Below are 57,457 nucleotides of genomic sequence, written 5' to 3' on the forward strand. Positions count from 1 at the left end.
AGTTGAGCGAGGCCAGCTGGGCGGCAGTGATGTAATTGTCCTGGTTGGCCGGCAGCGCCACGCCGTTCAGGACGAAGTGCCCACCGACGGTGCCGGTATCCCAGACATCGTACTCGACGGCGGGGCTGCTGAACGGATCACTGTAGGTAAACAGCGACGAGGCCGCATAGCTCTGGCCGTGGGGCGCGACGATGTTCGACACCGTCTCGACGGGCCCGTTGTCGACCGGAGCTGCGACGGTGAAGGCGCTCGACCACGCTCCCCACACGGTGCCGTCATTGGCGCGGATCCAGAGCGTGTCGATCCCGGAGCCGGATTGGTAGCTGAGCGAGGCGAGCTGGGCGGCCGTGATGTAATTGTCCTGTTTGGCCGACAGCGCCACGCCGTTCAGGACGAAGTGCCCGCCTCCTGTACCCGTGTTCCAGACGTCGTATTGTGTTGCAGGACTGCTGAACGGATCGCTGTAGGTGAACAGCGACGAGGCTGCATAGCTCTGGCCATGGAACGCGGCGACGTCCGACACCGTCTCAACGGGGCCGTTGTCGACCGGAGCCGTGACTGTGAAAGCGTTCGACCACTGTCCCCACACCGTCGAGTCGTTGGCCCGGATCCAGAGCGTGTCCGAGCCCGAGCCCGATTGATAGGTCAATGACGACAGCTGCGCGGCCGTGACGTAATTGTGCTGGTTGGCGGCAAGCGCCACTCCGTTCAAAACGAAGTGGCCGCCACCGGTGCCGGCGTCCCAGACGTCGTATTGGGCGGCCGCGAAGCCGAACGGGTCGTAATAGGTGAACAGCGACGACACGGCAAAGCTCTGGCCGTGCCATGCCGTCACGTCTGCGACCGTCACCACGGGCCCTTCCGGGATTGCCGCAAATTGGGCCCATGTGCTCCAGGACACGCCGTTGAACGCCCGCACCCACAGCTGGTCGCTCGCGGGACCGAACTGGTAGGCAATGTTGGACCATTGTGAAGCAGCGACGTCGACCTCAACCCCGTTCGCCTGCGCCACCCCGCCTACAGTGAAGTGGCCGTTACCGGTGGAGTCCCAAAGCGCATACTCGATCACCGGCAAAGTACCGCTCGTCACATAGAACATGGACGATGCCGGAAGCGAGGTTTGCACCCGGCCGGTTATGTTGGAGGCGACCACCGTTGGCGCGACGTCGACGGCGCCGGAATTATCGATGACGAAGTCGCCGCCCTCACTGGCGATCTGGGTGAGCGATACTTCGAATTGCACATCCCAGTTTTGACCGGGATAGCTGTTTCCCCACGGATTGCGAACGATGAAATTGCCGGTCGCACTGTCATAGCCGACGACTCCGAAAGCGTGATCCGGGACCAGCTGGATATTTCCGGCGCTGTCATAGGTGTACGGCGATGTCGAAGGAATCTCGAGGATGACGTCGTCGTAGCTGGCGAGCGCAGCGATATAGACGGACTTGTTGCTATACCAATTGGACGCGCTGCTCATGTAATAGCTGACGCTGGTTGCGTCAGTCAGATTCTCCAGGACATCGGTCGGAGGATCCGCAGAGATGTTGTTGTAGCTGTTGACCGCCGGGTGCCCGATCTGTCCCGTTGCGCTGAGTTGCGCATACGCCTTCTCCACCAGGGCAACCCACATCGCGGTGGGTTGCTCATTGTAGTTGTGACCGTAGTCGAGTTCGGTCCCATTGACCGTTGGAAACATGTCGTTGACGGTTTCCCACGTCTCCTGCCCCCCGACATAGAAGCGCACGCCATAGGTGCCGTTTCCATTGTCGACGAACATGGAACTCAGGACCTGCGGATGAAAGACGACGACGTCGATCAATCCTGACATCAGTTCGCAATCGCCGTCGGCTCCCTGACAGATGTCGTTGACGGTGGCTGCGCCCGCCGAGGAATACAACGGTCCGACAACCGCGCTGTAGCCCTGCAATGTCCAGCCGTTCGCATCCGGCGGCAAAGTCGGATCCGGGAGATCGGTTCCCAGGAACCACTTCCCGAGCAGCTCGGACATCTGCGTCGACGTCGTGCCGACCTGCAGATTGCCGAGCGTGACATGGACCGTACTGCCCCCCGTCAAGGTGGCGTTCGCCGGATTACCGTCAACGAGCTGGCCGAAAAGATGGGAGACATAGTCCGATGTGGACAGCCCGCTGTTCAGATTGGCCGCAATCACCTGCAGCGAGTTCAGCTCATTCGCGGTCACGCTGCCGCGATTAGCGACGTTGGCCAGCAAGTCATAGGCTTCGGCGTAAGTGAAAACCCCGTCCGCAGCAAAGTTGAGCATGTCGGACTTGACGCCGCTGTCGACCAGGGAATTGATCCAGCTTGCAGTCATGGAATTCCTTCGCAGGTCTTGACGGGCTAAGATTGCTGTCGACCAGGCCGGTCCTGGCAAGGTCGCATGCGTCCCATCGAGACGAATCCAGCAATGGACTACGTAACTATCGCGTTAGTTGTGGCCGAATTCGAGGCACCTGTCGATCTCGCCGGATGCAGCCGTCAACGAAGGGAACCCGTATTCTCGTGAAGATTCGTTAACGTCTGCCTGCTACCGCGCCCGCCGCCCAGCATAGCGGTAGGGGCGACACCCGATGTCAGGTTCCTGGTTACCGCCTTGGCCCGCGCGCACGCGTTCGGGGACGGCTGGCGCGATGCCCTGAAGGCTTCCTTCCGATGAAGCGCTGCAGCGCTATCAGGCCGCGCGGCTGACGCGGACCAATGCGACCATGGCGAAGTCGGCCGGGAGCGCCAGGCGCTTCCATAATCCGGCGCCGGCCGACGCCGAAGGCGCCGAGGCCTATGTCTCGCACGAATGGCGGCCGGACCGCGTGCGCGAACGCTACGGCTGGCTGTTCACCTACGACGCGATGAAGGTACCGGTCTGGCGGCAGGCGTTCGACCTGCCCGGTGCTCCCGCGTCAGCGCGTGTGATGCCGTCCGCGGTGAGCCGAGCGCTTCGGTGGCGGCGGCGGCGCGAAGAAGGGATTCTCCGAGCACATCGCACCCCGGCCCGACGCTGACGCCTGGCACTGCGGGATCGAAGTGAAGCTGCAATCGATGTAGCTCCCGCCGAACTTGCCCTGAAAGACGTGCATGCATACCGGATAGTTCGGATCGTAGGCCTGACCGGCGGCAGGTCCGGCCAGGGCGACCGCAAATCCGGCGATCGCGAACAGTTTCAGGCGCATCGGTCTGTCCTTGTCGTGGCGGGAGGTTCCTCACAACTGCCGGAGTTAGTCAACATCACTGCCGGCGCGACGGCCATGCAGATCATCACGGGCAAACGACGTGCCGATGCGCAAGCGCTACAGCGCGATGAGATCAGGTTGAATCGTCATGGCGCTTGAGCTCGCTGTTTGAGCATGATCTTTTCGGAAAACCGCTTCGCACTTTTCCGGATCATGCTCTAGGTGGCAGGTTGGCGGTGTCGCTTGCTCCGCTCTCTGGGCTGCGTTTTCGGGCCCTTGTAGAAGGGATTGACCGAACACGTCGCCGATCGTCCCGAGGCTGTTGCCTGACACTGCGGAAGCGACGTGAAGCTGCAATCGATGTACTCGGGCGTCAGCCGGCCGCCATAGACCTCCATGCAAACCGGATAGTTCGGATCGTACATTTGCGCGGCGGCGGGCCCGGCGAGGCAGACGCCGACGGCGGCGATGATGGTGAATTTCAAGCGCATCGAATGCTCCTCAAGCTTGGGTCTCGAACGCCGGGGCGTGGCTAGCGCTGTTCGCCGGCCGGCTTGCCGTCGTCCTCACCCAGACAGCGGATCATGAAAGCCGTTGTGTCCCGCGGCAGCACCTGTGCGGCGCGTGCCTTGAGACGGCATTCGAGCTGCGCGATCTGGCGCGCCCGCTGCCGTTCCGACGGCAATGCTGATTGCCGCAACCGCCGCAAGGTCATCGGTGAGCCATCCGACTCGAAGCTCAGCTCGTATTTCTTGCCGTTCTGGTCGGTGGCAGCGCAGGCAACGGTCGACACCTGCCGCGTGATGAAGCTTCCGACCTGGCGGCAGGAGCCGGTCGACATCTCGACCAGCGGCACCGGCAGTCCATCGACACGCGGGCGGTCGCTCGACTTCAGCAACATGCGATCGACCGCGAGCTCGAACAGATTGTCCTGGGTGCGCTCGGTGCTCTCGCCGGAGAACGAGACGATGTGGCTCTTGTCGGCGGGATCGTCGAGCACCACGGTGAATTCGGAGCGGCCGCGCAGCGTGTGGAAATAGGCCACCGCCTTGCAGGTGTAGCTGCGGCCGGCAATGCTGACATTGCGGCAGGTGCCCGACATCAACGCATAAAGGTCGACGTCATAGACCGGGCCCGCGGCGACAGCGAGCGCCGGCCAGCAGACAATGGAAACCGCAATCAATTGAGCGAAACGGGAGATCATGCTGAAACGGTCGAGAACGCGGTCGTTGGAGAGGCCCATGGCGCAGGGTCGCCGATTTCCACGGACTGTGCAACGAAGAAGCGGGCCCAAATGTGGAGGCCCCGCAAGCAATCGCCCGGGAAACGCAGGGCAAACCATGCGGAAAGGCCGCGGCGCTCGTGGCTTGCGTCAGATTTGCGGGCCGGACAGAGTGACCTCGCGCTCCGCGCGGAAGACGTTGCTGTAAAGATTCGCGATCCACTGACGACCGCTTGCCGTCATGTTCAGGCAATTGATGGCGCCCTGGATGTGCGGCGCAACCATATTCCAGTAGAATTGCGGATAGCGGTCGACGATGTCGGCCGGCGATTCATAGCCGAGCTGGCGGTTGATACCGACTTCCTCGAACTCGTGATAGAGCGCGTTGGCCTTCCTGATGTAGTTGGGATCGCCGAGTTGCCCGATGAAATCGGCTGCCCGGACGATCGCCGCCTCGTCGTCATAGTGCTGGCCTTCGGGCGATGGAAACCGTGTGCCCTCGATGTTGCGCGCGACGCGCTCGCGATCGAGCGGCAGCACGGCCTCGAGCCTGTCGAGCACATAGAGCTTCGAGCGGTCGACGTGATACGGCATCAGGCCGGCATCCGACGAGCCTCGCGGCAGCACGACCTTGTTGCCCGCGGCATCGATGACGTAGCCATCCGGTCCATCGCCCTTCAGCAGGCCGCGCACATAGCCGATGTCGTGCGTCAGGCAGGCGATGATCGTGTGGGTGTAATCCTCCGCGGTGACGTGGGTGTGCAGCGCGCGGCCGCGGATGATGTCGTGCCCGGCCAGCGTGACCAGCATCGTGTGCTCGACATTGTGGTAGAGCGCATCGCTGTTGCCGATGCATTCCAGCGCGATGCGCGCGGCGGCCGGCAGGAGTTCGCCAAAGCGCGCCTGCGAGGCCCCGAAGGTGCGGCTGACATGGGTGGCGAGAAACTTCTCCAAAGCACCCGCTGCCAACTCAGGTAACGTCATCATCGATGCAGCCCCCGACCGCGCAACGTTCCTCACTCGTCCCGATCTCACGTCGTAGTTGGGTGGCAACTATAGCGTATCTGCGGGCGTGCGGCTATGCGCTGGCGGGCGCGCGATTCATTCAGCCGTACTTTTCCGGTCTTGCCGGCTGCGGCACCAAAGTCGCTGATAATGGCATGAACCGTGCATGATTCGGTTCAGACCGGGTTAATCCTACGGATAAACACCATCATGCTCGTTACGCTCGTCGCCATCCTCTGCAATGCTCAGCTCTGCATGGAAAAGGTCGTCACCAACAGCGACCAATCCGGCATCACCATGGGCGCATGCGCCGTGAATGCCCAAATCGGCATCGCCGATTGGCTCGCCAAGGGGCCGTATCACGATTGGCGCTTGCAGAGCTACAAGTGCATCATGGGCAAATACGTCCCCAAGAACGAAGTGTGATGTGTGCTCACAGCCCCCGAAGGGGCTGACCGGTTTCATCTGCCCGACTGGAACAGCCTGCGAAACCGCGTGATGCAGGCGCGTGCACCACAAGTCAAAGTCCATTTTATGGGCTATCACTGTCGTCCGCGATGGTGAAAGACACGTGAGGTCGCCCAGGAATGGCCAGAGAATGCCCGCAACGCCGCTGATTGCCTACGCGCATGTCGGCAAGAGTTTTGACGATGGACGCGTGGTGGCGGTCGACGACGTCTCGCTTGACGTGGCCGAGGGTGAATTCCTGGCTGTTGTCGGCGGCTCGGGCTCCGGCAAGACGACGCTGCTCAGGCTGGCCAACCGCCTGATCGAAGCCGACCGCGGCAGGATCGCGGTCGAGGGTGAGGATGTCAGCCGCATCGACCCGATCCTGCTGCGGCGCCGCATCGGCTATGTCTTCCAGAGCGGCGGGCTGTTTCCGCACCTTTCCGTCGCCGGCAATATCGGCATCACGCCGAAGCTGCTCGGCTGGCCGCAGGCGGAGATCTCCGCACGGGTCGACGAGTTGCTCGATCTCGTGCGGCTCGATCGCGCACAGCATCGCGACCGCCTGCCGCACGAGCTCTCCGGCGGCCAGCGCCAGCGTGTCGGCGTCGCGCGTGCGCTGGCTGCGAAGCCGCGTATCGTGCTGATGGACGAGCCGTTCGGCGCGCTCGATCCCTTGACCCGCGACGCGCTCGGAGACGACTATCGAACGCTTCACCGCGCGCTTGGGCTCACCACGATCATGATCACCCACGACATGACCGAGGCGCTGCTGCTCGCCGACCGCGTGGCGGTCATGCACCGCGGCAGGTTGCTCGCGCTCGGCACTGCTGCGGAGCTCGCGGCGAGCACCGACGCCTATGTCGGCGAACTCTTGCGCACGCCGCGGCGACAGGCGGAACGCCTCGGCGCATTGCTGCCGCGGGACGCCACGGCATGAGCGATCCACGCTGGAGCGAGGCGCTTGCGCATCTGCCCGACTATCTCGGCAACCATGTCCGGGTCAGCGTCGCCGCGCTGGCGCTCGGGCTTTTGATCAGCCTGCCGCTTGCGATCATCGCCCGCAACCGGCCGCTGCTGCGCGGTGCACTGCTCGGGCTTGCCAGCATCGTGCAGACCGTACCGGGCCTCGCGCTGCTCGCGCTGTTCTATCCGCTGCTGCTGGCGCTCGCCGCACTGACCGCAGCGTGGCTCGGCTTCAGCTTCTCCGCCTTCGGCTTCCTGCCCGCGGTGCTGGCGCTCGCGCTCTATTCGATGCTGCCGGTGTTGCGCAACACCATCACCGGGCTCTCCGGCGTCGATCCGGCGGTGCTGGAGGCCGCCGAGGGCGTCGGCATGACGCCGCGCCAATCGCTCACCATGGTCGAGCTGCCGCTGGCGCTGCCGGTGATGATGGCGGGGATCCGCACCGCCGCGGTGTGGGTGATCGGCACCGCGACGCTGTCGACGCCGATCGGCCAGACCAGCCTCGGCAATTACATCTTCGCCGGCCTGCAAACCCAGAACTGGGTGTTCGTGCTGTTCGGCTGCTTTGCCGCCGCCGTGCTCGCGCTGGTCGTTGACCAGTTGCTGGCGCTGATCGAAAGCGGCCTGCGCAGTCGCAGCCGAACCCGGACCGCGCTCGGCGGACTCGGCATCGCGGCGCTGATCGCGGCGACGCTGGTGCCGGCGATCGCGCGTCCACAGGCCCGCTATGTGGTCGGCGCCAAGACCTTCACCGAGCAATATGTGCTGTCGGCGCTGATAGCGCAGCGGCTGCAAGCGGCCGGCCTGCCGACGACGACCCGCGCCGGCCTCGGCTCCAACGTGATCTTCGATGCGCTCGCAGCCGGCGACATCGACGTCTATGTCGACTATTCCGGCACGCTGTGGGCCAACCAGTTCCACCACAGCGAGATCAGGCCCCGCGCCGAACTGCTGAGCGAACTGAAGACGACGCTGGGCAAGCAGGACATCACCCTGTTCGGCGAACTCGGCTTCGAGAATGCCTATGCGCTTGTCATGCCGAAGGCGCGCGCCGATCAGCTCGGCATCCATACCATCGCCGACCTCGCCTCGCATGCCGCGACGATGTCGATCGCCGGCGACTATGAATTCTTCTCGCGGCCGGAATGGGCCGGCATCCAGAAGTCCTATGGGCTGTCATTCCGCGCCCAGCGAACGATGCAGCCGGACTTCATGTATGCCGCGGCCGCCTCCGGCGAAGTCGACGTCATCGCGGGCTACACCAGCGACGGCCTGATCGCGAAATATGGCTTGGTGACGCTCGATGACAACAGGCACGCCATCCCACCCTATGACGCCATCGTTCTGCTGTCGCCGAAGCGGCGTGACGACGAGGCTCTCAAGGCGGCGCTGCGGCCGCTGCTCGGCAGGATCGACATCGCGGCAATGCGCGAGGCAAACCTGCGCGCGTCGGGCAATGACGCATCGTCATCGCCCGAAGCCGTGGCGCGCTGGCTGTGGGAGAAAGTCGGGCCGAAATAGATTGCGTAGGATGAGTAGAGCGCAGCGAAACCCATCCTCTCTCCCGTAGCTACCAAGGCGATGGGTTTCGCTGCGCTCTACCCATCCTACACCTCTACAATCCCTTGATGATCCCCGCGTCGATCAACAGGCGGTTGAAGCGGCGCGCTTCTGCGCCATCCTTGCAGGAGTAGAACGCGCCGTTGCAGCGAAGCATGATCGCCTTCTGCTCCTCGAACGAGGGATCCAGCGGAATGCCCGCGGCTTCCTGGATCACCAGCGGCAGATAGGCGGCATCGATCGTGTCCATCACCGCCGGGCTCTTCACCGGTTCGAAGTTGACGGCATCGATCGCGTAATATGTCGCGTAGTAGCGCGGATCGTAGTCCATCAGCTTCTTGCCGATGCCGGCCTCGTCGAGCTCGGGATCGAGCAGCTGCGGCGAGAACTCCGGCTGGTGATCGCCGTAGCGCACGATCAGGAACGGCTGCGCCGGGAACTTCTTCTTCAGCGCGGCGACAAAGCCGGCATAGTCGCCCGCGCTCATCGCCTGCCGGCGCAGATATTCGTCGACCGACGGCGCGTTGCCCGGCCGTTTCCATGCCGGCAGCAGCTCGGGACGAAATTTCGTCTCCCACGGGAAGTGATTGGCGGCGAGATAGACGAAGGTGAACAGCGGCGCACTGAGCGTCTTCTGCTCGGCCATCAGCTTCAGCGCCTTGTCGTAGAAGAAGCTGTCGGGCTCGACGTCCTTCGCGTGCAGATCATGCGCGTCGTAGAAACGCTGGATGCCGGTCGTGGTCTGGAAGCTGCGCGCACTCATGAAGGCGCCGAACGCCGGATACAGCGACAGTGTATCGTAGCCGCAGCGGCGCAGTGCCAGCGGCAGGCCACGCTCGACCCGGCCCGAGGCGATGCGGGTGACGAAATAGGCGAACCGGCCGAACGAGCGCGAGGACAATCCCGCGAGTACGTTGTACTCGGTGAACCAGCTCGGCCCGCCATTGCTCTCGGCGAGGAATTTGCGTTCGACGCCGTCATAGGATTTGAACTGGCTGCCATAGCCGGACGGGACCTTGACGCCCGGTGCGGTACGGATGTCGAAGCTCGATTCATCATGGATCATGATGATGTTCGGCCGCCGCCCGGCGGGATGGCAGGCATCGACCGTAGGTATCTTGAGCTGGTCGCTCGCCGAGGGATCCGACTCCATGAAGCCATAGGCGACGAAGTCCGATACGGCGGTCACACCGGAGCGTGCGAACTTCGACAGGTAGCCGTCGTCGTAATAGCCGCGCCAGGCTTCATCCGGCCAGGCGAAGGCATAGCCCGAGAGCGCCGCCGTGCAGGCAAGACAGGCAGCCGCGGCCGGCAGGCGGCGGATGCGGAACGGATCGAGCCACCACAGCGCGTACATCAAGGGCAGCGTGACCAGGCCGGCGCCGATGATCGACCAGCGCAGGTTCGGAAAGATCGTGAGCAGGAACGCCGCGGTGTCGCGATCGATCACCATCAGGTCGACGAAGTTCGCGGTCATCTGCACCACGTCGTGCTTGAAGCGCGACAGCAGCACCAGCACCACGACCAGCGTCAGCGACAGTGCGCCCGACAGCGCCGGCCTGCGCAGCAGCGTGATGAACAGGAAGTTCAGGATTCCCCAGGTCAGCAGGAAGCACAGCCGCGAGCCGAAATCGGTCTCGGTCCGCAGCATCAGGATCAGCGCGCCGAGATGCGGCGCGGCGACCGCCATCAGCCGCCAGACGCCGATCGCGGCGAGACCGCCGGCCAGTGCGGCAACCGACGAATTTTGCTGAGGCGCGGGCGCCATGGGCGGGACGCAATACTATCCGGCGCAATGTCACGGCCTTGACTGGCAGAGGCCAGGAGGCACACCGCACAGCCGGTATCTGCGCCGTGTCATAAAATCGTAATTGAATCGTCATGAACGCGCAATGAATTTGCCCGCCCGGGTGCGCCGGCAGACAGCGACCCTGCGGCCTAGACCTTTGCCTCAGCCGCAGCGGGCGCCGTGATGCCCGCGATGAAGAGGTCGAGGATGTCGGCGGCCATCCGCCCGGCCTCCGCTTCGCCGACGCCCCAGCGCGGCAAATGGCCGTCGATGTGCATCCGCGCAAAACCATAGACCAGCGCGCGGCCGGCGATCTGGACCTGCTTCAGGTCAAGCGCCCGGAGTTGTCCGGCGGCAGATGCCTCCGCCAGCATGCGCTCGGTCAGGCCGATCAACTCCGCATTGTCGCTGGAAACGCCGGCCGAGCGGTCATGGTCGAAGAAGCGGCGGCTGGAGATGATCTCGAAATGGGTCGGGTTCTTCATGGCCCAGCGCAGATAGGCAATCCCGAGGCAGCGGAAACGGCCGAGCGGATCGCCCGGCGGTGCGTCAGTCAGCGCCGCCTCGATCTCGGCACGGAAACGGCGCTGCGCCTCCTCGGCCACCGCATTCATCAGGGCATCGCGGCTCGGGAAATGCCGGAACGGCGCCGCCGGCGAAACCCCGGCGCGGCGAGCGGCTTCGCGGACGCTGACCGCGTCCGGCCCGCCCTCGCCGGCCAGCTGCATCGCGGCATCGATCAGGACCCGGCGCAAGTCGCCGTGGTGGTAGGGCTTGGCCGCCGGCGCCCGCGCCGCGGCGGCCGGACGCGGCTTGGCGGGTCGGCGTCCCGAAGGCGGGCTTTTGACGGAGCGACGCATCGCGCTTTGGCTCTTTGTTTGAGCATGACCTTTTCGGAAAACCGCTTCGCACTTTTCCGGGTCATGCTCCCTAGCATCACCCGCTTGTGAATGTAAGCACCGATTACACGGATTGACCGCGCGCGATCGCGAGATGTAACTGGTGATTACATCAACATCGGGAGGCAGGATATGGCGGCGCGTCGGAACTGGTTCGAGGGCTGGCGGCTGTTCGGCGTGCTCACTCTCACCCTGATCGGGCTTTCGATCTGGATCGCCGCGATGCGGCAGTTCGAGGTCGAGGGCCTGCGGATGGTGATCCGCTTCACGGCGCGGACCTCGCTGCTGTTGTTCTGCCTCGCCTTCTCCGCAGCGGCGCTGGTGCGGCTGTGGCCGAACGCCTGGACCCACTGGCAGCGCCGCAACCGCCGTTATCTCGGCGTCACCTTTGCGGCGTCGCACGCCATCCATGCGGTCGCAATCACCGCGTTCGCGATGCTCGATCGGGCCGGCTTCGCAGCCGCGACTTCGGCGGTCTCCACCATCTTCGGCGGCATCGGCTATCTCGTCATCATCGCGCTGACCGTGACCTCATTCGATCGCACGGCCGCGCTGCTCGGTACACGCGCCTGGCGCAGGCTGCATCTGATCGGCGGCTATTATCTGCTGCTGCAGTTCACGATCTCGTTCGGCAAGCGGATCCCGGAGATGCCGCTCTACGCGCTGTTCCTCGTGCCACTCGCCGCGGTGTTCGCGCTCAGGATGATCAGCATGGCCGCGCGGCCCGCGCCACATCAGGCGCAGGCGGGCTGAGATCGCGCCGCCTCACACCAAATGAAACTTGCGGCCGAGCCGGCGATGCACCGACAGCACCGCGCGATCGACGTCGCTGATCAGGCTGTCGCCGAGCACGACGTTCGGAATCTCCCAGTTGCGCCCGATCTGCGCGTCGGGGAGCGCCGTGACCGCCGGCACGCGCGCGGTCTCGCAGCCGGGCTGGGCGCGCAGCGCCTCCTCGGCAAGTCGGGTCAATTCGTGCTGGCTCTTTCCGTCGGTCATGACCGCGGTCCTGACTCCGGAAAATGGCCCACTGATGGCCGAGATTCTCCAGTTCCTTGGCGCGGGCTTCCGTCATGCCGCGCATGCATTCGCCGGCATCGAGCCTTCGCCGAGGTCGTAATACAGGCAGTTGACGTCACGGTATTGGATCCATTCAGGCCGCACCCCGGCTGGCCTTCCCGATCCGCGCAGGATATTTCATGGGCGTGGAGGCACCATGCGGCGCAACCTGACGCCTATGATCATTCTGGCCGTGGTCGGCCTGCTCGTCGGCGGGCTGTTTCGCTATGCCTTCGATCGGCCCTACGAGGCGTCGGTCGCGAACTACGTGCGAAGCGCCATTGAGGGCGCCGCCATCACCCTGATCGTCTGGGCCACGCACCTTTATCTGGCCGCGCGTGGCGGCTGGCTGCGGCAACGGCCGCTCATCGTCGAGTTGCTTGTCCGCTCCGTTATCCTTGCCGTCATCGTCGCGGTTGCCGCGATTGTGCTGGAGGTCGTGCTCAACGAGCACGGGATCGACACGAAATTTTTCCGCAAAACCTTCCTGAAGATCATCGGCGTCGCCCTGCTGCTGTCGATCCCGATCACAGCGATCTACGAGCTGGTGCGGATGATCGGCGGGCGAACGCTGCTCAACGTCGCGCTTGGACGCTATCGCCAGCCGGTGCGCGAGGAACGTGTGCTGCTGTTTCTCGACCTAGTCGGCTCGACGACGCTGGCGGAACAGATGGGCGAGCTGCGCGTGCAGGAGCTGTTGACGCGCTTCTTCTCTGACATCGATGCACCCATCGTGTTGCACGGCGGCGAGGTTCACGCCTATGTCGGCGACGAGGTCATCGTGACCTGGCCGGCCGATACGGACAAGGGATCGCGGCGCTACCTCGACTGCGTGTTCGCGATCGAGGACCGCCTTGCCAAGCGGGCCGATCATTATCGCAAGGCGTTCGGCGTGGTGCCGGCGTTTCGGGCCGGGATGCATGCCGGGCCGGTCGTCATCGCCGAATGCGGGGACTCGCGGCGACAGATCGCCTATTTCGGCGACACCGTGAACGTCACGGCGCGGCTGCAGGCGCATTGCAAGGAGGCCGGCCGGCCGCTGCTGGTATCGGGCGAACTGCTCCGCCTGCTGCCGTCACAGCCGGATCTTGCCATCGAGCCGCTCGGCTCGACGCAGCTGCGCGGGCGCGCAGCTTCGATCGACATATTCGCCGTCGCGCGCCGCGCAACGTCCTAAACAATTCCTTACAGCGCACCGGCACCGGCTTCCGTTGGGCCGAAAGCACGAATTTAATCAAATCTGGTCGCGGCCCGTTAAGGATGCGACGCACCCCGTATTTGCACCGGGTTCCACCTTAACGCAGGTGTAAGGTGGCTATCGATATCGTGCAGTCTGTTGTTATCAAAGAAAACAAGGTTGCCCATCGATGGCGCAACAGGCGTCACAATCGATTATTGCCGAACTCGAGGATGCGGTCCGGGACGGGACATCGGCCAAGCGCGTGCAGACGCTGCGGCAGGTCACCGATCTGTTCCTGAACGATGGCGACCGCCTCAACGATGAACAGGTCAAGGTGTTCGACGACGTGCTCTGCCTGCTGGTGGCGCGCGTCGAGACGCGTGCGCGGGCCGAGCTCAGCAAGCGGCTCGCACCGCTCGACTATGCGCCGTTTGATGTGATTCACCATCTTGCCTGGGACGAGGATATCGGCGTCGCCGGCGAGGTGCTGACCCACTCCAGCCGCCTCTCAAACGCCGCACTGCGCGAGATCGCCAGCAGCAAGGGACAGGATCATCTGTTCGCGATCTCGGCGCGGGAAAATCTGCCCGCGTTCGTCACCGACGTGATCATCGACCGCGGCGAGGACCGGGTGATCCGGCGCCTCGCCAAGAACGCCGGCGCTGAGTTCTCCGACAACGGCTACTCCACGATCGTCGCCCGCGCCGAAGGCGACGACGAACTGGTCGAGATCCTCGGCCTGCGCATCGACATTCCGGCCAAGCTGTTGCGCGACCTGCTGCAGCGCGCCAAGGACACCGTGCGCGCCCGCCTGCTCGCGATCGCCTCGCCCCGCGCGCGCGAGGAGATCAGCCAGGTGCTGAACGACATCGCGCAGGAAGAGGCCGCCGCCCCGCGCCGCAACTACGGCATCGCCGAAGAGCTTGTGAAGCTGATGAAGCAGCTGAACGAGCTCGATGATGCGGCCGTCTACAAATTCGCCGAGGACGGCAAGTTCGACGAGGTCACGGTCGCGCTCGCCGTGCTCAACGACATGCCGATCGCGATGATCGAGCGGCTGATGCTCGGGCTGCGCTCCGACCTGCTGCTGATCCCGTGCCGCTCGGCAAAGCTGAACTGGCCGACGGTCGAGGCCATCCTGCGCAAGCGGCCGCTGCCGCATGCCATCGACCACGCGACGCTGGAGATCGCGCAACGCGACTACCGGCGGCTGTCGCTGGAGACCGCCCAGCGCACGGTGCGGTTCTGGCAACTGCACAACAGGATCGAGAAGCAGCCGATCACGGCGGGCTAACCGGCCGCCGGCGTTATTCGCAGACAAGGAAAAAGGGTGGGCAGTTTGACTGCCCACCCTTTTTTATCGTCGATGCGCAGGGTGGGTTAGCCGCAGGCGTAACCCACCCCGCAAGACCGCACTTAGTTCTTGCTCTTGTCGACCAGCGCGCCCTTCTTGATCCAGGGCATCATGTCGCGCAGCTTGGCGCCGACTTCCTCGATCGGGTGCTGGGCGAGCTTGGCGCGGGTCGCCTTGAACGAGGTCTGGTTGACCTTGTTCTCCAGCATCCAGTCGCGGGCGAACTTGCCGCCCTGGATGTCGGCGAGCACGCGCTTCATCTCGGCCTTGGTCTCGGCCGTGACGATGCGCGGACCGGTGACGTACTCGCCGTATTCGGCGGTGTTGGAGATCGAGTAGTTCATGTTGGCGATACCGCCTTCATAGATCAGGTCGACGATCAGCTTCACTTCATGCAGGCACTCGAAATAGGCCATCTCGGGCGCGTAGCCGGCTTCGACCAGCGTCTCGTAGCCGCCCTTGATCAGTTCGACCAGGCCGCCGCAGAGCACCACCTGCTCGCCGAACAGGTCGGTCTCGCACTCTTCCTTGAAGGTGGTCTCGATGATGCCGGCGCGGCCGCCGCCGATCGCCGAGGCGTAGGACAGGCCGAGGTCATGGGCGTTGCCCGAGGAGTCCTTGGCGATCGCGATCAGGCAGGGCACGCCGCCGCCGCGCTGATACTCCGAGCGCACGGTGTGGCCGGGGCCCTTCGGCGCGATCATCAGCACGTCGAGGTCGGCGCGCGGATCGAGCAGGTTGAAGTGCACGTTGAGGCCGTGAGCGAACACCAGCGCCGCGCCCTTCTTCATGTTGTCGTGCAGGTGCTCGCGATAGATGTCGCCCTGCAGTTCGTCCGGGGTCAGCATCATGACCAGGTCGGCCCACTTCGCGGCTTCGGCGACTTCCATCACTTTGAAGCCGGCGTTCTCGGCCTTCTTGGCCGAGGCCGAACCCTTGCGCAGCGCGATCGCGACGTCCTTGACGCCGGAATCCTTCAGGTTCAGCGCATGGGCGTGGCCCTGGCTGCCGTAGCCAACGATGGCGACCTTCTTGCCCTTGATCAGGTTCAGGTCGGCATCGCGATCGTAGTAAACTCGCATCGTGGTTTCCTCGTTTGAAGGGGGCCAAAATCGGCCGATGGGTCAGGCTTTCGGAAGGACAGAACCGCCGGGCGCCCGCGAATTTCCGGCGTTGTCTAGAGCATTTTTCCCCTCAGGGGAAACCCTCATCTCGCATGGCGCGGTGCGGCATCATGCGTCCATGAAGACCGGGTAGAGCGAGGCCAAGAGCAGGATGGCCATCGCCACGTTGAAGACACGGATCGCCCGCGGCGAGGTCAGGATCGGACGCAGCGCGGTGCCGAACAGCGCCCAGACGATGCAGGACACCGTCCCCAGGATCAGGCTGAAGCCGACCTGGATCGCGATGTTCCAGGGGAAGGCGGCAATTGCCGCATAGGCCGTGATGGTGCCGATCACCATCACCCAGCCCTTGGCGTTGATCCATTGGAACATGGCCGCGCCCCAGAACGTCATCGGGCCGCGGCCGGGCCCATCGTCCTTGTCCGCCGAGGGCGGCTCGTCCATGGCGATGACGGCCGCGAGATAGACCAGATAGGCGACACCGCCATATTTCAGGATGGTCTGCAGCACCGGATAGGCGATGAACACGGCGCCGAGCCCGACGCCGACCGCGCCGACCATGAAGGCGAAACCGACCGTGATGCCGGCGATGTGCGGCACCGTGCGGCGGAAGCCGTAGGTCAGCCCCGACGACAGCAGCATGATGTTGTTGGGCCCCGGGGTGAAGAACATCACGACCGCAAACACGACAGAGGCGAACAGCAGCGAGTTCGACATGGTGGCCTCACGCGACTTTCGGCAGAGCTTTGGGACGCTTCGACAGCAGCATCACGGCAATGCCGCCGATGACCGTGACCATGCCGGCGAGCCGCAGCGGCCCGAACCTCTCCCCGAACACGATGCTGGAGGCGGCGGAGCCGACGAACGGCACCAGCAACGCGAACGGCACCACCTGCGCGGCGGGGTGATCCCGGAGCAGCCGGCCCCACAGCCAGTAGGCGATGCTGGTCGAAATGCCGCCGAGGCAGAGCACGCAGACGAACCCGGTCAGCGACATGTGGCTCAGCGCCTGCCAGGTCGCCTGCGGTCCGTTGCTGATCAGGGTCAGCACCGCCAGCGGCACCGCGGCGCACAGGCACAGCCAGGCGAACAGGTCGAACATCGGCGCGGCGCGCGCCTGCCGCAGCAGCAGATTGCCGATCGCAAAGCTGACCGGACAGATCATCAGAATGGCGAAGGCGTTGACGCTGAAATCATAGCCGACCGTGCCGCAGATCATCAGCAGGCCGAGCGCGGCGATCGCGACGCCGATCGCCTGCGGCCGCGTCGGCATCTCGCCGAAGGCGATCGCGGCGAACGCAATGGTGAACAGCGCCTGGCTCTGCACCACCACGCTGGAAAGGCCGACCGGGACGCCATGCGCGATCGCGAAAGCCTGCGCGAGGAACTGGCCGAGGAACAGCGTGGAGCTGATCGCGATCAAGAGCGGCCAGGGTACATCCGGCTTGCGCAGGAACAGGCAGGGCAGCGCGGCGATGGCGAAGCGCAGCGTCGTCATGAGTTCCGGCGAGAACTCATCGAGCGCGATCCGGCTTGCGACGAACGCAAGCCCCCAGATCACCGCGACCATGACGGCGATGCCAACATCAGCCGGCTTCATTGTTCTTCTTCTTTTGCTTCCGTTTCGGTCGGGATCTAGATCTGTTCGTCCGGCTTCGGTTTGCGCAGCAGATAGGTGCCGTGCAGCGGCGCGTGATAGTCGGCCGCGACCAGGGTGAAACCGGTCTCGGTCAGCATGCGCTCCATCACCCAGCCGAAGGTCGAGTATTCGTCGCGCATATGGGTCATCACGCTTTCGCGCTCGAAATCGTGGTTCTTGATCGAGAAATCCGCCCAGCCCTCGACATCGCGATCGACACCGTCGGGCATGCTGACGAACACCATGTCGCGCAGATAGAAATTCGCGCCGGGCTTCAGCGCGTTGAAGATCCGCGACAACGCCACCGCCTTCCAGAAGTCAGGCAGATGATGCAGTGTGAACTCACTGACGATGAGATCGTATGAATTCGGCTGATAGGCAAACGACAACAGCCCGGCCGGCTGGGTCCGGATCTTCGCCTTGCGGTCGCGCGCATAGATTTCGGCAAGCCCGATCATCGCCGGCGAGATGTCGATGGCGTCGACCTCGGCGCCCATCAGCGCCGCCTCGGTCGCGAGCACGCCGTTGCCGCAGCCGATATCGGCGATCCGCCAGCCCGGCTTGACGCCGAGCCTGGTCAGCGCCTGGCGGGCACGGACATCGCTGTCCTCGCTGACGTCATAGATCGAGGCAACCGCGGTATCGAGACCGACCTGCCGCCGTTGCGTGTAGTACCAGTCGCGCGCCAACATGACTCACATCCCTTCCGGCCCACGCGTGATCGCGGCCACCCCGGTTCGTGACACCTCGACCAGGCCCAACGGGCGCATCAGGTCGATGAACTGACTGATCTTGGACGAGTTGCCCGTGATCTCGAATACGAAGCTCTCGGTCGTGGCGTCGATCACCCGGGCGCGGAACGCATCCGCCAGCCGCAGCGCCTCGACGCGGTGATCGCCGCCGCCCCGCACCTTGACCATCGCAAGCTCGCGCTCGATCGAGCTGCCGGTCAGCGTCATGTCGACGACGCGGTAGACCGGGATCATGCGGTCGAGCTGATGCTTGATCTGCTGGATCACCATCGGCGTGCCCGTGGTGACGATCGTGATCCGCGAGAGATGTTTCTGGTTCTCGGTCTCCGAGACGGTGAGGCTTTCGATGTTGTAGCCGCGGCCGGAGAACAGCCCGATCACGCGCGCGAGCACGCCGGGCTCGTTCTGCACGATCACGGACAGCGTGTGGGTCTCGTTGGGATCGTGACGCTCTTCGAGGAAGTAGGCGGATGCGGGCTGGTTCATGGTCGTCCCCTTACATTCTTTTCACGCCACCGCCCGCTGGGCGGCCGGCGCAGCATCCGTCCCGATCCAGGTCCGGAACAGATCGAAATCGATATTGCCGCCGCTCAGGATCAAGCCGACCCGCTTGCCGGCGAGCTTGCTCTTCTCCTGCAGCGCGGCTGCGAGCGCCGCGGCGCCTGCGCCCTCGGCAAGATTGTGGGTATCGGTCCAGTAGGCGCGGATCGCCTGGGCGACCTCGTCGTCGGTGACCTGCACGATGCGCGATGCGCCCTTCCGGATCAGCGCGAACGCATCCGCGTCCGGAATCCGCGTCGCCATGCCGTCAGCCAGCGTGTTGCTGGTCGCGGTGGTCACGATCCTTCCGGCCGCAAACGACAGCGCGTAGGACGGCGCCTCGGTCGACTGCACGCCCACGATCTCGGTCTTCAGCCCGAGCAGGTCGCGCGCCATGATGCAGCCGGAGATGCCGGAGCCCTGCCCGATCGGCACATAGAGGATGTCGAGATCGGGCGCCGACCGGAACATTTCGAGCGCGTACGTCGCGACGCCCAGCACCAGGTCCGGATGGAACGACGGCACCATATGCAGGCCTGCGAACTGGGCGCGGCGCTCGGCCTCTTCCCGCGCGGCCTGGAAGTCCTCGCCGTGCTCGACGAGCTCGGCGCCGAACGCGTGCATGGCGCGGTTCTTCTCGACCGAGTTGCCGCGCGGCACATAGATCACCGCGCGCACGCCATGGCGGCTCGCGGCAAAGGCCAGGCTCTGGCCGTGATTGCCGCGCGTCGCCGAGATGATGCCGGGCACGTCCGGCCGCTCGCGCTTCAGCCGCTCGAGATAGACCAAGCCGCCGCGCACCTTGAAGGCGCCGGTCGGCGTGTGGTTCTCATGCTTGACCACGACCTCGGTGCCGAGCCGCTCGGCCAGCAGCGGCCAGGCGTACGCCGGCGTCGCCGGCACCGCGGTGCCGACGATCCCGTGCGCACGCTCGAGCTCGTTGAGGTCAAACATGATCCGCCCTCACCTCACACCAGCGCCTTGCCGCCGGAGAAGGCCTTCGCGGTGGCCTCATCGGTGGCCTCTTCCGGCAGCAGCATCTCGTTATGCGCCTTGCCCGACGGGATCATCGGGAAGCAGTTCTCGAGCGCGGCGACGCGGCAGTCGAACAGCACCGGGCGCTTGATCGCGATCATCTCCTTGATCGCGCCGTCGAGATCGGAGGGCTTGGTCGCCTGCAGGCCGACGCAGCCATAGGCGTCCGCGAGCTTGACGAAGTCCGGCAGCGCTTCCGAGTACGAATGCGACAGGCGGTTGCCGTGCAGCAGCTGCTGCCACTGCCGCACCATGCCCATGTACTGGTTGTTCAGGATGAAGATCTTGATCGGCAGCTCGAACTGAACCGCCGTCGACATCTCCTGGATCGTCATCTGCACCGAGGCGTCGCCGGCGATGTCGATCACCAGGCTGTCCGGATGCGCGACCTGCACACCGACCGCGGCCGGCAGACCATAGCCCATGGTGCCGAGCCCGCCCGACGTCATCCAGCGGTGCGGCTCCTCGAAGCCGAAGAACTGCGCGGCCCACATCTGGTGCTGACCGACCTCGGTCGTGATGTAGGTGTCCTTGCCGCGGGTCAGTTCGAACAGGCGCTGGATCGCGTATTGCGGCAGGATGATATCGTTGTTCTTGCGGTAGGACAGCGAGTTGCGCGCGCGCCATTGCGCGATCTGCTGCCACCACGCCTTGATGTCGGGCTTCTTCGCCTCCGCCTTGAACACCTGCAGGAGATCGCCGAGCACGTTGCCGCAGTCGCCGATGATCGGCACGTCGACGCGGATGTTCTTGTTGATCGAGGACGGGTCGATGTCGATGTGGATCTTCTTCGAGCCCGGCGAGAACGCGTCGGTGCGGCCGGTGATGCGGTCGTCGAAGCGCGCGCCGACGCACAGCATGACGTCGCAATCATGCATCGTCATGTTGGCCTCGTAGGTGCCGTGCATGCCCAGCATGCCGAGCCAGTTCGGACCTGACGCCGGATAGGCGCCCAATCCCATCAGGGTCGAGGTGATCGGGAAGCCGGTCGCCTCCACCAGTTGGCGCAGCAGTTGCGAGGCCTCGGGGCCTGAATTGATCACGCCGCCGCCGGAATAGATCACGGGACGCTTGGCATTGGCGAGCATCGCCACCGCCTTGCGGATCTGGGTCGCATCGCCCTTCACGCGCGGCGTATAGGAGATGTGCACGTCCGACTTGCGCGGCGGATGATAGGTGCCGGTGGCAAATTGCACGTCCTTCGGCACGTCGACCACGACCGGGCCGGGCCGGCCGGTGGTGGCGACATAGAAGGCCTCGTGCAGCACCCTGGCGAGGTCGTTGACGTCGCGCACCAGCCAGTTGTGCTTGGTGGCGGGCCGCGTGATGCCGACGGTGTCGCATTCCTGGAAGGCGTCGTTGCCAATCAGATGGGTCGGCACCTGGCCGGTGATGCAGACCAGCGGGATCGAATCCATCAGCGCGTCGGTCAGCGGCGTCACCATGTTGGTGGCCCCCGGACCCGAAGTCACCAGCACCACGCCGGGCTTGCCGGTCGAGCGGGCATAGCCTTCCGCGGCATGGCCGGCGCCCTGCTCGTGGCGGACCAGGATGTGCTCGACCTCGCTCTGCTGGAAAATCTCGTCATAGATCGGAAGCACCGCGCCGCCGGGATAGCCGAAGACATGCTGCACGCCGTGATCGATGAGCGCGCGCACGATCATCGCGGCGCCGGTCATCTGATTGGGATCGTGGCTCTTGTCGGTCATGGTTCGCTCCGGATGCGCTTGTTTTTGCGCGGCTTTTGTCGGTTCTCGTCAGTTCTGCTTCGGGCAATAAAAAGGGGCCCCAGAGGCCCCATGCACACCGCCCGAATTTGGATGGCCGCTAGCCATCCCCGGCGGTGTGCCTGGGTACGACGGCGATAAGGAGTTTGGTAATAATGTTGCGCACGAGACGACCCAGTCTTCCCAAAGGTTGCGCGAACATAGCGGCCAGACCCTGAATGTCAAGGCAAGCCAGCCATTTTCGCGATTTTTGAACTGTAACGGGGTTCCGGCCGTTCGGCGAGTGTTTTTGCGCGGCGCAACGCGCATGGCTGACGGGCGTGCGGCGGCGAGGGCCATCCGGGCTACGGAATCCGGCTCTCCAGCCATCCCCTCGCCGCCTCCGGCGCCACCCATTCGAATTCCGGAAGCTGGTGGCGAAACCAGGTGAACTGGCGCTTGGCGTAGTGGCGGGTGTCGGCCCGGCCGATCTCGGCGGCCTCCTGCCGGCTGATCTCCTCCTTGAGGTGCCGGATCAGCGCCGGCACGCCATGGGCCTTCATCGCCGGCAGCAACGGATCGAGCCCGCGCGCCGCCAATGCCGCGACCTCATCGAGCGCACCCGTATCGAGCATCGCGCCGAACCGGGCGTCGATCCGCGCATAAAGCTGCTCGCGTTCCGGCGCGAGAAACAGCGCGTGGAATTCGCCCTGCGGCAGCAGCGGCGGCAGGCCGTCGCGATGCCAGTCCGGCAGCGGGCGGCCGGTGGCCTCGACGACCTCGAGCGCCCGCGCGATGCGGCTGCGATCGCGCGGCTTCAGCCGTTCGGCCGACATCGGGTCGCGCCCTGCAAGCTCGGCATGCAGCGCCTCGACGCCATGTTGCTCCAGCCTCGCGCGCACGCCCTCGCGCACCGCGGGCGGGATCGGCGGCACCGCCGACAGGCCGCGCGTCAGCGCCTTGAAATAGAGGCCCGAGCCGCCGACGAAGATCGGCAGCCGCCCCTGCTCACAGGCCTCACCGAGCATCTTGGCCGCATCCGCCACCCAGGCGCCGGCGGAGAAATTCACGCCGGCGTCGACATGGCCGTAGAGCCGGTGCGGAACCAGCGCCTCCTCGCTCACAGTCGGCCGCGCGGTGATGATCCGGAGATCGCGATAGACCTGCATGGAATCGGTGTTGATCACGATCCCGCCGGTCCGCTGCGCGAGCGCGAGCGCCAGGGCCGACTTGCCGCTGGCGGTCGGCCCTGCGATAAGCACTGCCTTGTCCAACAATCCCGAATGCGCCTGCATGTCCCTCGTTGCCACGCTGATCTGCAATCCTGCAAGCCCCGCGCTCGATTCCACCATCGTCGACGGTGCGCGGGCCGTGCTGCCCTCACCCGGCCCGGCGCAGTGGCTGTTCAACGAGGTCGCCGTCGACATTCCCTTCGAGCGCGAGAACGCCAGCCGGGACGACATCAAGGCGATCGAGCTGCAACTGCGCCAGGCCCGCGGCGACCTGCCGATCGACATTGTCGTGCAGCCCCGGATCGGCCGGCGCAAGAAGCTTTTTCTGGCCGACATGGATTCGACCATGATCGGCCAGGAGTGCATCGACGAACTCGCCGACTTCGCCGGGCTGAAATCCCACGTCGCCGCCATTACCGAGCGCGCGATGCGCGGCGAAATCGAGTTTGAATCGGCGCTGCGCGAACGGGTGGCGCTGCTCAAGGGCCTGCCGGTCAGCGTGGTCGACGAGGTGCTCGACAAGCGCATCACGTTGACGCCGGGCGGCCGTGATCTGGTCATGACCATGCGCGCGCAGGGCGCCTACACCTGCCTCATCTCCGGCGGCTTCACTTTGTTCACCAACGTGGTCGCGGCCAAGGTCGGCTTCCAGGAGAACCGCGCCAACCAGCTGCAGATCGAGAACGGCAAGCTGACCGGCGAAGTGATCGAGCCTATCCTCGGCCGCGCCACCAAGCTCGCCACCCTGGTCGAACTCACCGAATCCTTCGATCTCGACGACATCGACACGCTGGTGGTGGGTGACGGCGCCAACGACCTCGGCATGATCCAGGCCGCCGGCCTCGGCGTTGCCTATCACGCCAAGCCTGCGGTCGCAGCCGCAGCCGCAGTGCGGATCGACCACGGCGATCTCACCGCGCTGCTGTACGCGCAGGGTTATCGGCGGGACGAGTTCGTCGAGGGATAGGTAGAGTCGTCCCGGCGAAGGCCGGGACCCATACTCCGCGGCGGGTGCCGTGAACGGGACTCATCATTCCACCATCGCGCAACAATCACCGCCTGTGGTTATGCGTCCCGGCCTTCGCCGGGACGACGATCAGGATGGTTCGCAATTCAAGACGTCAAGCAACACGGCGTCATCCCCCGCTTTCGCGGGGGATGACAGTTGTGGGTGAGGCGTCAGGCCGACGTTACTGCACGCCGAGCGCCACGAAGCGCAGTTCGCCGTCGCCGTTGGAGACCAGCAGCAGCACGGACTTCTTGCCGTCCTTTTTCAGCTGGTCGACGCGCTTCTTGATGTCGGCGGCACTGGAGACCGCCTCCTGCGCCACCTCGACGATGACGTCGCCGGCCGACAGCCGCTTCTCGGCGGCATCGGAGGCATTGTCGACGCCGGTGACGACGACACCCTTCACGCTGTCCTTGATCTTGTACTTGGTGCGCAGGTCCTTGCTCAGCGCCGCGAGGTCGAGGCCGAGCGCCTTCTGGGTCACCGGCTTCTCGGCCGTGTCGTCCTTCGGCTTGGCGTTGGCCTGCTGAACCTTGTCGTTGTCCTCGAGCCGGCCGAGCGTGACCTTGCGGGTCTCCTCATTGCCCTTGCGGATGATGACGACGTCGACTTCCTTGCCGACCGCGGTATCGGCCACGATCCGCGACAGATCCTTGGGGTCCTTGACGTCCTTGCCGTCGAACTTGACGACGACGTCGCCGGGCTCGATGCCCGCCGGCTTGGCCGGGCCCTTGTCATCGACGCCGGCAACCAGCGCGCCGCGCGCCGGCTTGATGTTGAGGCTGTCGGCGATCTCGTCGGTGACCTGCTGGATCCGCACACCGAGCCAGCCGCGGCGCAGTTCGCCGAACTTCTGCAGCTGGTCGACGACGCCGGCCACCGTCTTCGACGGCACCGCGAAACCGAGACCGATCGAGCCGCCGGTGGGCGAGATGATCAGCGTGTTGACGCCGATCACCTCGCCGTCGAGGTTGAACAACGGACCGCCGGAATTGCCGCGATTGATGGCGGCGTCGGTCTGGATATAGCTGTCATACGGACCCTGGCTGATGTCGCGGTTCTTGGCCGAGACGATGCCCGCGGTCACGGTGCCGCCGAGGCTGAACGGGTTGCCGATCGCGACCACCCAGTCGCCGAGGCGGATCTTGTCGCTGTCGCCGAACTTGACCGCGGTGAGCGGCTTCGGCGGTTTGAACTTCAACACCGCGAGATCGGTCTTCTTGTCGACGCCGACCAGCTCGGCCTTGATCTTGGTGCCGTCGTTGAGGATGACGTTGATCTCGTCGGCATCGGCGATGACGTGGTTGTTGGTGACGACGATGCCGGCGGTGTCGACGATGAAGCCCGAGCCGAGCGAATTGGTCTTGCGCGGCTGGAACTCGCCGCTCTTGTCGCCGCCCTTGCCGGGCGGCCCGCGGCGGTTCTTGAAGAAGTCGTCGAAGAATTCCTCGAACGGCGAGCCCGGCGGCAGCTGCGGCATCGCGCCGCCCTTGTTGGCCTCGATCGTCTGCGAGGTCGAGATGTTGACGACGGCGTCGATCACCTTCTCGGCAATGTCGGCGATGCCGTCGGGACCGCGTGCGAAGGCCGGCGCGGAGCTCAGCATGCTCGCAGCACCGATCGAGATCGCGGCTCCCATCATGCGGAGGCGACGGCTCAGGGCTGGTCTGGCAGCGATCATGTCGGAGTTTCTCCAGGCAAACGGGTTCAAATTTGCTGGTCGCAGTGTGCGCCCGTGGTCGCAGAGTGCGCCCGAACAGGCATTTGGCGCAAGCATCTCAGCCGGGCATTTCGGAGAAAAACCGGCTGCGTGAGGCTCACGATTATGTTCATTCCGGCGCGACCTACGCGCTTGGAACAGGCAATGCTCAGCGCCGCACCGCCCAGATCAGGACGAGTCCCGCGACCGCCGAACCGATGCCGACGACGCGCAGGATGTTGTCCGGCGTCGCCAGCGCGCTCTTCATCGCCCGGCGCATCCAGGCGGGGCTTGCCGCGAACAGGATGCCTTCGAGCACGAACAGGATTCCCAGACCGATGAGGAAGTCGCCGAACGCTATTGACCTCATCGGATCGCAACCTCCCGCTCGATGATTGTTGTTATTTAAGTGACGGCGGCACGTTGTCCGCGCCGCCGTTCTGTCGTGAATTTACTGTTTCGGCGCAGCCGCCGCCTCGGCCGGCTTGCCGTTCGCGCTGCCGAAGTACTTGAAGAATTCCGAGTCCGGCCGCAACAGGAACCGCGTGTCGCTGGACTTGAGGCCGTTCTCATAGGCCGTCATCGAGCGATAGAACGCGAAGAAGTCCTTGTCCTTGCCATAGGCCTCGGCGAACAGGCGGTTGCGCTCGGCATCGCCCGCACCGCGGGTCTGATCCGCGGCGGAGTTCGCCTCGGCGACGATCACGGTCGCTTCGCGGTCGGCCTTGGAGCGGATTTCCTGCGCCTTCTGGTCGCCCTGGGCCCGGAACTCCGCCGCCTCGCGCTGACGCTCGGTCTTCATCCGGTCGTAGACCGCTTGGCTGTTCTGCTCCGGCAGATCGGCGCGGCGAATCCGGACGTCGACGACCTCGATGCCGTAGCCGTCGGCTTCCTTGTCGAGCTGCTCGCGAATCCGCGACATCAGCTTCTCGCGCTCGTCACGCACCACCGCGATGAAGTTGACCTCGCCGAGCACGCGGCGCAGCGCCGCGTTGAGCAGCGTGGTCAGCTGCAGATTGGCGGCCTGGATCGAGCCGACGCTGGTGTAGTAGCGCAGCGCATTCTTGATGCGATAGCGCGCGAAGGCATCGACCACGAGCCGCTTCTGGTCGGAGGCGATCACTTCCTGCGACGGGTTTTCCAGGTCGAGGATGCGCTTGTCGACGTTGATCACCGAATTCCACGGCGCCTTGAAGTGCAGGCCGGGCTCGGTGACGACGTCGACCGGCTCGCCAAACCGCAGGACGATGGTCTGCTCGGTCTGCTGCACGGTGAACACCGAGCTGTAGCCGACGGCGAGAACGATGAAGAGAACGATCAGGGACAGGATGCCGGTGACAGGGGACCTCATCGGGTGGCTCCCTGCTGCTGGCCGGTCGTGGCCGGCGCTACCGTCGGCTGACGCCGCGGCGTCAGCTCACCCAACGGAAGGTAGGGTACGATGTTCTGGCCCTGGCCGCCGTCATAAACCAGCTTCTCGGAGCCACCGAGCACGCGTTCCATGGTCTCCAGATAGATGCGCTCGCGCGTCACGTCGGGTGCCTTCTTGTACTCTTCATAGACTTTGAGGAAGCGCGCGCTCTGGCCCTTGGCCTCGGCGACCGCCTGCTCCTTGTAGCCCTCGGCGGCCTGCTGGATCTGCGCGGCACGGCCGCGTGCTTCCGGCACGATCCGGTTGGCATAGGTCTGCGCCTCGTTCTGCTTGCGCTCGAGGTCGGCGCGCGCCGCCTGCACGTCGCGGAACGCGTCGATCACCTGCGCCGGCGGATCGACCTTCTGCATCTGCACCTGCGTGATCTGGATGCCGGCGTTGTAGGAATCCAGCGTCTTCTGCATCAGCTCCTGCACGTTCTGCTCGGTGACGTTGCGCGCCCCGGTCAGGATCGGCTGGATCTGCGAGCGGCCGATCACCTCGCGCATCGCGCTTTCGGCAACCGCCTTCACGGTGCCTTCGGGATTTTGGATGTTGAACAGATAGGCGCCGGCCCCGCCCGGCTTGATCCGCCACAATACGGTGAAGTCGACATCGACGATGTTTTCGTCGCCGGTCAGCATCAGGCTCTCTTCCGGCACGTCGCGCATGGTGCGGCCGCGCCGTGCGGGATCGTCGATCAGGGTCATGCCGATCGAGATCGTGTTGACGCGCAGCGCCTTCGGCAGCAGCACCGTCTCGATCGGATATGGCAGGTGATAGCGCAGGCCCGGTTGCGCATCGCGATCATACTTGCCGAAGCGCATGACGACGCCGAGCTCTTCGGACTGGACGCGGAAGATGCCGGTGGCAAACCAGATCGCCAGCGCGGCGACCAGCACCAGCGCGATTCCCATGCCGCTGAAATGCCCGCCGGGCAGCCATTGCTGCAGCCGGTCCTGGCCGCGCCGCAGCAGATCCTCAAGATCCGGCGGCCTTGGCCCGGCCGACTGTGGACCGGTGCCCCACGGTCCCTTCGGACCCGAGCCCCATGGCCCCCCGCCTTGATTTTTCCACGGCATCAAACATCTCCTCGGCAAGTCCGGACGGGACGCCCGGGCTCGAATGTCCGGCCCGGTTATAGGGGACCGCCAGGGCCCTTACAACGCAAGCTTCCTGAGCCGACGAGCTATGCGCCGGGCCACAATTGTCAATGCAAACATTGGTTAACCGCGGCCGCGCCGACGATATGTCACATAGGAGAAGTCGGCATTGTCGTCCGGACCTGCCGGATTCCGCACGCGCGCGACCTCATCCCACTCCCTCGCATCGATTGTGTCGAACCGTGTATCGCCGTCCGGCCGGGCATGGACCTCGGTAATCTCAAGGCGATCGGCGATGCCCATCCACTGCGCATAGATCTCGGCGCCGCCGATGATTGCAATTTCAGTGGCGAAACGCCGCAGCGCATCACCAAGCGCAATTGCGCGGGCGTTTTCCAACGACGTCGTGACGATGGCGCCGCGCGCGCGGTAGTTCGGATCGCGCGTCACCACGATGTTGGTGCGTCCCGGCAGCGGCCGGCGCAGCGACTCGAACGTCTTGCGCCCCATCACGATGGGCTTGTTCAGCGTCATCGCCTTGAGGCGCTGCTGATCGGATTTCAGCCGCCACGGAATTGCGTTGCCGCTCCCGATCACGCCGTTCTCGGCGACCGCAGCGAGGAGCACGATCTCCATCAGCGCGCTCCTTCGGCGAGCGCCGACAGCGCAGGACCGGAGACGCGACAGATCGTCCATTCGTCCACCATCTCGGCTCCGAGTGATTTGTAGAATGCGATCGACGGCGCGTTCCAGTCGAGCACCGCCCATTGCAGGCGCGCCCACCCATTGGCGAGGCAGTGCTTCGCCAGGTGCACCAGCAGCGCCTTGCCGATCCCCTTGCCGCGCAGCGCCGGACGCACGAAGAGATCTTCGAGGTAGATGCCGTGGCGGCCGGCGAAGGTCGAGAAATTGACGAACCAGACCGCGAAGCCGGCGGGCTCGCCGTTCCATTCCGCGATGTCGCAGAACAGCCGCGGGCTTTCGCCGAACAGCGCCTCGGCGATATCGGCCTCGCTGGCGTGGACCTCGTGCAGGAGCTTCTCGTACGCGGCAAGCTCGCGGACCAGCGAGTACACCAGTCCGGCCTCATCGGGCCGCGCGCGGCGGATCACGAGCGACATCAGACCGCGACTTCGGCCTTGATGTGCGGATGCGGGTCGTAGCCTTCGAGTTTGAAATCCTCAAAGCGGAACGCGAAGATGTCTTTCACATCGGGATTGATCGCCATCGTCGGCAGCGGCCGCGTCGGCCGCGTCAGTTGCAGGCGCGCCTGCTCGAGGTGGTTCGAATAGAGATGCGCATCGCCGAGCGAGTGCACGAAATCGCCGGGCTTCAGCCCGGTCACCTGCGCGACCATCATGGTCAGCAGCGCATAGGAGGCGATGTTGAAGGGCACGCCGAGGAACACGTCGCCGGAGCGCTGATAGAGCTGGCAGGACAATTTTCCGTTGGCGACATAGAACTGGAACAGGCAGTGGCACGGCGGCAGCGCCATCTTGTCCACCTCGGCCGGATTCCAGGCGCTGACGATCAGCCGCCGCGAGTCCGGATTGCGCTTGATCATCTCGATCACGTTGCTGATCTGGTCGATGCTGCGGCCATCGGGCGCGGGCCAGGAGCGCCACTGCGAGCCATAGACCGGGCCGAGATCGCCATTGGCGTCGGCCCATTCATCCCAGATCGTGACGCCGTTGTCGTTGAGATATTTGATGTTGGTGTCGCCGGCGAGGAACCAGAGCAGCTCGTGCACGATCGCCTTCAGCGGCAGCCGTTTGGTCGTCAGCATCGGGAATCCGGCCGAGAGATTGAAGCGCATCTGATGGCCGAAGATCGACAGCGTACCGGTGCCGGTGCGGTCATGCTTCTCGGCGCCGTCGGCGAGGATACGTTCGAGCAGATCGTGATACTGGTTCATGACGTCTGTTTCGGGCTTTCGAGAGAGCGGCGAATGTAGCGGCCACCGCCGCCGGCCGACACGCCGATTCGGCTGATTAGACCGATTATACCCCGAAAAGTGAGCACCCTTGCGCCAAACGACAAGGGACGGAACCCGCGTTCCGCCCTGCCCTATCCATTTGACCGCGCTGGATTAACTTGCCGGCTTGAGCACCGGGGTCCATTTCGCGATCTCGTTCTTCACGAGCGTCGCCAGCGCCTCCGGGCTGCGGTTGGCGGGTACCGGGATCACGCTGCCGAGTTCGAGCAGGCGCTTGCGGACGTTCTCGTCGTCCAGCGCCTTGATCGCCGCCGCGTTCAGCGTGGCGATGATGGCGGGCGAAGTTCCCTTCGGCGCAAAGATCGCGTTCCAGGCCTGAGCCTGGAACGCCGGCAGGCCGGCCTCGGTCGTGGTCGGGACGTCGGGCAGCGATGGATTGCGCTCGGGGGTCGCGACCGCATAGGCCTTGATGGTGCCGGCGTTGATCTGCGGCACCGCGTTGACGATCTGGTCGCACATGTAATCGACCTGGCCGGCGACCAGCGCGTTCATCGCGGGTCCGGTGCCGTTGAAGGGCACGCCGACCGGCTTGACGTCGAGGATCGAGTTGAGCAACTCGCAGGAGGCGTGCGAGACCGAGCCGATGCCGGCATGCGCGGCGTTGACCTTCTCGGCATTGGCCTTCACGTAGGCGATGAACTCCTTCAGATCCTTCGGCGGGAAATCCTTGCGGGCGAGGATCAGGATCGGCGTGCCCGCAAGCAGCGCCACGGGCTCGAAATCCTTCTCCGGATGATAGGCAAGCTTCGGATAGAGCGGCACGGACGCGGCATGGGTGCCCATGTGTCCGGTGACCAGCGTGTAGCCGTCATTGGCGGCGCGCGCCGCGCGCGTGGTCGCCGTGGTGCCGCCGGCGCCAACCACGTTTTCGATGACGATGCTCTGGCCGAGCGTCTGCGCCATATGCGCGGTGACGATGCGTGAGATGACGTCGGTCGGACCGCCGGCTGCGAACGGCACGATCATGGTGATGGTGCGCGTCGGATAGTTCTGCGCCGACGCCGGCACGGCGAATGCGCCGAGCGCCACACATGCCGAAAGGCATGCGCCCGCAAGCGAGCGAATGGACATCATCTCAATTCCTCCCGGGAACGTTTTGACCAATAAAAATGCCGGCCAAATCGGCCGGCATTTTCATTTCATGAGACGACATCGCGAGTCGATTCGACTTCCGCCTGCGGCGCGCCGACGCAGGGCTTAGAGAGTGATCAGCCCTCCGACTCCACGAACACCTCGTCGCGCTTCGCCCGCAAGGTGGGCAGCACGGCAAGCACCAGCAGAGCTGCCGCAATCGCCAGCAGCACCGCCGAAAGCGGCCGCGACAGGAACACGCTCCAGTCACCGCGCGAGATTAAGAGCGCACGGCGCAGGTTCTCCTCCATCAGCGGACCGAGCACCATGCCGAGCAGCAGCGGCGCCGGCTCGAAATCGTGCTTGATCAGCCAGTAGCCGACCAGGCCGAACGCGCCTGCGAGGACGACATCGACCGGCGCGTTGTTCACCGAGTAGATGCCGATCGCGCAGAACACCACGATCGAGGGGAACATCAGCCGGTACGGCACGCGCAGCAGACGGACCCAGATGCCAACCAGCGGCAGGTTGATGATGATCAGCATCAGATTGCCGATCCACATCGAGGCGATCATGCCCCAGACCAGGTCGGGCTGCTTCTGCATCACCTGCGGACCCGGCACGATGCCATGAATGGTCATCGCGCCGACCATCAGCGCCATCACCGCATTCGGCGGGATGCCGAGCGTGAGCAGCGGGATGAACGAGGTCTGCGCCGCAGCGTTGTTGGCGCTTTCCGGCGATGCCACGCCCTCGATCGCGCCGCGGCCGAACCGCGACGGATCCTTCGCCAGCTTCTTTTCCAGCGTATAGGCCGCGAACGACGCGATCACCGCGCCGCCGCCCGGCAGGATGCCGAGGATCGAGCCGAGCACGGTGCCGCGCAGGATCGCCGGCGTGGAGTCCACGAGGTCCTTCCTGGTCGGCATCAGGCCGGTGATCTTCTGCTGCACCAGATTGCGGTCCATCTCCGCGCCATGGTCGAGGTTGCGGATGATCTCAGCGAAGCCGAACACGCCCATCGCCACGGTGGCAAAGCCGAGGCCGTCGGCAAGCTCGGGAATGTTGAAGGCCATGCGCGAGGCACCGGTCTCGATGTCGGAGCCGACCATCGACAGCAACAGGCCGAACACGATCATCGCGATCGCCTTCAGCACCGAGCCCTTGGCGAGCACCACCGCGAAGATCAGGCCGAGCACCATCAGCGAGAAATATTCGGCCGGTCCGAATGCCAGCGCGAGCTTGGTCAGCGGCGCGCCGAGCACGGCGATCAGCACGGTGGCGACGCAGCCGGCGAAGAACGAGCCGATCGCGGCGATCGCGAGCGCCGGACCGGCGCGGCCCTGCTTGGCCATCTGGTGGCCGTCGAGCGCGGTGACCACGGAGGTCGCCTCGCCGGGAATATTGACCAGGATCGAGGTGGTCGACCCGCCATATTGCGCACCGTAATAGATGCCGGCGAGCATGATCAGCGCGCCGACCGGCGGCAGGCCGAAGGTGATCGGCAGCAGCATCGCGACGGTGGCGATGGTGCCGATGCCCGGCAAGACGCCGACCAGCGTGCCGACCAGCGCACCGATCAGGCACATCAGAAGGTTGATCGGAGAGAATGCGACAGCGAAACCGTGGGCGAGGTTGGCAAACAGTTCCATCACGCCCTCACTGGATCAGGAAACGCGGGAACATCGGCATCGGAAGTCCCAGCACATAAGGAAACAACAGCGCGCAGCCGAGCGTCAGGCAGCCACCGACGATGATGGCTTCGAGCCACCTCGTCTCATGCGAGCCGAGCGCCGCGATCAGGAAGGCGGCAAAGGCGGAGACGACGAGCCCGAGCGGACGGATCGCGACGGCGAAGAACACGATTGCCGCCGACACGAACAACGGCCCGCGCCAAGAATAGGCCGCGATCTGCGGGCCGTCTTTCAGAATTCCGACCAGCGCCACGGCGCCGCCGAGCAACAGCAGCAGCACGGCGAACATCCGCGGCGCGGTTCCGGCACCGAACGAAAATCCGTGCATGCCCTGCAAGTCGCTCGAAGCCCACAAGGCAAACAGCGCAACGGCCACCATGGCGAGCCCGCCGACAAAGTCCTGCGGGCCGCGCACCCATTTCGGCAAGATCGATTTGACCGGCGCCTCGCTCGGCGTATCGCTCATGACTTCGCTTCCCCCCGTCAGGCTGTCCGCCCGTTTTGATTGAATGGCTTGGCTTGTGGTGCGTTGACCGAAAGCCTTGCTAGCGATTTTCGTCAGACAACGCCAGCAAAACCCAAGAGACCTCCGGCGAGCAACATCCACAAAGGATTGATCCGCGTCGCAAAAGCAAGCGTGGCTGCGACAATGGTGATCAGGACCGCGATCCAACTTTGGTCTGATGTCTGCGCCACGATCAGGCCGGATGCAGCCATCAGGCCGATCGACAGCGGAACCAATGCCGCCTGGATGATCGCCGGCCAGCGCGCGTCGCGCGAGCGATCGAGGAAACGGCTGACATAATAGGCAAGCAGCGCGGTCGGTCCGCACATCGCAACCGTCGCAGCCAACGCCCCGGCAACGCCTGCGACAGAATAACCTATCAGCGTCACGATCAGCACGTTCGGTCCCGGCGAGAGCTGCGAGATCGCGAACACGTCGGCGAACTGCTTGTCGGTCAACCAGTGATGTACGTCGACCGCGGCGCGGTGCATTTCGGGGATCGCCGAATTGGCCCCGCCGACCGCGAACAGCGACATCAAACCGAAGGTCCATACCAGCGCCGCGACCGGGTTGGACTCCCTATTCATGACTTCACCATGCGCCGGGTCACGATCGTGATCGCGAGGCTGAGCGGGATCGCCACCAGCAGCACGATCTGCAGCGGCCAGCGGATCAGACCGATCGCGACGAAGACCGCGGCCAGGATGACGAGGCCTGTGACATCACGCCGCTGCAACAGCGGCAGCATCATCTTGAGGACGACGGCGAACAGCAGCCCGACCGCGGCACAGGCCACGCCGGCAAGCGTCCGGCGCAGTATGTCGACATCGCCGTAGCGGGCGTAGAGCGCGGCAAGGATGGTCGCGATCACCATCGGCGGCCCGACCAGCCCGGCGAAGGCCGCGAAGGCGCCGGCGACGCCGCGAAAGCGCGAACCGAACACGACCGACAGGTTGACGATGTTCGGACCTGGCAGGAAATGGCACAGCGCGAAGGTCTCGTTGAACTCCTCCGCCGTCATCCAACGGTGCTGTTCGACGATCGCCCGCCGGGCCCAGACCAGGACCCCGCCAAAGCCGGCCAGCGACATCTTGGCAAACGCCAGGAACAGCTCGAGAAGCCCGGGCTGGTGGGGTGGAGACGGCGCGGAGACATCCGGCGCCGGGGCGGCAACCGGCGGGGATTCCGGGGGCATGGCCAAAATCTAGAACGGCTCCGGGACGCCGGCCAACCCAAATTGGTGTGTTTTCACAGCGGAAAGGGTCTGAATCGGCTCTGTTTTTCTACGGCTTTGCCGCTATATTGGGGGTGCCGGTTCGCCGGCTATGGAAATAAATGGCCGTCGCAATAAACCATTCGGACCCGGGGGCGGTACCCGGCGCCTCCACCAAAACCCATCTAAGCCCCCTTCGGTGGCTTTTGGCGGGGGCGAAATAGGATCGACGAGGGCGTAAAGGGCGTGTTTTTTCTCGGTATGGTTCCGCCGTTATCGGGCTAATGCAATAGTTGCCAACGACAACTTTGCTCCGGTTGCTCAGGCTGCGTAACGCAGTTTGAAAGACCATCTTAAAGTCCTAACGGGTTAAGCTCCGTTAGGCGGGGTTCGGAGGCACCTGGCAACAGAAGCCTCCACTTTATTCCTCGATCGGGCGTCCGCCCGCATTTCAGCCATCGGCCCTGCTGATTTCCGGCTCCCGGCGGGGTAGCATGGGGGCAAAGCGGGCGAGTCGGATCATCCGGCGAGCCTCACCGGCTATTTTCGAAGCGACAGGATCACCATGGCGACCGATCACATCCGATATGACGTGCTGGCGCGCGATGCGCTGCGCGGGGTGCTGCGCCGGGTCCTGTCGGATGCGGCCGAACACGGCCTGCCGGGTGAGCATCATTTCTACATCACCTTCCTCTCGCACGGCGACGGCGTGAAGCTGTCACCGCGGCTGCTCGCGCAGTATCCGGAGGAGATGACCATCATCCTGCAGCACCAGTTCTGGGATCTGGTGGTGACCGAGGACCGCTTCGAGGTCGGCCTGTCGTTCGGCGGGATTCCCGAGCGGCTCAACGTGCCGTTTGCCGCGGTGACGCGTTTCCTCGATCCGTCCGCGCCGTTCGACCTGCGGTTCGACGTCTCGGACGCGCTGTCCGAGGAAGCGCCTGCCGCACCGGCAGTGGCCGCCCCCCCCTCCCGCGCCGGCTGCCCGGGCCGTGGTCGAGCCCGAGACGGCCGAGACCGAGCAGGAGCCCGCGAAGCCCAGCGAAGGCGCCGAGGTGGTGCGGCTGGACCGTTTCCGCAAGAAATAATCTAAACGCGGATCTCTCTTCACCTTGTAGGATGCATGTGAGGATCGGGATGACAGATCGTCATCCCGTACTATCTTCCGCATGAACGTGTCTCCGCGTGGACGCCTTCGCGTCGTCACGCTGGAAGACCGGCGCCATGCCGGACCACGTGCTGATGACGCAACGGAGAGCATCCATGGCTCAATCGACCACACCATCCAACGCCGCCACCCGGAGCGAGACCGACAGCTTCGGTCCGATCGACGTCGCCGCCGACCGCTACTGGGGCGCGCAGACCGAGCGCTCGCGGCAGAATTTCAAGATCGGCCACGATCGGATGCCGATCGCGATCATCCATGCGCTCGCCATCGTCAAGCTCGCGGCAGCCGAAACCAATCGCGAGCTCGGCCAGCTCGACGCACGCCGCGCCGACGCCATCGTCAGTGCTGCCAGGGAAGTGATCGACGGCAAGCTCGACGATCATTTTCCGCTGGTCGTCTATCAGACCGGCTCCGGCACGCAGACCAACATGAACGTGAACGAGGTGATCGCCAACCGCGCCAACCAGATGCTCGGCGGCGAGCTCGGCGCCAAGCAGCCGATTCATCCGAATGATCACGTCAACATGAGCCAGTCGTCGAACGACTCGTTTCCGACCGCGATGCATATCGCGGCAGCGGACCGCATCATCGCCGACCTGATCCCGGCCCTCGCCGAATTGCATCAGGCGTTGCACGCGAAGCAGGAGGCGTTTGCCAAGATCGTGAAGATCGGACGGACGCATACCCAGGACGCGACACCGCTGACGCTCGGCCAGGAGTTCTCCGGCTACGCCGCGCAGGTTGAGAGCGGCATCGCGCGGCTGCGCGTCGCGGTGAAGGAGCTGTTCCCGCTGGCGCAGGGCGGCACTGCCGTCGGCACCGGCCTCAACTCGAAGCCGGAATTCGCCAATCTCTTCGCCAGGCATGTCGCCGAGATCACCAGGCTGCCGTTCACCAGCGCCGCGAACAAGTTCGAGGCGCTGGCTTCGAACGACGCGTATGTGCTGGTGCATGGCGCGATCAACTCGGTGGCGACCGGCCTGTTCAAGATCGCCAACGACATCCGCTTCCTCGGCTCGGGCCCGCGCTCGGGTCTCGGCGAACTGATCCTGCCGGAGAACGAGCCGGGCTCGTCGATCATGCCGGGCAAGGTCAACCCGACCCAGTGCGAAGCCATGACCATGGTCTGCTGCCAGGTGTTCGGCAATCAGACCACGATCACCGTCGCCGGCAGCCAGGGTCATTTCGAGCTCAACGTCTACAAGCCCGTCATGGCATATTGTATGATAAATTCCATTCAGCTGCTGTCTGACGTTGTCCGCTCATTTACCGAGCATTGCGTTGTCGGCATACGCGCCGACGAAAAGCGCATCAACGAGTTGATGCAGCGCTCGCTGATGCTGGTGACCGCGCTCGCGCCGAAGATCGGTTACGACAACGCAGCCAAGGTCGCGAAGTCGGCGCACACCCGCGGAACGACGCTGAAGGAAGAGGCTTTGCGGCTTGGATTTGTGTCTGCCGATGAATTTGATCGCCTCGTGCAGCCGGACAAAATGACACACCCAGGCTGAGCCACGGGCGCGCAATGTCCGGATAATTACGGTCAGCGCGCGTGATATAATTATGGATCATAACGCCTAAAGACTAAGGCTGTTTGCCTATCAGCTCTGCGCTGGCGCATGGTACAGACGTCTAGTTTTCGCAGAGCGAAACGGATTCTTTGATGCTATCAGAAGCATCAAACGGGGATTCGGGATGGGTATCGAGCCGGGCGCGCAGCGCGATCGCTCTTGCTTTCGTCACGATGCATCACCAATTCCGCTTTGGGGACGATGAGGACGACGAGCATGGGCGACGTGGTCAACCTGAAACGATTCAAGAAGCGCGGCGAGCGCGAACAAGCAGCCAAGCAGGCCGAAGCCAATCGTGCGCTATTCGGTCGCACCAAATCCGAACGAGCGCGTGACGAATTTCTCGGCGAGCGCAACGCGCGAGTGCTGGATCAGCACCGCATCGATCAGCAGCGTATCGAAAGTGGTGACGCATCATGAAGTCTCCCGTCGTCAAGCGTTCGATCGTCGTGGCCGGTCACAAGACCAGCGTCAGCCTCGAAGAAGCCTTCTGGAACGGCATGAAGGAGATTTCCGGTCTGCGGAACATGACGCTGTCCGAATTGGTCGGCGAGATCGACAGCAACCGCCAGCAGGGCAATCTGTCCTCCGCGATCCGGCTTTTCGTGCTCGACTATTTCCGTTCGCGCGCTACCCCGGCGGTGCCGACGGATGTCAGGCCGCAGCAGGTCGACACGCGCCAGCAGGCCTGACGGCCTTCACCGGCCGTCGATTGAGCAGACGGCCGTTCCGCCGCGCGGACTTCAGCATGAAGGTCAATCGCATCGTCGCGAACATTGCCGCATCCGACATCGCGGCGGCGAAGTCGTTCTATCGCGACGTGCTTGGCCTCGAGCCGTTGATGGATTTCGGTTGGGTTGCGACTTACGGCTCATCCGAAACGATGCAGGTTCAAATCAGCTTCGCTTCCGAAGGCGGCTCCGGCACGCCGGTACCCGATCTCTCGATCGAGGTCGACGACCTCGATGAAGCCATGCGCCGGATGACGGCAGCCCGCATCGCGATCGAATACGGACCGGCGGACGAGCCGTGGGGCGTGCGGCGCTTCTTCGTCCGCGATCCCTTCGGCCGGCTGATCAACATCCTCCAGCACCAATCCTGATCCAGCGCGTCGTTTGACGCGTCTCCTTCGCGCGAACCAGTGCCCACTTCGCTTGAAAACGCGGATTAGTTCTGCATCGCCGGTCGCGGGGGCGGATTGGCGACCTGCGGCGTCAGCGACAATGGCGGGCGCAGCGGCCTTGGCCTCGCCGCGCCGGGCGCCGGCTTGACCTCGATCGGCGGCGGCAATGGCGCCACCTGCGGCTGGCTCGCCACCGGCGCGGGCGGCACGACGGCCGGTGCGGTTGCAACCGGCGGAACGATCGGCGGTCGCGGCGCCACGATCTTCGGCTTTGGGGCCACGCGGCGCGGATCGCGCCCGGGCACCGGCACGTCCGCCGGTGGTATCGCCGCTGAATTTGCGCCGGGCACGTCGGGCGTCGGCTCGGCGGAAGGCGGCAGGGCCGCCGGGGTCGGCGGCGGCACGGGTTCGCCGCGCTCGATCGCATCGAGCCGCCTGGTCTCCCGATCGATCGCGCGCACCGCGAGCCACGACGACAACGCCGCAATGTCGATGCTGCGCGACAATCCGTCGGGCGTGCCGACGGCGAGCAGCTGGATCTCCGGGCGGCTGTTCGCGGTGCCGACCTGGGTCGATGCCAGCGCGGCGCGAATGTCGGCCTGGTCGGCCGGAATGTCATAGCCGCCGGACAGGATGACGTTGGCACCATTGGCCGCGAGCGTGGTGGCACCGACCCGGATGCGGCCGTCACGGATGTTGAAGGGAATTTGCGCCGAAGCGACCGATAGCGGACCCGCCGCGAGCGCCGGTTCGACGATCTGCCGCAACCGCGTATCGTCGGTGGCCTGACCGGAATCGCTGGCGCGGATCGCGACGTCGAACGCACGCGGATCGAGCCCCGGAAGGTTCAGCCCGTCGAGCGTCACAGTGCCGCTGCCGGACAGCGCACCTGATAGCGCCGAGGCGCTGCGGCCCTGCGTCAACAACGTCATCTGCATCGAAGCGCGTGCCCTCGGCATCGCCAGATTGCGGTAGCGCAAGGCCGAAGCGTCGACACCCGACAGCTGCACATTGGCGTTCAGCGCGAGCCCGTTGACGCCCTGCCGCGCGTCGATGGAGGCAGTCGCCTCGCCGCCGCCGATCTTGCCCTTGATGCCGTCGAAGGTCAGGGCCTGCCCGTCCGACCTGATGGTGCCGCTGACCGGCTGCAGCTCCGCGCCGCCCGGCAGCCGACCATGCAGCGCTTCGAAGGTGACCTTGCCGCGCCAGGCGCTTGTCAGCCCCTGGCCGAGCGGCTCCGTCGCATCGTGACCCGCGCTACCGATCGCAGCCGCAAAGATCGGCGCCAGCTCGATTTGATCGAGGCCGACTTCGCCTTCGAGGCTCTTCTGATCGCCGAGTGTCAGCGCCAGACGGCCGCGCAGCCGCGAACCGGCGACGATGCTGTCGAGATCGTCGAAGGTCAGTTTGTCGCCCGCGAGCGTGAGCTTCGACGACAGGCGGATGTTCGCGGCGGGATCGGATGATTTCAGATTGAGCAGCGGACTGATGTCGGCGCTGCGGACGCGGAGGCTGACGCTGGATTTGTTCTCGCTGGCCCCGTCCTTGGTCCAAGGCTCCGCCGTCCCCTCCGCATCGGCGTCGAGCCCCGCGCCCCAGAGTCTCGCCTTCAGCCGCAGCGGCGCTTGCCACGCGCCGCTCACGGTGACCTCGAACTGGGTCGCGCCGGCGCCGGCTGCGACCGCACCGTCAAGGCCGAGCAGCGCCAGCAGCGCACCGCCCTCGCCGGCGGAGATTTTCGCCTCGGCTGTCATGTCGCTGCGGCGAAGTGCGTCGACATCCAGCGCACGGATCGCAGCGAGCGGCGGCGTCGCCGAGATCACCGTATTGCCCTTGAGCGGCGGCGTATCGAGATCGAGCGTCGCGCGCGCGTTGCCGCGATCGGCGGTCTTGCCCTTGCCGAGATCGAGCACAAGCCTGGCGCGGACCGGGCCGGCATCCGCACGAAGCACGCCGAGCCGCGCGGCGAGCGCCGGCGCGAAGGGCTGAACGACGGCAGTCAGCCGGGCGAGCGAGGCAGCGGTCGCGTCGAGCGTGAGCTTGCCGGTCGAATTCGCACGGTCGAAATTGCCGCTGCCGTCCAGCGTGACGTTGTCGGGCTGGCCGATCTTGACGCGCTCGAGCACGATACTCTTCGGGTTGTAGACAATCTTCGCCAGCAGCGGTCGCAATTCCTGCCCCGAGGAGATTGCGCGCGCGACGTCCAGCGACAGCTGCGCCTCATCGGGCCATTCGGCTTGCGGACCAGCCAGTGAGCGGATGACGGCTGCGGTCGCATCGAGATCCAGCCGCTCCGCCTTCAACTGCGCCTCGACCTTCGATCCGCTCGCCGCCTCGCGATGCGCGACCGCGATGCGGCCCTCGAGCGCGCCGCCCTCGACTTCCGCCTTCATCGCGTCGATCGAAAAGCCTGATGGCGACACCGTGACGTCGCCGCGCAGGCGCAGCGGTTTCTGGCTGCGATAGGCGATGTCGCTCCGCCCCTGCAGCCAGGTCATCAGCGTATCGGGATCGGACGATTCGATGTTGAGCGCGGTCTTGAAGCTGTTAGCGGCCCCGGCTTGCGCGCTGGCGCCGCTCAGCGAGACCCGGGTGGATCCCGGCGCGCGAAACTCCAACCGGCGCACGATCCATGATTTCGCATCCGATTGCAGCTCAGCCGAGATGTCCTGTAATGGGCGGCCACCGAGCATGACCTGCTCGGACGTGAGCTCGACCTGCGCCGGAATCGGGCTTTGCGGAAGGCCCGACAGCACCGCACGCATCGCCGGCAGCACCTGCACCGGCTCGACATTGCCGTTGCCGCCATCCTTGGTGCCATCTTTGGCGGCGAACCTGTCGCCATCGAGCTGCCGCGCCGCAAGGGAGGCGCGCAGCAACGGCGAGGTACCGAACCGGAGGTCGCCATTGCCCGCGAGTTTCAGAGCACGGTCCTCGGCGCCGTAGCTGACCTCGATCTGGTCGAGCCGCGCCGCGGAATAGTCCGACTTGACCTTGGCGGCGATCCGCCACGACGGCATGTCGCTGCCGCCGCGCTGGCCCGGCGTGCCCGCCAACGTCACTGTGCCGTCGAACCGCGGCGCGCGGGCCTCGAAGGTCAGGATGCCGTCGAGATCGGCCGACACCGGCCGCTGCCCGGGATCGATGTTGAAGTGCAGGCGGGTGCCGCTGCCGTCAGCGCTTTGCCCCGACGAGATCCGGAACGGGTAGCGGTTGCCGTCGAACATGAAATTGCCGTCACCGCGGATCGCGCCGGCCAGCGAGCGGACATCGCCGCTGAAAGCAATGTCGTTCAGCTCGAGCGTGCTGCGGCTCGCGGCATCGTGCAGCGCGACGCGGCCGGTCAGATTGAGGCGGTCGATCGCCAGCGAAGCCAGGTTGAAGGTCCCGCTCGACGGCGACCAGTCGATCCGCCCCTTCGGATCGAGCCCGAGATCGAGCGACAGGCCGTTGATGGTGAGCTCGTTGGCGCGCACCTCGCCGCGCATCAGGGAGCTCAGGCTGAACTCGACGTCGAGATCGGCGGCGCGGACCTTGCCGAGGTCGTTGGCGCTGCCGACGGTGACGGATTTCAACCGCAGCGATGGCGCGGGCAGCAGACGCGCGTCAAGATTGCCGGCGACGCGAACCGGCGCGCCGATGATCTTGGACGCCTCCGCCTCGAACTGCGGCCTGAACTGGTTCCAGTCAACGAAATACGGACCGACCAGCGCAGCGACCAGTGCAAGAATGAAGGCGATTGCCAGGCCGAGCAGCGTCGTCTGCACGGTGTCTCCCTTTGAGCCCGCTCCGCGGCAGCCTCCTCATGCTGAACGCTTTGCCAACCCTTGGCCGGAGCAACCCAAATATAGAGACAAGTATGGCGAAGTCACAGCGGCTTTACCGCTGCGACGTCGGGTGGACTACGGATTTCCGCTCAAGCCTGCGTGCGCCGGCCGTCGCGGCAGGGGCGCTGCCCTGCCGCTCAACCGGGATGTCACCAGCTCGCAGGGAGCCGCTTCAGCCCGCGCAGCACAAACGTCGGCCGCCACTCCGGATTTTCCGCGTCATCGAGCCGCAGGTCGGGGATCCGCCGCAGCAGGGTCGAGATCGCGATCTCGGCCTCGATTCGCGCCAGCTGGGCGCCGAGACAGAAATGGATGCCTCCGCCGAACGACAGCGGCTTCACGTTCGGCCGCTGGATGTCGAGCTTTTCGGGATGGTCGGGATAGACAGCCTCGTCGTGATTGGCCGAGCCCAGCAGGCACAGCACGCTCTCCCCCTTCGGGATGCGCTTGCCGCCGAGATCCTCGATGTCTTCAAGCGCGACGCGGCCGGTCAGTTGCACCGAGGAATCGTAGCGCAGGAACTCCTCGATCGCGTTGGTGATCAGGCCGGGATTGGCCTTCAGCAGCGCGAGCTGATCCGGGTTGCGATAGAGCGCAAGCAGCCCGTTGCCGATCAGGTTGACGGTCGTCTCATGGCCCGCGCCGAACAGCAGGATGATGTTGGCGGTCAGTTCCTCGTTGGTGAGCTTCTGGCCGTCCTCCTCGGCCTGCACCAGCTGGGTGGTGAGGTCGTCGCCGGGCTGCCTGCGGCGCAGCTCGAACAGCTGGTGGAAGTACATTGCGGCCATCACGTTGCCGGCATTGCCCTTCTTGATCTCCTCCGCCGACAGCGGCACCGGATCGAGCAGGCGTCCGCCGTCGCGCGAGCCGGTATAGAAGGCCTCACGCTGCTCCTCGGGGATGCCGAGCATGTCGCAGATGATGGTGACCGGCAGGCGGAACGCGAAATCGTCGATCAGGTCCATCCGCCCTTGCGGAATGATGCGGTCGAGCGTCTCGTCGACGATCTGCTGGATGCGCGGACGCATATCCTCGACCCGGCGTGCGGTGAACGCCTTGACGACGAGGCCGCGCAGGCGGGTGTGATCCGGCGGGTCCTGCTGCAGCATCCAGTGGCTCATGCTGCGGAAGACCGGCTCCTCCATGATCTTCGGGCCGTAGCGGCGGATCGTACGATCGACGTAATCCTTGCCGAACCGCTTGTCGCGCAGCACGAGACTGGCCTCGGCGTGCCGGCTGGCGACGAAGGCGCCGTGCGCATTGACATGCATCGGATCGAGCCGGCGCAGCCGCTCGTAATACGGATAGGGATTGCGAATGAATTCGGGTGCCAGCGGATTGAAAAGCGGCTCGCCGCTCGCCGGCTGAACTTGCTCGTTCATGGTGACCTCGTTCGCTCGCGGCCCCGGTGCCTCCACCCTGGCGCGCCTTGGTGTCATCCTCAAGGCCGCACGATTACGGTGCGGCTGTTCTGGTTCTGCAACTCGATACACTCTTGTATCGAGTTGCATTCTGCCCTAAACTGCGCCGATGTCAAGGGTTCGAACCAGACCGACACGGGACGACACCTGCGAGAAGCTGTTCGAGGCGGCAGCGCGGGTGTTCGAGGAACAGGGCATCGGCGGCGCCAGCATCGAGACGATCGCGGCGGCGGCGGGCTTTTCCCGCGGCGCGTTCTATTCGAACTTCAAGAGCAAGGACGAGCTGATCATCGCGATGCTCGAGGACCACGTCGAGCAATCGATCCGGCGCAATCTCGATCTGCTTGCCAAGCACAGCAACCTGTCCGACTTCCTGGAAGCGCTGCGCACCGCGGATCGCAGCCGGCAGGATCCGCTCGGCCGTTCGCCTCTCCTGCACATGGAGATGATCCTGTTCGTGGCGCGCGCCGAGAAGCGCCGTCCCGAGCTCGCCAAGCGGCTGCGCGCGCGGCGCAAGCTGATCGCCGACATCGTCGAGACCGCGCAGAAGAATAGCGGCAGGAACGCCAGGCTCAACCCGGACTGGACCGGTGCGATCGTGCTGGCGCTGGAAGACGGTTTCCGCCTGCACCGGCTGATCGATCCGGAGACCACACCCGCCGACAGTTGCCTGCGCGCGATCACCGACCTGCAACGCGCGATCGGCGTGTCATCCACCTGATCTTGCGCTTTAGCTCGTAGCATGATCGTTTCGGAAAACCGCCTCGCAGTTTTCCGGATCATGCTTTAGACGGCGCTGGCGACCTTGTGCATCTGTCCGGCGACGGCGCGGACCTTGCGAGGCGACGCCTGCCAGATCGCGAATGCCGACAGCAGGCTGACGGCAATCCCGAGCAGGAAGGCGCTGGTGTAGCTGCCCGAGAGATCATAGAGCTGGCCGGTGATCCAGGGGCCCGCGGCGCCGCCGGCGAGCGCGGCCAGCATCACGGTGCCGAAGATGCTGCCGTAATGCTTGCCCTGGAAGATTTCGAGCACCACCGGCCCCATCACCGATGTCAGGCCATAGCCGAGCGCACCCTGGGTGAAGACCATCAGATAGATCAGCGCCATGCTCGGCCAGTATGTCAGTGCAGCGAGCGCGGCAAAGCAGATCACGAAGCCGAAACACGAGATCGCCCACACCCATTCACGACCGATGCGATCGGACAGGTGCCCGAGCCAGATCTGGCCGGGAATCCCGAGCAAGCTGACGACGCCGAGCGCCCAGACGCCGACATTGGAGCTGAAGCCGATGTCGAGCAGGAATTTGGTCTGGTGCACCTGCACCGCGTACCAGATGTACAGGCCGCAGAAATAGCCGGTCGCGATCCACCAGAACCGCGCGGTCCGCAGCGCGCGCGGCAGCGTCCAGTCGATGCCGGCCCAGGCCGGATCGACGATGTTCGATGCCGGTTTCGCCGATGTGGCGGTCGGCGCCGCATCGCCGTCCGGCTGCAGGCCGATGTCTTCCGGCCGCTTGTGCAGCAACAGATTGATCGGCGCGAGCACGACCAGCACCACGATCCCCATCGCGGTGCAGGCGGTGCGCCAGCCGGCGTGCTCGATCATGTGCTGCACCCACGGCAGCAGCGTCACCGAGCCGATGCCGACGCCGGCGAAGGCGAGTCCGATCGCCAGCCCGCGGCGGCGAATGAACCAGTTCGGCACGAACAGCGATTGGCCGGAATAGCCGAGGCAGACGCTGCCGGAACCGACCAGCACGCCGATGGTAAGATAGAGGTGCCAGGGCTGGGTGGTCAGCGGCGCCAGCAACAGGCCCGATCCCATCAGAAGCACGCCAAGCTCCATCACCGCGCGCGGACCGCTGCGGTCCATCAGGCGGCCGATCAGCGGGCTTGCGATCGCAGACGCGACAAAGCCGAACGAGAATGCGCCGGCCGTGATGCCGCGCTCCCAGCCGAACTCGGAGATGATCGGCGGATAGAACAGCGAGAACGCCGTTCGCGCGTTGACCCCGATCGCCATGGCGACGAACGTCACCGCGACGATCACCCAGCCGTAGAAGAATGGAAGCCGCATGACCACCTTGTGTCAGACCTGAATTGAACTGTCGATGCCCGCGATATCCATCAGCCACCCAGCGCGTGGCTTGCATGGCCGAAATAGGCGCGCTCGAGCCGGTGCGCGAGATCGCTTTCGCTGGTCGGGGCCTCCAGCGCGATTGCTCCCTGCACCAGCGCGTAAACACGATCCGCACATGCCAGCGCCTTCTCGAGCAGCTGTTCAACCAGCAGCACGGAGGTGCCCTGCGCGCGCAGCCGCCCGATGACGTTGAGGACGCGATCAACCAGCACCGGCGACAATCCCGCCGAGGGCTCATCGAGCATCAGGAGCCGCGGCCGGCGGACCAGGCCCTGCGCCACCGTCAACATCTGCTGCTGCCCGCCCGACAGCGCGCCGCCGCGCTCATGCCGCTTCTCGGCGATCTCGGGGAAGAACGACAAGGCTTCCTCGACGCGCACGACGCGCTCGGCACGCGGCAGGTCGTAGCCGGCGAGCAGCAGATTGTCGGCGACCGAGATCTGCGTGAACACGCGATGGCCCTCGATCACATGCACGAGCCCGGCGCGCGCGGCATCGCGCGGCGTGGCGTTGGTCATGTCGTGGCCGCCGAACCGGACCTGCCCGGCATTGACCGGCAACAATCCCGACATGGCGCGCAGCAGCGTGGTCTTGCCGGCGCCGTTGGGACCGAGCAGCGCCACGACCTCGCCGGCCGCAATCGTCATGTCGATGCCGTGCAGCACGCGGATCTTGCCGTAGCCGGATTCCAGCGCGCTCACGTTGAGCAGGGGTTCAACCACCGAGGTAGGCACTGACCACCTCCTTGTGGACGCGGATCTCCGCCGGCGTTCCCGCCGCCAGGGTGCGGCCGAGATTGAGCACGGTGACCTGGTGGCAGATATCGAAGATCAGATCGGCATGGTGCTCGACCAGCAGCACTCCGGTGCCGCGGCCGCAGATCGCCTTGATCAGGGTCGCGAGCCGCGCGATCTCGTCGTTGGAGAGGCCGGCTGCGGGCTCGTCGAGCAGCAGGAAGTCGGGATCGAGCATCAGGGCGCGCGCGATCTCGATGAAGCGCAGCTCGCTGTGCTGCAGGCGGTCGGCGCGCACATCGGCGAGCGCCTCGAGGCCGACGACGCCGAGCAGCGCGCGCGCCTTGGCGGCGAGCAGTCGCTCGTCGGCGCCGTTGCGCGGCAGCGCGAGCATCGCCTCGACGAAATTGGCCCTGCCCTCGATCGAGCCGCCGATCATGACGTTCTCCAGCACCGAGGCTTCGCCGATCACGCGCGGCGTCTGGAAGGTGCGCGCGATGCCGCTGGCTGCGCGCTTGACCGGCTGCCCCGCGGGCAACATCTCGTCGCCGAGGGTCATGGTGCCGGCCTTGGCGGCGTAGTAGCCCGAGATCACGTTCAGCGTGGTGGTCTTGCCGCTGCCGTTCGGTCCGATCAGGCCGTGGATCTGGCCCGGCGCGACATCGAGGTCGAGGCCGTCGATTGCCCTCACATTGCCGAAGCTGAGTGCGATGCCGCGCAGCTGCAACGCCTTGCCGCCGTCGCGCCGCCGCACGATGTCGGCGAGCGCGGCCGGGCGCGGCACGATCGCCCGATTGCTGGCGAGCGGACGGCGGTTGCGGAAGTCGAGCAGCGCCGCGATGCCGCCCGGCATCACCAGCACGATCAAGAGCAGCAGCACCGCGTAAAGGAAGGTCGACCAGGCCGCGAGCGGCGCGGCGATCTCGGGCAGGATGGTCAGGATGATGGTGCCGAGCATCGGCCCGAGGATCGAGCCACGGCCGCCGATCAGGATCGCGATGAAGAACAGCACCGAGAGATCGAACGTGAACGCGTCGGGCGTGATGTAAGTCTGCAGGGACGCGAACAGACCGCCGGCGATCGCCGCCAGCGCACCCGCGAACAGGAAGATCGCGATCAGCATGTCCGGCTTGGAGATGCCGCTGGCCTCGGCCGCGACCTCGGCGTCGCGCACCGCGATCAGGGCGCGGCCGAACCGGCTGCGTGCGACATTGGCGCTCAACCAGGTGGTGCCGACCGCAAAGCCGGTGCAGAGAGCGTAGAACCCCCACGGCGTGTTGAACGGCGCCGGGAATTCGGGACCGGCGATGCCGATGCCGCCACCGGTCACGCTCTGCCAGGCCAGCGCGATCTGGGTCACGATGGTCGCAAAGCCGAGCGTCGACATCGCGAAATAGAAGGTGCGCAGGCGCAAGGCCGGCAGGCCGACGACCACGCCGAACACCGCGCCGATCAGGCCGGCGACCGGCAATGCGGCGAACACCGGAAGCGCCGGCATCACATTGCCAGCGACCAGCACGCTGGTCGCGTAGGCACCGAGCGTCAGCAGCGCGACATAGCCGATCGCGAGATGACCGGCAAAGCCGACCACCAGATTCAGTCCCGACACCAGCACCCAGTAGATCGCCATCCGGGTGCCGATCAGCACCCAGTAGTCATTGCTGACGAAGGGCAGCAGCACAGCGGCCAGCAAAATGCCGACGAATGGCAGAACGTGCGGCAGCGTCGCACGCCATGCGCCGCTTCCGGTCTGTGGCTGAGTGGTGGCGACCGCCGTCATCACACTCTCCGCGCGGTCGAGCTGCCGAACAGCCCCTGAGGAGCCGCGAGCAGCACCACGATGAACAGCGTGAACACCGCGACCGAGGAGAAGATGCCGCCGACCAGGAAGTTCGCGGCCTGCTGGAAAAGGCCGAGCGCCAATCCGCCAATGATCGCGCCCCTGTTGTTGCCGAGCCCGCCGAGCGCCACCGGCACGAAGCCATAGAAATTGAGCAACGCGCCGTTGGCGAAGAAGGCCAGCAGCAGCTGTCCGCCCGAAAATCCGGCGATGCCGCCGACCACGCCGGCGAGCGCGTAGCTCGCGACGCGCAGGTTGCGCTCCGGCAGGCCAAGCGCCCGCGCCGCAAAATTGTCCTCCGCGATGGCGAGGAAGGCGCGGCCGACCAGGGTGCGGCGGTAGAGATATTCGAGGCCGATAATGGTGACCGCGCAGGCTGCCACCGGCAGCCAGAACTTTTCATCCAGCACGCCCTCGCCGAATCCTGCGATGCGCGGGAACGGCTGCGGCTCGGTGCCCCATTTGATCGCGGTGACCTGCTGAATCATCAGCGCGACCGCCAGGGTCGAGAGCACGTAAAGATGCTGGTCGAGGCTCTTGAGCACCGGCCGCACCGCGACGAATTCGGTGATGATCCCGATCACCGCGCAGCAGAGCAACGTCAGCACAAAGCCTATGGCGATCGGCAGGCCGAGCTTCAGCGTGAACATCGAGCCGAACACGCCGCCCAGCATCGCGAGCTGGCCGGCGGTGAAGCTCATCACCCGCGAGGTCGAGAACATCGTGTTGTAGGTGACGCCGACCAGCGCGTAGATCGCGCCCGCCGCGAGACCGGATGCGAGGATCGAGGCCAGCATCGGCTACGCCCTCACCCGTCTATGTATACCCCGGCGCCAGCGCGAAGGTGCCGTTCTTCGCGGTGCTCGATTCCGACATCACGATCTCTTCGGTCAGATAGCCGTTATGCTCGGTCGGAGAGAAGCGATAATTGCCGAAATAGCCGGGATAGGTCGACAGCGAGTTCCAGTATTTGATGATCCCGGCGCTATCGGTCGAGCCGCTCTCCGCGACCGCCTTGGCGATCAATTCGATGCAATCGATACCGCCAGCAATCCACCACAGCAGCGTATCGTTCAGCGCGACATTGGCCTTGGTCAGCCGCGCGACCAGGTCCTCGCTCTTCGGCGGCAGCTTGCCGGCGCTGTCATAGCTGCAGCTCTTGTAGCCGATCGCATAGACCTTCTTCCAGTTCTCCGGCTTGGCGACCAGGCTCGCGAGTTCGCCCGATGCCATCGAGGGATGGCCGACGAACGGAACGTCCCAGTTCATCGCGGCGCGGGTGTTGAACATCCGTGCCTCCATCCCGGTCGAGACGCTCCACACCACGATCGCCTCGGCGCCGGCGTTCTTGGCGCGCAGCATGTCCGGCGTCATGTCGGGCTGCGTGGAATCGACATTGGCCTGATACACGACTTCAGCGCCGTCCTTCTTGAACGCCGCGACGGAGGCACCGACCGCGGTGACGCCATAGCCGGTGGTGTCGCCGATCACGGCAACCTTCCTGGCCTTGAGGATCTTGAGGCAATAATTGCGCACGGCATCGTCCCACTGACTGTTCGACGGCGCGATGCGAAACGCATTGGGGTACTTCACCGGATCGATCAGGGTCTCGACCACGCAGGGGTGCAGGTCGGGCATTTTGGCGCGCGCCATGATCGGGGTCGTCGCCAACGCTTCGCCGGAATTCAGCGGCCCCCAGATCGCATGGACCTTGGCCTGGCTGATCAGCTCCTGCGTGGCGTTGACTGCCTTGGTCGGATCGCCCTGGGTGTCGCGCATGACAAGCTCGATCTTGCGGCCCTTGACGCCGCCGGCGCCGTTGATGGCATCGACCGCGAAATTCACGCCGCGGTTGAAGCCGACGGTCGGCGCCGAGCTCGGGCCGGTGATCGCCGCGAGACAGCCGATCTTGATCGGCTCCGATTGTGCGATGGCAGGCGCCGGGAAGGAAAATGATGCGGCGCCCAATGCGCCGGCGCTGCCCAACAAGACGTCACGGCGTGACATGGCCATGTGATGCACTCCCTGTTTCCCTCTCGGCGCCCGTCGTTTGCTGCGGGACGTCCATTGCTTGATTGTCCGCGCGCTCATGGCCGCGGTTATTGCAAGCTCAAGTTTGGGCTGGATGCGAAGCTCTTGTCCAGCCCCGCGGACGGCATTGCGCCTTGTTGAACTTTCATAGCCGCGGCCGCCGCGTCCAGTGCTCGGCATTCACGGCGCCGACGGGCACCTCGCCCGCGGCGATCTTCGCCACCTGGCGCACGGTCTCCGACGACTGATGCTCGATCGCCTGCGGCGTCAGGCCGCCGACATGCGGCGTTGCGATCACATTGCGCAGCTCCGCGAGTTCCGGCGACGGCATCTGGTCGGGCGCGCGGCCGACATCCAGTGCGGCGCCGGCAATGCCGCCAGCGCGCAACGCAGCCGCCAGCGCCACCTCGTCGACGAGATTGCCGCGCGACAGGTTGATGAAGAACGCGTGTTTCTGCATCCGCGCCAAGGCGGCCTTCCCGATCAGGTTCTCGGTCTGCGCATTGGCGATCGCAAGGCAGACGACATAGTCGGCGCGCGCCAGCAGGTCGTCGAGCGGAAGATGCGCGATCGCGGGGTCATCAATGGTCGCAAAGGGATCGGCGACCAGCACGTTCATGTCGAGCACCCTGGCGATCCCTGCAAGATAACGCCCGATGCTGCCATAACCGATGATGCCGATCGTGCTGCCCGCCAGCTGGCGGCCCATCACGACTTCGGGCGCCCCGCCCGCGTGATACGCGGCGGTGGCGCGGGAGACGCCGCGCGACAGATCGACCATGAAGCCGAGCGCAAGCTCGGCGACCGACTGAATGAAGCCGGCGCTCGCCTGCGTCACCAGCACGCCGGCGGCCGATGCTGCCGCAACGTCGATGTTGCGGATATCGACCGCACAGCGCACGAAGGCGCGCAGTTTCGGAAGCCGGGGAAAGATCTCGCCGGGTCCCTGGGTCATGCGATCGGCGACGATGATATCGACATCGGCCGCAGCCTCGACCAATGCCGCCGCGTCGAGCGCCTCGTCCCCGTCGTGCAGCCTGACGTCGGCGACCGCGCGCAGGCCGTTCAGGCTGCGCTCGCCGTAATAGTCGCGGCGCATCTGCGGGGTGTGGGCGAGAAGCACCTTCACGATCGTCTCCCTAATAGCCCAACGCATGCGGCAGCGCCGTGCTGATGGCGGGCACGAACGCGATCACCAGCAGGCACAGCAACAGCAGGCCGAGATAGAGTGCGATCGGCTTGATGGTCTGCTCGATCGGCACATTGCCGATCAGGCAGGCGCCGTAGAGCCCAAGACCAAGCGGCGGGGCAAACAGCCCGAGCCCCATCGCGATGACCAGCACGACGCCGAAATGCAAGGGATCGATGCCAAGCTTGACGGCGACCGGCAACAGCAGCGGCCCGAAGATGATCAGCGCCGCGGCGCCTTCCAGCACCGAGCCCATCACCACCAGCACCAGGATCGACAGCAGCATGAACAGCCAGACGCCATGGCTGCCCGAGATCGCCAGCATGAGCTCGCCGACCGCGTGCGGCACCTGCTGCAGCGTCAGGATGAAGGCGAGCGACTGCGCGGCAGCGACGATGAACAGCACCAGCCCGGATCGCACGGCCGATTGCACGAAGCAATGCGCGAGGCTCTTCATGCCGAGCTCGCGGAACAGCAGGCTGCCGACCGCAATGGCGTAGACCGCGGCGAAGGCCGAGATCTCGGTCGCGGTGGCAAAGCCGCTCTTGAAGCCGAAGAAGATCATGAAGATCAGCCCGAACGAGGCGATCGCGCCGGTCCACAGGCCCGAGACCGTCGCCCGCGGCTCGGCGTCGCCGCTCGCCTCAGGGCGCTTGCCGAAGATGATCGACACCGCGATCAGCGCCAGCGCCATCAGCGCGGCCGGCAGCATGCCGGCGACGAACAGGCCGCCGATCGACAGATTGGCGACGAAGCCGAGGATGATCAGGTTGATGCACGGCGGAATGGTCTCCGCCATCACAGCGGAAGCGGCGAGCAGCGCCACCGCGCCGCCCGGGTTCTGCCGCGAGCGGCGCGCCGCCGGGATCAGCACCGAGCCGACGGCTGCGACGTCGGCCATCTTGGAGCCCGAGATGCCGGAGAACAGCACCATCGACATCACCATCACGACATTGAGCCCGCCGCGCATCCGCCCGACCGCGCGCTGCAACAGCTCGATCAACCGCACCGACATGCCGTTGGCTTCCATCAGGTAGCCGACCAGGATGAAGAACGGGATCGCCAGCAGCACGAAATTGTCGATGCCGCGCGCCATCTGCTGGGCGAAGATCACGCCGGGCAGCGTGCCCTCGACCCAGATGAAGATCAATGCTGCCAGCGCCAGCGCAAAGCCGATCGGCAGTCCGCCGAACAAGGTGAGGAAGAAGCCGATCAGCATCAGCGTCTGCGACGATGGCACAGATGACGGCGCAAACGCATCCCAGGCGAGATAAATGCCGGCGACGACGGCCGTGGCGACGATGCCGGCCAGCATGTCGCGCAACGGCCGGCCGCAGAACGTCTCGAAGGCGAACACCGTCATGAACGCCGCACCGATGCCCATCGGATAGAACGTCCACTCCAGCGGCAGCCCGGAGCCGGACGTTTGCCCGGTGGTCAGCCAGCCCATCTTGACGGCGTTGAACGCGACGGTGCCGGCGATGATGGTGACGAGCAGTGCACCGGCCGCGTCGACGACCCGCCGCACCGCTTGCGGCAGCATGTCGACGAAGAAGGCGACGCCGAGATTCTCGCTGCGTGCGAGCGCGCTGGCCGCGCCGAAGAAGCTCGACCCGACCATCAGGCCGCGGGCGACGTCGTCGGACCATTCGACCGGCGCGTTGAACAGGAAGCGGGCCAGCACCGAGACGCAGACCACCAGGAGATCGGCGGCGAGCAGGATCGCGGCGATGGCGTCACTGACGGCGAGCAGCGGCGCCGTGATCCGATCGGGGCTGCTTCTCGTCGCAATCGCGGCGACCGACATGGCCGACCTCAGGCCTGGGTGGCGCGGATCAGATCGACGACAGCCTTGGCCTCGGGCCGCGCCTTGATGAAATTGTCGGTCTGCGGCAGCACGCGCTTGCGGAACGCTTCCTTGTCGCACTCGACCACCGTGACGCCCTTCTCCACCAGGCTCGCCAGCGCCTCCTTCTCCACCGCGAGCCCATGCACGCGGGTGTCCGCCGCGGCCTGCTTTGCCGCATCGAGAAAGCCTTCGCGCAGCTTGGGGGCCATGCGATTGAAGGTGGTGTCGCTGAAATAGACCGCGAGCGGCGAGAAGATGTGCTGGGTCAGCGCGTAATGTTTCGCGGTCTCGTAGAACTTGCTGGCCAGGATGGTCGGCGGATCGTGCTCGAGGCCGTCGAGCACCCCCGCCTGCAATGCGGTGTAGATCTCGCCGAACGCCAGCGGCGTCGCCGCGGCCCCCATCAACCGAAGGCATTCGGTGATGATCGGGTTGGGCAGCGTCCGGATCTTCAAGCCGGCGAGATCTTCCGGCGTCTTCACCGGCTTCTTGGCCAGCACGCTGCGCGCGCCGAAATTATAGGCCCAGCCGATGATGTGGATGCCGGCGCCCTTCAGCAGTGCATCCTCGATCGGCTTCGCCGCGCCGGCATCGAACGCCTTGGTCTGCTGCTGGTAGCTGGTGAAGAGGTAGCCGAGGTCGAAAGTGCCGACCAGCGGCACGAGGTTGGCCGAGATCGACGAGCCCGAGACCATCAGGTCGATCACCCCGAGCTTCACCGAGTTGATGACATCGATCTCCTGGCCGAGCTGGTTGTCGGGAAAGAAGGTGACGTCGATCTGCTCGCCGAGCCCGTTGGCCTTCAGGGTCTTGACGAGGTTGTCGTAGTAGACGCGGCCGTTGGCGTATTTGGGGTCGTTCGGCAGCGACGACGAGCACCGCATTTTCATGGTCGCGGCGTCGGCGCGGCCGATGATGGCGGGCGCAGCGACAAGCCACGCTGCGGCAGCGGCCGATGACCGCAACAGAATACGGCGGCTCACGCGCATCGACGTCATGATGAAGCTCCTCCCCAGGAACGGATCGTTTATTGTGTCGGCCGCGACGCTGGCTGGCGCCAGCTTGGCAGACCATTTGTCATAATGTATGACAAATGAAATGCAGTTGTGCAAGAGCCGGCTCGGCGCCGGCACCAACCCCAGCGAGGCACCCGATGTTCCAGACATCCAACGCGTTGCGTCGGAGCGTGCACAGCCAGGTCGCCGACCGCGTCGGCGGCAGCATCGTGCGCGGCGAGATCGGCGTCGGCGAGACGCTGCCCCCCGAAATTCAGATCTGCGAGATGATGGACGTCAGCCGCACGGTGGTGCGCGAGGCGATCCGCACCTTGACCGGCAAGGGCCTGATCGAGTCCCGGCCCAAGGTCGGCACACGGGTGCGGCCGCCCGAGCAGTGGAATCAGCTCGATCCCGACGTGCTGCGCTGGCGCCTCGAGACCACGGAGATCGATCGCTATCTGGCAAAACTGTTCCAGCTGCGCTCCGCGGTCGAGCCGGCCGCCGCGGCGCTGGCGGCGGCCCATGCGGGGGACGACGACATCGCCCGCATCCGGGCCGGGTGCGACGGCATGGACGCGGCGAAGACAAATGAGGACTTCGTCACCGCCGACATCGCCTTCCACCAGGCGATCTATTTCGCGACCCGCAACGAGTTCTTCTGGCCGATCGCACAGATGTTCGAGATCACCCTGCGCCAGAGTTTTACGATCGCAGCTCCCGGCTCGCATCGCCCGCGCGCGCTGATCGAACACCGCGCAGTGCTCGACGCGATCGCCGCCGGCGATGCCGAGGCCGCGCGCGCCGCCACGGTGGTGCTGCTGGCGCATTCCGCCGACGATCTGGTGCGGATTCGGGGACGGGAGTTCGAGACGACGGCGAGGAGGCCTGCGCGCAAGCGGTGATGGCAGCGAAACTCTCTCCCCATCGTCGTTCTTGAAGCGACGCTGCTATTTCGAGCGCGCCACCGTGGTGCCGTCCCAGTCCCCGCCGGCCGGATTGTCGAGCTGGTGTTGGCACCGCGCGATCATCTGCGTCGAGGCCACGTCCGTACCGCGGAGTTTCAGGGTCCTCTCGAACGCAGCGATCGCTGCGGTGAAATCACCGGCGCGCCAGGCCGAAAGCCCGGCCTCATAGGACGCGATCCAGTCGCGCGCGATCGCGCCCTCGTCGGCCATTGCGAGCAATTCGTAGATCTCGAGCCCGCCAGCGCGGCCGTAGACGGCGAGACGGTCGAGCTCGCGGACGACGATGCGGTCACCGGCCAGACGCCGTGTCTCCGGACCGATGATGATGGTCGATCCATAGACCTTGTTGGTGCCCTCGAGGCGGCTTGCGATGTTCACGGCGTCGCCGATCACGGTGTAGTTGAGCCGCACCTCTGAGCCGATATTGCCGACCAGCATGTCGCCGGAATTGATGCCGATGCGGATGCTGACCGCCTCTCCGCTGTCGTCGACAAGGCCGGCCTGCGCGACCGCGCGCTGGCAGGCAAGCGCCGCCCGGCAGCAATCCGTGGCATGATCCGGATTGGCCGCCGGCGCACCCCAGAACGCCATCACGGCGTCACCGATGAACTTGTCGATCGTGCCGCTCTCCTGCTGGATCGCCGCAGAGACGATGTCGAAGTAGCGCGACAGCAAGGGGATGATGCGATCGCCGAGCCGCTCCGACATGCCGGTGAAACCCGCAAGGTCGACGAACATCACGCTCATCGGCCGCACCGCGCCGCCGAGCCGCGCGCCATTGCCGTCGCTGACCAGCCGCCGCACCAGATCGGCCGGGATGTATTTGCGGAACGCGGCGAGCCCCTGCGCCATGTCGCCGATCGCACCCGACAGGTTCTCGATCTCGGCAAGGCGCGACGGATGTCGCGCGACCTTGTCGAGGTCGAAGCGCTCGACATGCCTGATCTCGCCGACCACCTTGATCAGGGGCGCCGCGATCAGGCGCTGCGCCAGCCAGGCCGACAACAGCCCCGCGGCCGCGATCAGCGCCGCGAGCCCGATCAGCAGGCTGCGGATGGTCATCCGCACCGGGCCGAGGAATTCGGATTCCGGCACCACCGTCACCAGCGACCAGCCCGGAAACGAGATCGGCGTCAGCACCGCCTGATAGGCCTGCCCGTCCCGCGTCACCTGGGAACGGAACGCTTCGCCCTCGCCGGGATCGTAGGCCTTGCCGGCCTGCCTGATCGCCGCGACCGCGACCGGCAGCAGCGGGTGGTCGGTCTTCAGCGCATTCAGCTCGTCGGCGTCCTGATCCGGCGACGCGATGACGCCGCCGTCGCGATCGAGCAGGAAGGCGCCCGCGGACTTGCCGACCGTGAGTTGCGACAGGAAGTTCGAGACCCGGGTCAGTTCGATGATGATCGCGAGCACGCCGGTGCGCTCGCCGTCGACGTCGATCGGCACCGCCAGCATCGCGGCCAGCCGCTCGCCGCGGGGCAGCGTCGTCAGCGTCGACCATTGCTGGTCGCGGGCTGCGATCGCATCGCGAAACCAGGGCTGCTCCGTGACCAGGTATTTGCCGTCCTCGACGGTGCTGCCCTTCGGCTTGATGTCGATGCCGGCATAATCGTATTGATCGGCCCGCAGCTTGCGGTCGGGCGAGATGGTCAGCATCTCGACGCCGGCGTCGCCGAGCTTGTGGGCGCCGAAAAACGAGCCGTCCGGCCAGCCGAACGCGACCCACGAGATGGTCGGTTGCGACTGCAATTGCGACAGGAACACGAACTGCCGCTTGCGCACGTCGCTCGCATCCAGCACCTTCTCGGTCAACAGCGTCCGCACCGCCGTCATCGACGAGCGCGCTTCGGTCGTGATCGACTGCAACTCGTCGCCGACCGCGGAGACGATCTGGTCGTTGATCGTGTCGGCCAGCGTCTGGCTGACCCGTTGTGCGGTGCGCCACCACAACAGATGCACGCCGACGGCGCTGACCAGGATCGAGGTCAGGACCAGGGCGGAGATGGCGCTGCGGATGCCAATGCGCATCGATGAGGTCCGGATCAGCGGTTGCTGTACCGCATTACGGAACATATCCGCGCTTGTTTCACCAGCGCTGAACGCAATGCAGCCCCCGGACACGGGCCTGTGACCATAGTTGAATGCATCTGCGACGAAACTTCTGGATTGTTGGCAGCGTACACGCCAAGACAGGACAGCCATCT

The 57,457-nt window shown here is 65.3% G+C and carries 51 protein-coding genes, 1 other RNA gene and 2 pseudogenes (1 of these 54 running past the window's edge); 15 read left to right on the top strand and 39 right to left on the bottom strand.

The genetic code is table 11. The features are described 5' to 3' along the window. The 5 genes from JQ507_24105 to JQ507_24125 form a co-directional block, all read right to left on the bottom strand. Window positions 1-2,332, bottom strand: the 5' portion of a protein-coding gene (locus JQ507_24105; protein ID QRI68015.1) for a hypothetical protein. 1,436 nt of this gene lie to the left of the window's left edge; 2,332 of the gene's 3,768 nt are visible here — the first part of the coding sequence; its start codon is at window positions 2,330-2,332; its stop codon lies off the left edge, out of view. A 583-nt stretch (window positions 2,333-2,915) separates the two neighbouring features. After that, window positions 2,916-3,185, bottom strand: a complete 270-nt coding sequence (locus tag JQ507_24110) for a DUF3551 domain-containing protein (protein QRI68016.1) — start codon at window positions 3,183-3,185, stop codon at window positions 2,916-2,918. A gap of 218 nt (window positions 3,186-3,403) precedes the next feature. Further along, entirely contained in the window at window positions 3,404-3,676 is a 273-nt protein-coding gene (locus JQ507_24115) for a DUF3551 domain-containing protein (GenBank protein ID QRI68017.1), read from the bottom strand. Between the two features lie 41 nt (window positions 3,677-3,717). Further along, the gene (locus JQ507_24120) at window positions 3,718-4,368 is read right to left on the bottom strand and encodes a hypothetical protein (GenBank protein QRI73488.1); all 651 of its coding nucleotides are present in this window, start codon (window positions 4,366-4,368) and stop codon (window positions 3,718-3,720) included. A 189-nt stretch (window positions 4,369-4,557) separates the two neighbouring features. Further along, the gene (locus JQ507_24125) at window positions 4,558-5,394 is read right to left on the bottom strand and encodes a metal-dependent phosphohydrolase (protein ID QRI68018.1); all 837 of its coding nucleotides are present in this window, start codon (window positions 5,392-5,394) and stop codon (window positions 4,558-4,560) included. Window positions 5,395-5,622: 228 nt separating this feature from the next. Between JQ507_24125 and JQ507_24130 the strand changes: the two genes are divergently transcribed. The 3 genes from JQ507_24130 (at window position 5,623) to JQ507_24140 (ending at window position 8,346) form a co-directional block, all read left to right on the top strand. Continuing rightward, entirely contained in the window at window positions 5,623-5,838 is a 216-nt protein-coding gene (locus tag JQ507_24130; protein ID QRI68019.1) for a hypothetical protein, read from the top strand. A 172-nt stretch (window positions 5,839-6,010) separates the two neighbouring features. Beyond that, window positions 6,011-6,799: an ATP-binding cassette domain-containing protein gene (locus JQ507_24135; GenBank protein QRI68020.1), complete on the top strand. Its 789-nt coding sequence runs from the start codon at window positions 6,011-6,013 to the stop codon at window positions 6,797-6,799. Further along, window positions 6,796-8,346 carry an ABC transporter permease/substrate-binding protein gene (locus JQ507_24140; protein ID QRI68021.1) on the top strand — a complete coding sequence of 517 codons (1,551 nt, stop codon included), beginning with the start codon at window positions 6,796-6,798 and terminating at the stop codon, window positions 8,344-8,346. Before JQ507_24135 ends, JQ507_24140 begins: the two co-directional genes overlap by 4 nt. Before the next feature lie 94 nt (window positions 8,347-8,440). On the opposite strand, the gene JQ507_24145 is transcribed toward JQ507_24140, so the two are convergent. Both JQ507_24145 and JQ507_24150 read right to left on the bottom strand, forming a co-directional pair. Beyond that, window positions 8,441-10,153 (bottom strand): sulfatase-like hydrolase/transferase, encoded by a 1,713-nt coding sequence (locus JQ507_24145; protein ID QRI68022.1) that lies wholly within the window; start codon window positions 10,151-10,153, stop codon window positions 8,441-8,443. 170 nt (window positions 10,154-10,323) lie between these two features. After that, window positions 10,324-11,034, bottom strand: coding sequence for a TetR/AcrR family transcriptional regulator (locus JQ507_24150; GenBank protein ID QRI68023.1), 711 nt, complete (start codon window positions 11,032-11,034; stop codon window positions 10,324-10,326). Between the two features lie 171 nt (window positions 11,035-11,205). Here JQ507_24150 and JQ507_24155 point away from each other — a divergent pair, with 171 nt between their 5' ends. Next, complete coding sequence (locus tag JQ507_24155; protein ID QRI68024.1) at window positions 11,206-11,826, top strand: hypothetical protein; 621 nt, start codon at window positions 11,206-11,208, stop codon at window positions 11,824-11,826. Window positions 11,827-11,838: 12 nt separating this feature from the next. Here JQ507_24155 and JQ507_24160 read toward each other — a convergent pair whose 3' ends face one another. Beyond that, the gene (locus tag JQ507_24160) at window positions 11,839-12,072 is read right to left on the bottom strand and encodes a hypothetical protein (protein QRI68025.1); all 234 of its coding nucleotides are present in this window, start codon (window positions 12,070-12,072) and stop codon (window positions 11,839-11,841) included. A gap of 217 nt (window positions 12,073-12,289) precedes the next feature. On the opposite strand from JQ507_24160, the gene JQ507_24165 reads away from it, so the two are divergent. Both JQ507_24165 and JQ507_24170 read left to right on the top strand, forming a co-directional pair. Continuing rightward, window positions 12,290-13,309 carry an adenylate/guanylate cyclase domain-containing protein gene (locus JQ507_24165; GenBank protein QRI68026.1) on the top strand — a complete coding sequence of 340 codons (1,020 nt, stop codon included), beginning with the start codon at window positions 12,290-12,292 and terminating at the stop codon, window positions 13,307-13,309. Between the two features lie 190 nt (window positions 13,310-13,499). Then, on the top strand, window positions 13,500-14,606 hold the full coding sequence (locus tag JQ507_24170; protein ID QRI68027.1) for a DUF2336 domain-containing protein: 1,107 nt from the start codon (window positions 13,500-13,502) through the stop codon (window positions 14,604-14,606). 122 nt (window positions 14,607-14,728) lie between these two features. On the opposite strand, the gene ilvC is transcribed toward JQ507_24170, so the two are convergent. The 8 genes from ilvC to miaA form a co-directional block, all read right to left on the bottom strand. Next, window positions 14,729-15,748 carry a ketol-acid reductoisomerase gene (ilvC, locus tag JQ507_24175; protein QRI68028.1) on the bottom strand — a complete coding sequence of 340 codons (1,020 nt, stop codon included), beginning with the start codon at window positions 15,746-15,748 and terminating at the stop codon, window positions 14,729-14,731. Between the two features lie 150 nt (window positions 15,749-15,898). Beyond that, complete coding sequence (locus tag JQ507_24180) at window positions 15,899-16,507, bottom strand: LysE family translocator (protein QRI68029.1); 609 nt, start codon at window positions 16,505-16,507, stop codon at window positions 15,899-15,901. A gap of 7 nt (window positions 16,508-16,514) precedes the next feature. Beyond that, complete coding sequence (locus tag JQ507_24185; protein ID QRI68030.1) at window positions 16,515-17,390, bottom strand: EamA family transporter; 876 nt, start codon at window positions 17,388-17,390, stop codon at window positions 16,515-16,517. 35 nt (window positions 17,391-17,425) lie between these two features. Beyond that, window positions 17,426-18,121 (bottom strand): methyltransferase domain-containing protein, encoded by a 696-nt coding sequence (locus JQ507_24190; protein QRI68031.1) that lies wholly within the window; start codon window positions 18,119-18,121, stop codon window positions 17,426-17,428. Window positions 18,122-18,124: 3 nt separating this feature from the next. Then, window positions 18,125-18,667, bottom strand: coding sequence for an acetolactate synthase small subunit (ilvN, locus tag JQ507_24195; protein QRI68032.1), 543 nt, complete (start codon window positions 18,665-18,667; stop codon window positions 18,125-18,127). Between the two features lie 21 nt (window positions 18,668-18,688). Further along, entirely contained in the window at window positions 18,689-19,675 is a 987-nt protein-coding gene (locus tag JQ507_24200) for a threonine dehydratase (GenBank protein ID QRI68033.1), read from the bottom strand. A 14-nt stretch (window positions 19,676-19,689) separates the two neighbouring features. Continuing rightward, window positions 19,690-21,465: an acetolactate synthase 3 large subunit gene (locus JQ507_24205; protein QRI68034.1), complete on the bottom strand. Its 1,776-nt coding sequence runs from the start codon at window positions 21,463-21,465 to the stop codon at window positions 19,690-19,692. 362 nt (window positions 21,466-21,827) lie between these two features. Beyond that, window positions 21,828-22,757 (bottom strand): tRNA (adenosine(37)-N6)-dimethylallyltransferase MiaA, encoded by a 930-nt coding sequence (gene miaA / locus JQ507_24210; GenBank protein QRI73489.1) that lies wholly within the window; start codon window positions 22,755-22,757, stop codon window positions 21,828-21,830. Here miaA and serB point away from each other — a divergent pair. After that, window positions 22,756-23,661, top strand: coding sequence for a phosphoserine phosphatase SerB (serB, locus tag JQ507_24215; protein QRI68035.1), 906 nt, complete (start codon window positions 22,756-22,758; stop codon window positions 23,659-23,661). The genes miaA and serB overlap by 2 nt on opposite strands. A 223-nt stretch (window positions 23,662-23,884) precedes the next feature. Here the strand turns inward: serB and JQ507_24220 are convergent, their stop codons facing one another. From JQ507_24220 to JQ507_24275, 12 genes are all read right to left on the bottom strand, one after another. Beyond that, window positions 23,885-25,384 (bottom strand): Do family serine endopeptidase, encoded by a 1,500-nt coding sequence (locus JQ507_24220; protein QRI68036.1) that lies wholly within the window; start codon window positions 25,382-25,384, stop codon window positions 23,885-23,887. 187 nt (window positions 25,385-25,571) lie between these two features. Continuing rightward, the gene (locus JQ507_24225) at window positions 25,572-25,772 is read right to left on the bottom strand and encodes a DUF2065 domain-containing protein (GenBank protein ID QRI68037.1); all 201 of its coding nucleotides are present in this window, start codon (window positions 25,770-25,772) and stop codon (window positions 25,572-25,574) included. Between the two features lie 81 nt (window positions 25,773-25,853). Next, on the bottom strand, window positions 25,854-26,753 hold the full coding sequence (locus JQ507_24230; protein ID QRI68038.1) for a protease modulator HflC: 900 nt from the start codon (window positions 26,751-26,753) through the stop codon (window positions 25,854-25,856). Beyond that, the gene (gene hflK, locus JQ507_24235) at window positions 26,750-27,895 is read right to left on the bottom strand and encodes an FtsH protease activity modulator HflK (protein QRI68039.1); all 1,146 of its coding nucleotides are present in this window, start codon (window positions 27,893-27,895) and stop codon (window positions 26,750-26,752) included. Before hflK ends, JQ507_24230 begins: the two co-directional genes overlap by 4 nt. Before the next feature lie 144 nt (window positions 27,896-28,039). Next, entirely contained in the window at window positions 28,040-28,552 is a 513-nt protein-coding gene (locus JQ507_24240; GenBank protein ID QRI73490.1) for a dihydrofolate reductase, read from the bottom strand. Next, window positions 28,552-29,037 carry a GNAT family N-acetyltransferase gene (locus JQ507_24245; GenBank protein ID QRI68040.1) on the bottom strand — a complete coding sequence of 162 codons (486 nt, stop codon included), beginning with the start codon at window positions 29,035-29,037 and terminating at the stop codon, window positions 28,552-28,554. Before JQ507_24245 ends, JQ507_24240 begins: the two co-directional genes overlap by 1 nt. Beyond that, window positions 29,037-29,831: a thymidylate synthase gene (locus JQ507_24250; GenBank protein ID QRI68041.1), complete on the bottom strand. Its 795-nt coding sequence runs from the start codon at window positions 29,829-29,831 to the stop codon at window positions 29,037-29,039. The genes JQ507_24245 and JQ507_24250 overlap by 1 nt, the downstream gene beginning before the upstream one ends. A gap of 174 nt (window positions 29,832-30,005) precedes the next feature. Further along, window positions 30,006-30,986, bottom strand: coding sequence for a tripartite tricarboxylate transporter substrate binding protein BugD (locus JQ507_24255; protein ID QRI68042.1), 981 nt, complete (start codon window positions 30,984-30,986; stop codon window positions 30,006-30,008). A gap of 134 nt (window positions 30,987-31,120) precedes the next feature. Further along, on the bottom strand, window positions 31,121-32,638 hold the full coding sequence (locus JQ507_24260) for a tripartite tricarboxylate transporter permease (protein QRI68043.1): 1,518 nt from the start codon (window positions 32,636-32,638) through the stop codon (window positions 31,121-31,123). Window positions 32,639-32,642: 4 nt separating this feature from the next. Continuing rightward, a complete protein-coding gene (locus JQ507_24265) occupies window positions 32,643-33,143 on the bottom strand; it encodes a tripartite tricarboxylate transporter TctB family protein (protein ID QRI68044.1) in 501 nt (166 codons plus the stop codon). A gap of 92 nt (window positions 33,144-33,235) precedes the next feature. Then, window positions 33,236-33,769, bottom strand: coding sequence for a chromate transporter (locus tag JQ507_24270; GenBank protein QRI68045.1), 534 nt, complete (start codon window positions 33,767-33,769; stop codon window positions 33,236-33,238). Further along, the gene (locus JQ507_24275; GenBank protein ID QRI68046.1) at window positions 33,766-34,377 is read right to left on the bottom strand and encodes a chromate transporter; all 612 of its coding nucleotides are present in this window, start codon (window positions 34,375-34,377) and stop codon (window positions 33,766-33,768) included. The genes JQ507_24270 and JQ507_24275 overlap by 4 nt, the downstream gene beginning before the upstream one ends. 76 nt (window positions 34,378-34,453) lie before the next feature. Here JQ507_24275 and ssrA point away from each other — a divergent pair. From ssrA to JQ507_24305, 6 genes and pseudogenes are all read left to right on the top strand, one after another. Beyond that, window positions 34,454-34,816: a transfer-messenger RNA gene (gene ssrA, locus JQ507_24280) on the top strand. Between the two features lie 144 nt (window positions 34,817-34,960). Next, window positions 34,961-35,483: pseudogene (locus JQ507_24285) on the top strand (hypothetical protein). Window positions 35,484-35,637: 154 nt separating this feature from the next. After that, window positions 35,638-37,074 carry a class II fumarate hydratase gene (gene fumC / locus JQ507_24290; GenBank protein ID QRI73491.1) on the top strand — a complete coding sequence of 479 codons (1,437 nt, stop codon included), beginning with the start codon at window positions 35,638-35,640 and terminating at the stop codon, window positions 37,072-37,074. A gap of 276 nt (window positions 37,075-37,350) precedes the next feature. Then, complete coding sequence (locus tag JQ507_24295; protein ID QRI68047.1) at window positions 37,351-37,554, top strand: DUF4169 family protein; 204 nt, start codon at window positions 37,351-37,353, stop codon at window positions 37,552-37,554. Continuing rightward, a complete protein-coding gene (locus tag JQ507_24300) occupies window positions 37,551-37,826 on the top strand; it encodes a ribbon-helix-helix domain-containing protein (GenBank protein ID QRI68048.1) in 276 nt (91 codons plus the stop codon). The genes JQ507_24295 and JQ507_24300 overlap by 4 nt, the downstream gene beginning before the upstream one ends. Window positions 37,827-37,882: 56 nt before the next feature. Continuing rightward, window positions 37,883-38,236, top strand: coding sequence for a VOC family protein (locus tag JQ507_24305; GenBank protein ID QRI68049.1), 354 nt, complete (start codon window positions 37,883-37,885; stop codon window positions 38,234-38,236). A gap of 65 nt (window positions 38,237-38,301) precedes the next feature. On the opposite strand, the gene JQ507_24310 is transcribed toward JQ507_24305, so the two are convergent. Continuing rightward, on the bottom strand, window positions 38,302-42,024 hold the full coding sequence (locus tag JQ507_24310) for an AsmA family protein (protein ID QRI68050.1): 3,723 nt from the start codon (window positions 42,022-42,024) through the stop codon (window positions 38,302-38,304). Window positions 42,025-42,233: 209 nt separating this feature from the next. Continuing rightward, on the bottom strand, window positions 42,234-43,466 hold the full coding sequence (locus tag JQ507_24315) for a cytochrome P450 (GenBank protein ID QRI68051.1): 1,233 nt from the start codon (window positions 43,464-43,466) through the stop codon (window positions 42,234-42,236). A 148-nt stretch (window positions 43,467-43,614) separates the two neighbouring features. Here JQ507_24315 and JQ507_24320 point away from each other — a divergent pair, with 148 nt between their 5' ends. Further along, window positions 43,615-44,226: a TetR/AcrR family transcriptional regulator gene (locus tag JQ507_24320; protein ID QRI68052.1), complete on the top strand. Its 612-nt coding sequence runs from the start codon at window positions 43,615-43,617 to the stop codon at window positions 44,224-44,226. Between the two features lie 65 nt (window positions 44,227-44,291). Here the strand turns inward: JQ507_24320 and JQ507_24325 are convergent, their stop codons facing one another. The 8 genes from JQ507_24325 to JQ507_24360 all read right to left on the bottom strand — a co-directional run bounded on the left by JQ507_24325 (window position 44,292) and on the right by JQ507_24360 (window position 54,288). Further along, window positions 44,292-45,584: an MFS transporter gene (locus JQ507_24325; protein ID QRI68053.1), complete on the bottom strand. Its 1,293-nt coding sequence runs from the start codon at window positions 45,582-45,584 to the stop codon at window positions 44,292-44,294. Window positions 45,585-45,634: 50 nt separating this feature from the next. Beyond that, window positions 45,635-46,381, bottom strand: coding sequence for an ABC transporter ATP-binding protein (locus JQ507_24330; protein ID QRI68054.1), 747 nt, complete (start codon window positions 46,379-46,381; stop codon window positions 45,635-45,637). Next, complete coding sequence (locus JQ507_24335; protein ID QRI68055.1) at window positions 46,362-48,161, bottom strand: ATP-binding cassette domain-containing protein; 1,800 nt, start codon at window positions 48,159-48,161, stop codon at window positions 46,362-46,364. Before JQ507_24335 ends, JQ507_24330 begins: the two co-directional genes overlap by 20 nt. Continuing rightward, entirely contained in the window at window positions 48,161-49,018 is an 858-nt protein-coding gene (locus JQ507_24340; GenBank protein QRI68056.1) for a branched-chain amino acid ABC transporter permease, read from the bottom strand. Before JQ507_24340 ends, JQ507_24335 begins: the two co-directional genes overlap by 1 nt. A gap of 19 nt (window positions 49,019-49,037) precedes the next feature. Continuing rightward, window positions 49,038-50,189 (bottom strand): ABC transporter substrate-binding protein, encoded by a 1,152-nt coding sequence (locus tag JQ507_24345; GenBank protein QRI73492.1) that lies wholly within the window; start codon window positions 50,187-50,189, stop codon window positions 49,038-49,040. 208 nt (window positions 50,190-50,397) lie between these two features. Then, window positions 50,398-51,381, bottom strand: a complete 984-nt coding sequence (locus JQ507_24350; protein QRI68057.1) for a hydroxyacid dehydrogenase — start codon at window positions 51,379-51,381, stop codon at window positions 50,398-50,400. A gap of 10 nt (window positions 51,382-51,391) precedes the next feature. Then, the gene (locus JQ507_24355; GenBank protein QRI68058.1) at window positions 51,392-53,248 is read right to left on the bottom strand and encodes a TRAP transporter large permease subunit; all 1,857 of its coding nucleotides are present in this window, start codon (window positions 53,246-53,248) and stop codon (window positions 51,392-51,394) included. An 8-nt stretch (window positions 53,249-53,256) separates the two neighbouring features. Further along, entirely contained in the window at window positions 53,257-54,288 is a 1,032-nt protein-coding gene (locus JQ507_24360; protein ID QRI68059.1) for a TRAP transporter substrate-binding protein, read from the bottom strand. An 84-nt stretch (window positions 54,289-54,372) separates the two neighbouring features. Between JQ507_24360 and JQ507_24365 the strand changes: the two are divergent. Next, window positions 54,373-55,190: pseudogene (locus JQ507_24365) on the top strand (FadR family transcriptional regulator). Window positions 55,191-55,235: 45 nt separating this feature from the next. Here the strand turns inward: JQ507_24365 and JQ507_24370 are convergent. Continuing rightward, window positions 55,236-57,326: an adenylate/guanylate cyclase domain-containing protein gene (locus tag JQ507_24370; GenBank protein QRI68060.1), complete on the bottom strand. Its 2,091-nt coding sequence runs from the start codon at window positions 57,324-57,326 to the stop codon at window positions 55,236-55,238. Between the last annotated feature and the right edge of the window lie 131 nt (window positions 57,327-57,457).

Origin of the sequence: Bradyrhizobium sp. PSBB068, assembly GCA_016839165.1 — a bacterium.
Taxonomy (GTDB): domain Bacteria; phylum Pseudomonadota; class Alphaproteobacteria; order Rhizobiales; family Xanthobacteraceae; genus Bradyrhizobium.

What these genes read in the sequence shown, in the direction of transcription:
- JQ507_24335 (QRI68055.1), bottom strand. Translation starts at nt 48,161, where the DNA reads ATGACGGCGGTCGCCACCACTCAGCCACAGACCGGAAGCGGCGCATGG.
- JQ507_24180 (QRI68029.1), bottom strand. Translation starts at nt 16,507, where the DNA reads ATGTCGAACTCGCTGCTGTTCGCCTCTGTCGTGTTTGCGGTCGTGATG.
- JQ507_24145 (QRI68022.1), bottom strand. Translation starts at nt 10,153, where the DNA reads ATGGCGCCCGCGCCTCAGCAAAATTCGTCGGTTGCCGCACTGGCCGGC.
- JQ507_24270 (QRI68045.1), bottom strand. Translation starts at nt 33,769, where the DNA reads ATGAATAGGGAGTCCAACCCGGTCGCGGCGCTGGTATGGACCTTCGGT.
- JQ507_24275 (QRI68046.1), bottom strand. Translation starts at nt 34,377, where the DNA reads ATGCCCCCGGAATCCCCGCCGGTTGCCGCCCCGGCGCCGGATGTCTCC.
- JQ507_24115 (QRI68017.1), bottom strand. Translation starts at nt 3,676, where the DNA reads ATGCGCTTGAAATTCACCATCATCGCCGCCGTCGGCGTCTGCCTCGCC.
- JQ507_24360 (QRI68059.1), bottom strand. Translation starts at nt 54,288, where the DNA reads ATGACGTCGATGCGCGTGAGCCGCCGTATTCTGTTGCGGTCATCGGCC.
- JQ507_24170 (QRI68027.1), top strand. Translation starts at nt 13,500, where the DNA reads ATGGCGCAACAGGCGTCACAATCGATTATTGCCGAACTCGAGGATGCG.
- JQ507_24230 (QRI68038.1), bottom strand. Translation starts at nt 26,753, where the DNA reads ATGAGGTCCCCTGTCACCGGCATCCTGTCCCTGATCGTTCTCTTCATC.
- hflK (QRI68039.1), bottom strand. Translation starts at nt 27,895, where the DNA reads ATGCCGTGGAAAAATCAAGGCGGGGGGCCATGGGGCTCGGGTCCGAAG.
- JQ507_24165 (QRI68026.1), top strand. Translation starts at nt 12,290, where the DNA reads ATGCGGCGCAACCTGACGCCTATGATCATTCTGGCCGTGGTCGGCCTG.
- JQ507_24340 (QRI68056.1), bottom strand. Translation starts at nt 49,018, where the DNA reads ATGCTGGCCTCGATCCTCGCATCCGGTCTCGCGGCGGGCGCGATCTAC.
- JQ507_24265 (QRI68044.1), bottom strand. Translation starts at nt 33,143, where the DNA reads ATGAGCGATACGCCGAGCGAGGCGCCGGTCAAATCGATCTTGCCGAAA.
- JQ507_24300 (QRI68048.1), top strand. Translation starts at nt 37,551, where the DNA reads ATGAAGTCTCCCGTCGTCAAGCGTTCGATCGTCGTGGCCGGTCACAAG.
- JQ507_24220 (QRI68036.1), bottom strand. Translation starts at nt 25,384, where the DNA reads ATGATCGCTGCCAGACCAGCCCTGAGCCGTCGCCTCCGCATGATGGGA.
- serB (QRI68035.1), top strand. Translation starts at nt 22,756, where the DNA reads ATGTCCCTCGTTGCCACGCTGATCTGCAATCCTGCAAGCCCCGCGCTC.
- JQ507_24225 (QRI68037.1), bottom strand. Translation starts at nt 25,772, where the DNA reads ATGAGGTCAATAGCGTTCGGCGACTTCCTCATCGGTCTGGGAATCCTG.
- JQ507_24150 (QRI68023.1), bottom strand. Translation starts at nt 11,034, where the DNA reads ATGCGTCGCTCCGTCAAAAGCCCGCCTTCGGGACGCCGACCCGCCAAG.
- JQ507_24205 (QRI68034.1), bottom strand. Translation starts at nt 21,465, where the DNA reads ATGACCGACAAGAGCCACGATCCCAATCAGATGACCGGCGCCGCGATG.
- JQ507_24355 (QRI68058.1), bottom strand. Translation starts at nt 53,248, where the DNA reads ATGTCGGTCGCCGCGATTGCGACGAGAAGCAGCCCCGATCGGATCACG.
- JQ507_24185 (QRI68030.1), bottom strand. Translation starts at nt 17,390, where the DNA reads ATGAAGCCGGCTGATGTTGGCATCGCCGTCATGGTCGCGGTGATCTGG.
- JQ507_24160 (QRI68025.1), bottom strand. Translation starts at nt 12,072, where the DNA reads ATGACCGACGGAAAGAGCCAGCACGAATTGACCCGACTTGCCGAGGAG.
- ilvN (QRI68032.1), bottom strand. Translation starts at nt 18,667, where the DNA reads ATGAACCAGCCCGCATCCGCCTACTTCCTCGAAGAGCGTCACGATCCC.
- JQ507_24315 (QRI68051.1), bottom strand. Translation starts at nt 43,466, where the DNA reads ATGAACGAGCAAGTTCAGCCGGCGAGCGGCGAGCCGCTTTTCAATCCG.
- JQ507_24250 (QRI68041.1), bottom strand. Translation starts at nt 29,831, where the DNA reads ATGAACCAGTATCACGATCTGCTCGAACGTATCCTCGCCGACGGCGCC.
- JQ507_24370 (QRI68060.1), bottom strand. Translation starts at nt 57,326, where the DNA reads ATGTTCCGTAATGCGGTACAGCAACCGCTGATCCGGACCTCATCGATG.
- JQ507_24295 (QRI68047.1), top strand. Translation starts at nt 37,351, where the DNA reads ATGGGCGACGTGGTCAACCTGAAACGATTCAAGAAGCGCGGCGAGCGC.
- JQ507_24200 (QRI68033.1), bottom strand. Translation starts at nt 19,675, where the DNA reads ATGTTTGACCTCAACGAGCTCGAGCGTGCGCACGGGATCGTCGGCACC.
- JQ507_24325 (QRI68053.1), bottom strand. Translation starts at nt 45,584, where the DNA reads ATGCGGCTTCCATTCTTCTACGGCTGGGTGATCGTCGCGGTGACGTTC.
- JQ507_24155 (QRI68024.1), top strand. Translation starts at nt 11,206, where the DNA reads ATGGCGGCGCGTCGGAACTGGTTCGAGGGCTGGCGGCTGTTCGGCGTG.
- JQ507_24240 (QRI73490.1), bottom strand. Translation starts at nt 28,552, where the DNA reads ATGGAGATCGTGCTCCTCGCTGCGGTCGCCGAGAACGGCGTGATCGGG.
- JQ507_24305 (QRI68049.1), top strand. Translation starts at nt 37,883, where the DNA reads ATGAAGGTCAATCGCATCGTCGCGAACATTGCCGCATCCGACATCGCG.
- JQ507_24130 (QRI68019.1), top strand. Translation starts at nt 5,623, where the DNA reads ATGCTCGTTACGCTCGTCGCCATCCTCTGCAATGCTCAGCTCTGCATG.
- miaA (QRI73489.1), bottom strand. Translation starts at nt 22,757, where the DNA reads ATGCAGGCGCATTCGGGATTGTTGGACAAGGCAGTGCTTATCGCAGGG.
- JQ507_24125 (QRI68018.1), bottom strand. Translation starts at nt 5,394, where the DNA reads ATGATGACGTTACCTGAGTTGGCAGCGGGTGCTTTGGAGAAGTTTCTC.
- fumC (QRI73491.1), top strand. Translation starts at nt 35,638, where the DNA reads ATGACGCAACGGAGAGCATCCATGGCTCAATCGACCACACCATCCAAC.
- JQ507_24320 (QRI68052.1), top strand. Translation starts at nt 43,615, where the DNA reads ATGTCAAGGGTTCGAACCAGACCGACACGGGACGACACCTGCGAGAAG.
- JQ507_24245 (QRI68040.1), bottom strand. Translation starts at nt 29,037, where the DNA reads ATGTCGCTCGTGATCCGCCGCGCGCGGCCCGATGAGGCCGGACTGGTG.
- ilvC (QRI68028.1), bottom strand. Translation starts at nt 15,748, where the DNA reads ATGCGAGTTTACTACGATCGCGATGCCGACCTGAACCTGATCAAGGGC.
- JQ507_24110 (QRI68016.1), bottom strand. Translation starts at nt 3,185, where the DNA reads ATGCGCCTGAAACTGTTCGCGATCGCCGGATTTGCGGTCGCCCTGGCC.
- JQ507_24190 (QRI68031.1), bottom strand. Translation starts at nt 18,121, where the DNA reads ATGTTGGCGCGCGACTGGTACTACACGCAACGGCGGCAGGTCGGTCTC.
- JQ507_24140 (QRI68021.1), top strand. Translation starts at nt 6,796, where the DNA reads ATGAGCGATCCACGCTGGAGCGAGGCGCTTGCGCATCTGCCCGACTAT.
- JQ507_24255 (QRI68042.1), bottom strand. Translation starts at nt 30,986, where the DNA reads ATGATGTCCATTCGCTCGCTTGCGGGCGCATGCCTTTCGGCATGTGTG.
- JQ507_24135 (QRI68020.1), top strand. Translation starts at nt 6,011, where the DNA reads ATGCCCGCAACGCCGCTGATTGCCTACGCGCATGTCGGCAAGAGTTTT.